Genomic DNA, 57671 nt, shown 5'->3' with positions numbered 1-57671 from the left:
GGTTGAAAACAGGATCCAGACCAGCCAGAACAGGCCAAATGCCATCGTGGACATGGATAAGAACAGCGCAATACGGTTTTTCTGGCGACGCCAGGCCTGCATTTTACGCCGCGAGCGTGCCAGTGCGGCTTCTTGCTCTATGCCTAATGTAGCCATTAGCGCGCCCCCTCATTTTTTGCCAGACGCATAACCATCAGCTTTGAACATGCCAGAACAATAAAGGTAATCACAAACAGAATCAGCCCCAGCTCCATCAGTGCCGCCGTGTGCAGACCGGATTCCGCTTCGGCGAATTCGTTCGCCAGCGCAGAGGTAATACTATTGCCAGGCATATACAGCGACGCGCTGTCGAGCTGGTAGGTGTTACCGATGATAAAGGTCACCGCCATGGTTTCCCCCAGCGCGCGTCCCAGTCCCAACATCACCCCGCCGATCACACCGTTTTTGGTGTAAGGCAGCACAATGCGCCAGATGACTTCCCACGTCGTACAGCCAATGCCGTAAGCGGACTCTTTCATCATCACCGGCGTTTGCTCAAACACGTCACGCATCACCGCCGCAATGTACGGGATAATCATGATGGCCAGAATGACGCCGGCCGCCAGAATACCGATCCCGAATGCCGGGCCGGAGAACAGCGAGCCAACAATAGGAATACCAGACAGGACATTGCCTACCGGCTGTTGGAAGTATTTGGCAAACAGCGGAGCGAAAATGAACAGCCCCCACATGCCGTAAACAATACTCGGTATGGCCGCCAGCAATTCAATCGCCACGCCAAGCGGACGTTTCAACCAGGCTGGTGCCAGTTCTGTCAGAAATAGCGCAATACCGAAGCTAATCGGAATCGCAATAATCAGTGCAATCAGTGAGGTAACGATAGTGCCGTAAATCGGAACCAGTGCACCAAACTGCTCTGCGGGCGCATCCCACTCTTTCGTCCACAAGAAGGCAAAACCGAACTTCTCGATGCTAGGCCAGGACGCCACAATCAGGGAAACAATGATGCCACCCAATAGCAGTAGCGTAACCAGCGCCGCCAGTTTTACCAGCGTGCTGAAGAGGATATCGCCATACTTTCCCGGGGCTTTGATAGTTGGCTTGTACTCCGCCATACGTCTCTCTTCTCGTTTTAACTACATTTGATAAGCTATTGAAGGCAGAGAGGTTACTATCACCTCTCCGCCCCGATACGACTTGTTATTCCACTACGTATTTCCCAGAACCTGACAGCCTCATCAGGCTCCGGTTATCAACACGATGTGTCGATACAATAATTAATACAGTGCTTTACCGCTGCTGTCTTTTACCTGAGTTTTCCAGGCAGCACGGATTTGCTCAACCACTTCTTTTGGCAGTGTGGCGTAATCCAGCGCTTCAGCTTGCTCACCGCCTTTCTTGAACGCCCAGTCGAAGAATTTCAACACTTCAGCGCCCTGCTCAGGTTTTTCCTGTTTGGTGTGAACCAGGATGAACGTAGTTGAGGTGATCGGCCACGCATCAGCGCCTTTTTGGTTAGTCAGATCCTGAGCGAAAGACTTGCTCCAGTCGATCTCTTTAGCCGCGTTGCTGAAGCTTGCGCCAGTCGGGCTAACCGCTTTGCCATCGGCAGAAATCAGTTTGGTGTAAGCCAGGTTGTTTTGCTTGGCATACGCGTATTCTACGTAACCGATAGAACCAGGCAGACGCTGTACGAACGCCGCGATACCATCGTTACCTTTACCGCCCAGACCGGTTGGCCAGTTCACGGTAGAACCTGCGCCAATCTTCTCTTTCCACTCTGGGTTCACTTTTGCCAGGTAGCTGGTGAACACGAAAGACGTACCCGAACCGTCAGCACGACGAACCACAGCGATGTCCTGATCCGGCAGTTTGGCATTCGGGTTCAGTTTGGTGATTGCCGGGTCATTCCATTTTTTGATGTTGCCCAGGTAGATATCACCCAGCGTTTTACCATCCAGCGTCAATTCGCCAGATTTGATGCCAGGAACGTTCACTGCCAGCACCACGCCACCGATAACGGTTGGGAACTGGAATAAACCATCCTGTGCTAATTTGTCGTCAGCCAGAGGGGCGTCAGAAGCACCGAAATCAACTGTTTTCGCGATAATCTGTTTTACACCACCAGAAGAACCGATGCCTTGATAGTTAACTTTATTACCGGTTTCTTTTTGATAGGAGTCAGCCCATTTGGCATAAACAGGCGCAGGGAATGTCGCACCGGCACCGGTGAGGTTAGCAGCAGCTAAAGCAGAAAATGCCGTCAGAGAAAAGGTTGCCGCAACAACACTGGCAAGAGTGGTACGCATCAGTTTCATAATCCCTCCTGTGGGATAATCGACGTGTCGACATGGAGCCGTTATCAATCAGAGTTATCAAATCAGAGTGTAGTTCGCAGGAGGAAAAATAGGACAGTTTGGTGACAGTAAAATGTACGCAATATGACATTTTTATGACAATGGCGCAGGATGCAGGAAAATTCAGGCATCACCAGCCAGAACAGGCGTTCTGACTGGTGCAGGAGATCGGTCAGTGAGTCTGGCTATGGCTAAGTAATTTGTAAATCGTATCAGGCTTATAGCTATCACCCTGATAATAAATCGCCCAGTCGGTTACCCTTGATATATCAACGGAATACACACCACCTTCCTGCATATCCTCAACGTAGAACGGATGATTGATTAATGTTCCCGTCACTACAGTGTCGTCGATTTTTTCGGGTATAAACCACATGTGCTCGCGCTCTTCTCCCTCTTCGCCATGAGGAATGCCAAACTTCACCATAAAGCGCCATTCACTTTCGACAGGTTTAGGTGCTTTTTTTAGTAGCTTAGCTAAAAAACCCGGTTTAGCCGGTTCGTCACTCACGTGGTAGTTTTTAAACATGTTGACGAAATAACGCCAGCGCAGCTGTGCCTTACGTGACATTTCTGCCGTTTCCGCATTCGTGCGCCAGAACATGATGGCATTCTGCTCATCAAATCCTTTGAAGAACGTTTGCAGTACGGGGTTTTCTTCGTTGGTACGAAACAGCATACAGGAAGGCTCCTGATGCACGTCATCCCGATCGGCGCGATCGCCCAGAAACACGCCTTCCGGCGTCCCTTCCAGATCGTAGCGCATGTCTTCCAGAGGCCGCAGTTGATCAATCGGCGTGGATTGATTCACATGCCGCAGCCCTTCTTCAAACGGCAACGCCACCAGATATTCATAGCCGCTGTCCGTTTGCCCGCACAGAATCGGTTCATTAAAGGTAATCTGCTGATTTTGAATTGCATTATTGACAAAACTTCTGAATAAATCCGGGATGCCATAATACGAACTGAGCGTCTCGGGAATAACTAATTCAGCCTCTGTCAGGCCGCATCGCGCCAGACCATGCGAGTGAAACCAGAATGTTGTTGGCGGATCGTTCTCGGTGTCGTACACGGCATGAATGGTATACAGCGATTCAATTTCCGGCAGGACATCATCTTCCAACTGAAAATTCAGCCATTCACGGGTAAACACGTTACCCGCAGCGGAAATATCGATGCCCAGGAGAAAATCCGGTACCACAGCGCTTAATAAACGAAGCTGATGAACGTAGTCTTCCAGCGGATTTGGCCCAAAAATACACTCAACCATCACTTCCTGCGTTGCCGCATTAGCCTGCGCCAGCAGCTCGGGCGAAATCGGGTCGGTTGAATGTATCGGCGTGATGCTATTCTCGGGATCGCGCTCCGATACCTCAAGATAAAAGGTCAGCTCACGATCGTGATGACGACAGGTATAAAAGAATCCGCCCTGTCCCTGCTCGGTATAGCTCACTTCGCCATCGGTGAAAAATGACTGCGCCTCTAGCAGGCTTTCCAGCAGCGGATAGTTCATCTCTCGTGAGGAAAAGGCCACCATCGTTGAAGGTACTTTTTCACCCTTCCCTTCCGCGATATCCAGGTATTGTTGTTTGTTATTCATATTAAGAACAAGTCAGTATTCAATATGGGTAAACCACTATACCCAATAAATTTTTATGAGGAGAGTGCGGAGGACGCAAAAAGAATGGGTATAAAAAACAAGCAGTAGAATGGGAAAAGAAATGAAGGTAAATAACACGATGGCTATTTACCTTCATTTTTAAAAATTACTCTACCGTAACGGATTTCGCCAGGTTACGTGGCTGATCGACATCGGTGCCTTTAATCAGCGCGACGTGATAAGACAGCAGTTGCAACGGCACCGTATAGAAGATTGGCGCAATCACTTCTTCGATATGCGGCAGTGGAATAATCTTCATATTCTCGCTGCTGGTGAAACCGGCATCTTCATCAGCGAAGACATACAGCTCGCCGCCGCGTGCCCGCACTTCTTCGATGTTGGATTTCAATTTTTCCAACAGTTCGTTGTTCGGTGCCACCACAACAACCGGCATATCCGCATCAATCAGCGCCAGCGGGCCATGCTTCAGCTCACCTGCTGCATAGGCTTCAGCGTGGATGTAAGAGATCTCTTTCAGCTTCAGCGCGCCTTCCATCGCGATCGGATACTGATCGCCACGGCCGAGGAACAGCGCATGGTGCTTGTCGGAGAAACCTTCTGCCAGAGATTCGATGAGCTTGTCCTGAGACAGCATCTGCTCAATACGCGCTGGCAGCGCCTGCAAACCATGAACGATGTCATGCTCGATCTGCGCATCCATACCGCGCAGGCGGCCAACACGCGCCACCAGCATCAGCAGAACGGTAAGCTGAGTGGTGAAGGCTTTAGTCGAGGCCACACCAATCTCTACGCCCGCCTTGGTCATCAGCGCCAGATCGGATTCACGCACCAGCGAGGAGCCCGCAACGTTACAGATAGCCAGCGATCCCAGATAGCCCAGTTCTTTGGACAAACGCAGTGCTGCCAGCGTATCCGCTGTTTCACCGGATTGAGATAGGGTAATCATCAGGCTGTTCTTACGCACTGCAGGCTTGCGATAGCGGAATTCGGAAGCAATCTCCACGTCGCACGGAATACCGGCCAGTGATTCAAACCAGTAACGAGAAACCATACCGGAGTTGTAGGATGTACCACAGGCAATGATCTGAACGTGTTCAACCTTCGCCAGCAGCTCATCCGCTTTCGGGCCTAATTCCGACAGATTGATCTCACCGTGGCTGAAACGCCCTTCAAGGGTGTTCTTGATCGCCATCGGCTGTTCGTAGATCTCTTTCTGCATGTAGTGACGATACGCGCCTTTGTCACCAGCATCGTAATTCACTTTTGATTCAATTTCTTCGCGTGCGGCAAGCTGGCCAGATTTATCAAACACGCGCACATCACGACGGGTGATTTCCGCGATGTCGCCTTCTTCCAGGAACATGAAACGGCGAGTCACTGGCAGCAGCGCCAGCTGATCGGAGGCGATGAAGTTTTCACCAACACCACGGCCAATCACCAGCGGACTACCAGAACGTGCGGCAACCAATACACTTGGGTCGCGGTTATCCAACACCACCATGCCATACGCGCCGCGCAGCTGTGGGATCACGCGCTTAACCACGTCAACCAGCGTTCCGCCATTCTGCTGCTGTTCGAAATGAACCAGATGGGCAACCACTTCCGTATCGGTTTCAGAAACAAAGCGATAGCCGCGACCGATCAGCAGTTCACGCAGCGGCTCGTGGTTTTCGATAATGCCGTTATGAACGATAGTGATATGTTCAGAAACATGCGGGTGTGCGTTCTCTTCGGAAGGTTCACCGTGCGTTGCCCAGCGGGTATGGGCGATGCCGGTACCGCCGTGCAGTTCATGTTCTTCGGCTGCCTGAGACAGCACCTGCACTTTCCCCAGACGGCGTAAACGGGCAACATTTCCTTCGCTGTCAACAACCGCCAGGCCCGCAGAGTCATAGCCGCGGTACTCAAGACGGCGTAAACCTTCCAACAAAATTTCAGCAACATCACGTTGCGCAACTGCGCCTACAATTCCACACATCGATGGTATTCCTATAAAAGTGACATATTGTGTCACCAGGGATGTCTTAGACCTGATTGTTCCGGTTTTTCCGGGTTCCCCGAGCCTTGTAGAGAGTTGGGGATTATTATGTTTTGTTCTGTGCTCTGGGAGACTAAAACACAGGACAAAACAACCTCCGCCATAAGCGGAGGTATATTACTCAACGACTATTTCTTTTTCACCGGACGTTGCCAGCCGGAAATATGCCGTTGTTTCACGCGGCCGACCACCAGCTCATTCTCCGCCACATCGTGCGTGACTGTCGTTCCCGCGCCGATAGTCGCACCGCTGGCTACGCTAACGGGCGCCACCAGTTGACTATGCGAGCCGACAAATACATCGTCACCAATAATCGTTTTGTGTTTATTTGCACCGTCATAATTACAGGTGATCGTTCCCGCGCCAATATTAACACCGGAACCGATATCCGCATCACCCAAATAGCTAAGGTGACCCGCTTTTGATCCTTTACCTAAGCGCGCCTTTTTCAATTCGACAAAGTTGCCGACATGCGCGCCCTCAGCCAGTTCCGAGCCTGGACGCAGGCGGGCAAATGGGCCAACGGTACACTCTGCTTCGAGTACGGCATCTTCCAACACGGAATAAGGGCTAATCTCGCAGTCATCGCCAATGATGCAGTTTTTGATCACGCAGCCAGCACCGATTTTCACCCGGTTGCCTAGCTTAACATTGCCTTCCACGACAACATTGACATCAATCACCACATCGCGACCATGAGCCAGCTCGCCACGCAGATCAAATCGTGCCGGATCGAGCAGCATCACACCAGCCAGCAGCAGCTTATCCGCCTGTTCACGCTGATAAACGCGCTCCAGCGCCGACAGTTGCAGACGGTTATTGACGCCTTCAACCTCACTCAGTCGCTCGGGATGGACCGCTTCAACACGCTGACCTTCTTCCGCTGCCATCGCAATAATATCGGTGATGTAAAACTCGCCCTGCGCGTTGTTGTTATTCAACTGGCTTAACCAACGTTTCAGATCTTTGCCGTTCGCAATAAGAATGCCGGTATTGATCTCGCTAATCTGGCGCTGTTCTTCGCTGGCATCTTTGTGCTCGACGATGCCGACTACGGCACCGTTTTCACGCACAATTCGCCCATAGCCCGTCGGATCGTCCAGCTTCACCGTCAACAGGCCGATACCGCCCTGCGGCTTAGCCTCACGTAAACGCCCCAGCGTTTGTGATGAAATCAGCGGCACATCGCCATACAACATCAGGATATCTTCATCATCGGCAAAATGGGGCGCGGCTTGCTGCATCGCATGCCCGGTTCCCAGCTGTTCCGCCTGCAATACCCAGTTCAACGCCGGATCGGCCAATTCACGTTTTAGCAAATCGCCGCCGTGGCCATAGACCAGATGAACGTGCTGTGCGCCTGTCGTCATGGCAGCGTCAATAACGTGCTGAACCATCGGCTTACCCGCCAGTTTATGCAGCACCTTGGGAAGGTCGGAATACATACGGGTTCCTTTACCCGCAGCAAGGATCACCACACTCATTGCACTATTTGACATAAGTATCCTGACAATACAGAGCCACCGCTCCGCAAGAATAAAATGGCCAGCCTGTTACGGCATGAATAACCAGAGTTTACCGAAACTACTGCGTAACGCGGATACTTTTTGGTGAGTTTTTTCTGAAAATCCCGCTAAAAACGACGAATGTTCACGAGAAGAAGATACAAGCACCATACTCTCAACCTAAACAGAAATGACACAGGGTTTCATAAAAAACAGACTTTGTTTTTAAGTATTTCCATTTGTGACACACACAAAAGAAACAGCGTTTCATTTATAGCAATATACGCGGGCGAATAATTCAATAACGAAGGAGATACAATGAAACGTTGTTCTTCACCAAAATGTGATTCATTACGGAAACACCGTTCTTCACGCCTCGCAGCCGTCGCGTTGACGAATGCATTACTCTTTAGCTTTAGTACACACGCCGCGACAGAATCAACCCCTGTCTGGCACGGCATCGCCTTTGGTCAATCAACAGACGTAAACTTCTCATCCAATGTCCTGCCGGAAAAGATTGGTGTTAACGACGTCACCATTAATGGCAAGAAATTAGCACCGGGGGATAACGCTGATTTGTCCGCCCCTATCACGATCGAAAGTCGTGGCGGAAAGATTGCCAACACCCATGACGGGCTGACGTTCTTCTATACGCAGTTGCCTGCGAATGTGAATTTTACGCTTCAGTCTGACATTACCGTGGAACAGTTTGGGCCAGAAAACGGCGCTAAGCCGGCGGCTCAGGAAGGGGCCGGAATTCTGGTGCGCGATATTATCGGCGTGCCGCGTCAGGAACCGCTGAAAGAAGGGTATGAGGAGTTCCCTGCGGCATCCAACATGGTGATGAACGCCATCATGACGCAGGATAAGAAGTCTCATACCGAAATCAAATTGCAGGCTATTTTGCGTAATGGCGTCACACAGCCGTGGGGCAATGCCGGTGCGAAAATTACCAAGACCAGCTACCAGGAAAATGTGAATCTGGAGCAAACGCCGACGTTCCGTCTGAAGCTGGAACGTACCAATGACGGCTTTATTACCTCTTATGCGCCGAAAGGCACGGATAACTGGGTATCAAAAGAAGTCAAAGGCGCGGACGTCGTCACCAAGCTGGATAAAGACCACTACTACGTCGGTTTCTTTGCTTCCCGTAACGCCAAAATCACCGTCAGCAATGCACAGTTGACTACCACGCCGGCGCAGACCAAAGCGTCACCGGAGTTCAAGGCTAAGGCCTATGATCCTTTGCTCCAGGTGATGTCATCGCCTAAAACCACCAGCGAACACTATGTCGTTCAGGCCAGAGCCAACTACGCCGGCACGATCACGGTGTCGCAAAACAGTCAGCCTCTGGGTGAAGCGAAGCAGGTAAAAGCGGGAGAAACCTTATCTCTGCCAGCGAAAATTGCCGGTAATAGCGCTGAGTTCAAGATTGCCTACCAGCCTACGGAAGGCGATGATAAAGCAGTAAAAGAGAGCACGTTCAAGGTTGAAAGAGTGGCCTACGCAGACGCTAAAAATCTGTATGTTTCGCCACAAGGTTCAGCCAGCAATGACGGCAGTAAAAATGCACCTATCGATTTAGCCAGCGCCGTCGCCGCTCTGCCAGCTGGTGGCACAATCTGGCTCAACGATGGTGATTACAGCGCAACTGAAATCCCTGTCAGCGCCAGCGGCCAGCAAAAAACCGTCAAGAACCTGTTTGCTGTCGGCAATAAAGCCGTGATTCATGGCCTACAGCTGAAAGCAAACCATTGGCATGTTAAAGGGATTGAAATCACAGAGAAACCGTTCCGTATCGAGGGGAGTTACAACACCATCGAACGCGTTCTGGCGCACCACGCTGACGATACCGGTATTCAGGTGACTTCGACGGCCGATGTAGGCAGACCGCTGTGGGCTAGCCATAACCTGATTCTGAATTCAGAATCTCACAGTAATCAGGACCCAGGCAAAATTAACGCCGACGGTTTCGCGGTGAAAATGCGTGTGGGTGAAGGCAACGTGATTCGCGGCGCGTTCTCGCACAACAACATCGATGACGGCTTCGACCTGTTTAACAAAATTGAAGACGGCGCAAACGGCGTTGTGGTGATCGAGAATTCAATTGCCATGAACAACACCAGCAACGGTTTCAAAATGGGTGGTGAAGGCCAGCCAGTGGCGCATCAGGTTAAAAACAGCATTGCTGTGGGCAACAAACTTGATGGTTTCACTGACAACTTCAACCCTGGTGCCTTGATCGTTGAAGACAACATCGCGTTAGATAACGAACGCTTTAACTTCATTTTCCGCCCAAGCCCTTACTCTGGTCCGGAAAAACAAGGCGTCTTCAAGAACAACGTTTCGCTGAAAACCAAAGCGGGTAAATATGATGATGCGGTTGTCGGCAATATCGATAACACCAACTACTTCATCAAAGGCGACCGTTCGGTTAACGCGCAAGGTAAGGAAATCACCGTAAATAATTTCGTATCGGTAGCCATCCCTGAGACGTTTACGCGTGATGCCAAAGGCAATCTGGTACTTGGCGACTTCCTGAAGAAAAAATAAGGGCTTCAAGTATCCCAATTAAGGTGGTGGGAAACCTATTTACCGAACGGAAACGGTAGTAACGGAATAGAAGAGTAAAGCGTTTGCGCCATGGACAAAAGCGTCAGGAACGCTTTTGAACGTCGCTTGCGACGGCCCTGCAAGGGTGAATCTCAGGGATGAGATTCATATTGCGCAAGCCGAGCGTACATGGACGTATTCACAGCGTCTTTACGATCTATCCGTTACTATCGCTCGACGCACTTTGTCATACCAAAAATGCCTGCTCTCGCAGGCATTTTTATATGTAACATAGACTTAAATGCAAAAAGGCCAGTCAGTGTGAACTGACTGGCCTTCAATTATTGCAAGCTTATCTGTTACATCGCTTTTCTGGTCAGCTCGATAACACGCAGCTTCGCAATCGCTTTAGTCAGCTCTGCGGAAGCCTGAGCATAATCCACATCGCCATGCGAATTGCGGATATGATCTTCAGCTTTGCGTTTCGCTTCCAGCGCACGTGCTTCATCCAGATCCTGCCCACGGATAGCGGTATCAGACAGTACGGTGACAATATTCGGCTGCACCTCAAGGACGCCGCCAGAAAGATAGATATACTCTTCCTCACCGTGCTGCTTAACGATACGAATCATACCCGGCTTAATGGCAGTGAGCAGAGGGGCATGTCCCGGATAAATACCCAGTTCGCCTTCGCTCCCCGTTACCTGGATCTTCTGCACCAGACCGGAGAACATTTGCTGCTCTGCACTCACGACATCCAGATGGTAAGTCATAGCCATGTCACCCTCCTACAAGGCGTTACAGTTTCTTGGCTTTTTCCACGACTTCGTCAATGGAACCAACCATGTAGAACGCCTGCTCTGGCAGGTGGTCGTATTCGCCTTCCATAATCCCTTTAAAGCCACGGATGGTGTCTTTCAGGGCAACGTATTTGCCCGGAGAACCGGTAAATACTTCCGCTACGAAGAACGGCTGAGACAGGAAGCGCTGAATCTTACGCGCACGGGATACCACCAGCTTGTCTTCTTCAGACAGCTCGTCCATACCCAGAATCGCGATGATGTCTTTCAGTTCCTGGTAACGTTGCAGAATAGACTGCACGCCACGAGCAACATCATAGTGTTCCTGACCAACAACCAGCGGATCCAGCTGACGGCTAGTAGAATCCAGCGGGTCAACGGCCGGGTAGATACCCAGAGAAGCGATCTGACGGCTCAGTACCACGGTTGCATCCAAGTGAGCAAAGGTGGTGGCTGGTGACGGGTCCGTCAAGTCATCCGCAGGAACGTAAACGGCCTGAACGGAGGTGATAGAACCGGTTTTGGTTGAGGTGATACGTTCTTGCAGAACGCCCATCTCTTCCGCTAGCGTCGGCTGATAACCTACCGCAGAAGGCATACGACCCAGCAGTGCAGATACTTCCGTACCAGCCAGGGTATAACGGTAGATGTTATCGACGAACAGCAGTACGTCACGGCCTTCATCACGGAATTTTTCCGCCATGGTCAGACCGGTCAATGCTACGCGCAGACGGTTACCCGGCGGCTCGTTCATCTGGCCATACACCAGTGATACTTTATCGATTACGTTGGAGTCGGTCATTTCGTGGTAGAAGTCGTTACCTTCACGGGTACGCTCACCTACGCCTGCAAACACGGAGTAACCGGAGTGCTCGATCGCGATGTTACGGATCAGCTCCATCATGTTTACGGTTTTACCTACGCCCGCACCACCGAACAGACCCACTTTACCGCCCTTGGCAAACGGACACATCAGGTCGATAACCTTGATGCCGGTTTCCAGAAGTTCCTGTGAGTTTGACAGCTCTTCATAGCTCGGAGCTGAACGGTGGATAGCCCAACGCTCTTCTTCGCCGATGTCGCCTTTCATGTCGATTGGGTCACCCAATACGTTCATGATACGACCCAGCGTTGCTTTACCTACCGGTACTTCGATCGGGTGGTCCAGGTTATTCACGTTCAACCCGCGACGCAGGCCGTCAGAAGAACCCATTGCGATACAACGAACAATGCCGCCGCCCAACTGCTGCTGCACTTCCAGCACCAGTTTTTCAGCGCCGTTCTCTACCTCAAGCGCATCGTACACCTTCGGTACGGCATCTTGCGGGAACTCGACGTCCACCACGGCGCCGATTACCTGGATAATCTTTCCAGTAGCCATCTTGAATCCTCTACGTAATTCGACAATACGTAATTCGTAAACCTGCTTTAAACCGCGGAGGCTCCCCCGACGATTTCGGTGAGTTCCTGGGTGATGCTGGCCTGACGAGCTTTGTTGTATACCAACTGCAGCTCTTTGATCAGGCTACCGCCGTTATCGGTCGCGGCTTTCATCGCAACCATTCGCGCGGCCTGCTCACTAGCCAGATTTTCTACGACGCCCTGATAAACCTGAGATTCTACATAACGGCGCAGCAGGGTATCCAGCAGCGACTTAGGATCGGGTTCATACAGGTAATCCCAGGCTTTCTTCTTCAACTCACCGTCATCCGAAGGCGGTAACGGTAACACTTGAACAACAAGCGGTTCCTGAGACATGGTATTAATAAACTTGTTGCTTACGATATACAGCTTGTCCAGACGACCTTCGTCATAGGCTTGCAGCATAACTTTAACCGGGCCGATCAATTCTGATACGGAAGGGTTATCCCCCATACCGGTAACCTGAGCAACAATGTTTCCGCCTACCGAACCGAAGAAAGAGACCGCTTTGGAACCAATCAGCGCTAAATCAGTTTCAACGCCTTTGTCGCTCCAGGATTTCATATCAGCCAGCAGTTTCTTGAACAGGTTAATGTTCAAACCACCACACAGGCCACGGTCAGTAGACACCACCAGATACCCAACGCGCTTAACGTCGCGTTCTTCCAGGTACGGGTGTTTATATTCCAGATTTCCTAACGCAAGGTGACCAATCACATTGCGTATGGTTTCCGCATAAGGACGGCTGGCCGCCATACGATCCTGCGATTTACGCATTTTGGAAGCGGCGACCATTTCCATTGCTTTGGTGATCTTCTGCGTATTTTGGACGCTTGCGATCTTACTACGTATCTCTTTTGCGCCGGCCATCTTTGCTTCTCCTCAAAGCCTTGCGGCCTGCTTTACAGCAGGCCACCGGGCGTTACCAGGACTGGGTTGCCTTAAAAGTATCGAGGATGCCTTTAAACTTGCCCTCGATCTCATCGTTATAAGCGCCAGTCTGGTCGATTTGTTGCAGAAGTTCGCCATGCTCACGGTCAGCATAAGCCAACAGTGCCGCTTCAAAGCTACCGACTTTCGACAGCTCAACATCTTCCAGATAACCACGTTCCGCCGCAAACAGAACCAGAGACTGCTGTGCGACAGACATCGGCGCATACTGTTTCTGCTTCAACAGCTCGGTCACTTTCTGACCGTGGCTCAACTGCTTACGGGTTGCATCATCAAGATCGGAAGCGAACTGAGAGAATGCTGCCAGCTCACGGTACTGTGCCAGAGCGGTACGAATACCACCGGACAGTTTCTTCATGATCTTGGTCTGTGCTGCACCACCCACACGGGATACGGAGATCCCTGGGTTAACCGCAGGACGAATACCGGCGTTAAACAGGTTGGATTCCAGGAAGATCTGACCATCGGTAATAGAAATTACGTTGGTTGGAACGAACGCAGAAACGTCACCCGCTTGCGTTTCGATGATCGGCAGAGCGGTCAACGAACCGGTTTTCCCTTTCACTTCACCTTTGGTGAATGCTTCAACGTAATCGGCGTTAACGCGCGATGCACGCTCCAGCAAACGGGAGTGGAGATAGAAAACGTCACCAGGATAAGCTTCACGACCTGGCGGACGACGGAGCAGCAGAGAAATCTGACGATAAGCAACGGCCTGTTTAGACAGGTCATCATAAATAATCAGCGCATCTTCACCGCGGTCACGGAAGTACTCGCCCATCGCACAGCCGGCATACGGTGCCAGATATTGCAGAGCAGCAGACTCAGACGCGGTAGCAACAACAACAATGGTGTTTTCCAGTGCGCCGTGCTCTTCCAGTTTACGTACCACGTTAGAAATCGTGGACGCTTTCTGGCCGATAGCGACGTACACACATTTGATGCCGGAATCACGCTGGTTGATGATGGCGTCGATGGCCAGTGCGGTTTTACCCGTCTGACGGTCACCGATAATCAGCTCACGCTGACCACGACCGATTGGAATCATGGCGTCAACGGACTTGTAGCCCGTTTGTACCGGCTCATCAACGGACTGACGTTCGATAACGCCAGGCGCAATCGCTTCAACTGCAGAGAAACCGTCGTGATCCAGTGCGCCTTTACCGTCAATCGGTGCGCCCAGCGTGTTGACCACACGACCCAGCAGGCCGCGACCAACTGGAACTTCAAGAATACGGCCGGTGCATTTTACTTTCATGCCTTCAGCCAGATCCGCATACGGCCCCATGACTACCGCACCAACGGAGTCGCGCTCCAGGTTCAGTGCGATCGCATAACGGTTACCCGGCAGAGAGATCATCTCTCCCTGCATCACGTCTGCCAGACCGTGGACGCGGATGATTCCGTCACTGACGGAAACAATAGTACCTTCATTGTGAGCTTCGCTCACCACATTGAACTGAGCAATGCGCTGCTTGATCAGTTCGCTGATTTCGGTGGAATTCAGTTGCATGCTCCAGTCCCCTTAAGACTGCAAGACGTCTGCCAGACGTTCCAGACGACCGCGAATGCTGCCATCTATCACCATATCGCCCGCGCGGATAACCACGCCGGCCATGACAGACTTATCAATTTTGCAATTCAGCTTCACTTTGCGTGACAGACGTTTTTCCATAGCGGCAGCGATCTTCGACAGCTGCTGCTCACTCAACGTGTTGGCAGAAATCACATCGACGTCAACCGTCGATTCCAGTGCTGCCCGCAGTTGAATAAATTGTTCCAGTACTTCAGGAAGCACTGGTAAACGTCCGTTCTCGGCCATCACCTTAATCAGGTTCTGACCGGCTTCATCAAGTTGATCACCACAAACGGCAATAAACGTTTTCGCCAGCTCAATCGGTGCGACTGCACCAGAAAGCAATTCGGCAATTTGTTCATTGCGCGCTACTTCGGCCGAAAACGCCAGCATGTTCTGCCAGCGATCCAAGGCCTGATTCTCAACCGCAAAGTCAAAAGCTGCTTTGGCGTAGGGGCGAGCTACCGTGACAAATTCAGACATCAGCCCCTCCCTCCTTACAGTTCAGCGACCAGTTTATCAACGATGTCGCTGTTAGCAGCTTCATCCACGGAACGTTCAATAATTTTCTCGGCACCGGCAATCGCCAATACGGCAACTTGCTTACGCAGCTCTTCACGAGCGCGTTTACGTTCGGCTTCGATTTCAGCCTGCGCCTGCGCCACAATCTTGTTACGTTCAGCTTCCGCTTCAGCTTTCGCCTCATCCAGGATCTGAGCACGGCGTTTGTTCGCCTGCTCGATGATAACCTGAGCATCCGCTTTGGCTTTCTTCAGTTGATCTGTCGCATTGGCCTGAGCCAAGTTCAAATCTTTTTTGGCACGTTCAGCAGAAGCCAGACCGTCAGCAATTTCTTTCTGACGTTTCTCGATGGCTGCCATCATCGGCGGCCATACATACTTCATGCAGAACCAGACAAACAGGACGAACGCAATGGCCTGGCCGAGGATTGTTGCATTAATATTCACAGCACAATGCCTCTTTCAAAGTTAAATAAGTTGATGTTTTAACCTCAGCAGAAAACATTCTGCTTAGGCCACCGCAAACATCACATACAGCCCCAGACCAACAGCGATCATCGGGATGGCGTCAACCAGACCCATGACGATAAAGAACTGTGTACGCAGTAAAGGAATCAGGTCAGGCTGACGAGCAGCACCTTCCAAGAATTTACCACCCAGAATGCCGATACCGATCGCAGCACCGATTGCCGCCAAACCCATCATTAACGCGGCAGCCATGTACAGCAGATCCACACTCAGGTTTTCCATGACAGTCTCCAGTTTGTTTCAGTTAAAAACGTTATTTGTTGAAAGAAAATCAATGCTCTTCAGATGCCATCGAGAGATAAACAACCGTCAGAACCATGAAAATAAAAGCCTGAAGCGTAATAATCAAAATGTGGAAAATAGCCCAAGGCACATTTAACAGCCATTGTGACCACCACGGCAACAGACCGGCAATCAGGATGAAGATCAACTCACCCGCATACATATTGCCAAACAGTCGCAAGCCTAAGGAAATAGGTTTGGACAGCAGGCTGACACCTTCAAGAATCAGGTTGATAGGAATAAATACTGGATGGTTGAACGGCTGCATGGTCAGTTCTTTAACAAAACCACCGAGACCCTTCATTTTGATGCTGTAGAACAGAACCAGAATAAACACCCCAAGCGCCATCGACAGCGTGATGTTCACGTCGGCCGTCGGCACAGCACGCAGATAAGCATGCGCCGGATCGTATCCCAGCAAGCTATAAATGCCCGCCCAGGCTTGCGGCAACAGATCGATAGGCAGCAAGTCCATCAGGTTCATCAGGAAAACCCAGACGAAAATGGTCAGCGCCAGAGGAGCAATCAGTTTGCTTTTGCCATGGAACATATCGCGTACGGTGCCATCAACGAAACCGATAATCAGTTCGACAGCCGTTTGCAGCTTACCTGGCACACCGCTGGTCGCACGTTTCGCTACGCGGTGAAAGATAACCAGAAAGAGGACCCCAAGAGCGATGGAGAAAAACATCGAATCGACGTTGATCGCCCAAAAACCCGTCCCGACCTGCAAATGCTGCAAGTGGTGACCGATATACTCTTGCGGAGTAGAGATTTCTCCAGCAGCCATGATGTCTCTTACCCTTTTGTTGTTAATTACGGCAACGATTAATTACGGCCGGTGCCACGATCTGCATAACCAGCACCGATAAATAAGTCAGGCCAAGCGGAAAGAATGCCGCTTTAAACACGCCTAACGCCACCACTAACAGTGCAATGGTGATAAATACCTTAAGCGCCTCGCCAATCGCGAATGACCAGGCCACACGCCCATCAGCAGGCTTGTGTGACTGATGACGCAAGGCAAACAGCACAAACAACACATTCGGTAACCAGGCTGCCAATCCTCCGCCTAATGCAGAAGCAGCAGCGTTGACGCTATTGAGGCTGAAAACAGCACTCAACAAAGCAAAAGTCACTAACTGTAACAACAGCAGCCTTAAGGCTACTTTTCCGCTGTAAAGGGATACAGGCATGACGTTTGCTCTCTCCGTACCTTTTCAGAGGTATACCGAATGACGTATAAAACTGCCTTTACACCACTGAGTCAAGCAGCAAAAAACGAGCAAATTATACGGGTCATACCTGCGAATTCAATCGATAAGTAGCGAAAAGGTGAACAATTATTTAAATTTCTTTCTGAAGCCCCGTTTTTACTAACAATCCTCGCGACTCATGTCTGGTGTCATTAATTTCTAAAGGCCTCCAATCTGTGATATGACTCACATAAAATGGCTTACGAATATTTACAACAGGATGTATCTTTTTTTGTCCTTAGCAATAAAACGTATTTATTTTATTTAATTTCAATAAGTTAATAAAAACACTATCCAAAAATCGCAATAAACAACGTTTCAACCACCTATTGACATTATTGATATCGTTTTTTTACTCAATTAACACAAAAATAACTAAATTTTGATGCCTATGATTTATTTTCGCTCGTTATTATTCAGTGCGAAAGCAAAAGGACAACGCTGAAAAAACGAAGATGTAAAATTTCAGTGATCGCGATACGTTCCAGAACAATGCCACCGATAGACGAGGTGGCATCCTGACATGCAATATTTAGTTATAATTTTTTTGATAAAAAACAAAATTAGTTTGGTTTAAGCACGACCAAATGGCGCTCACCTTCCAGACTGGGAACGGATAAGCGAACAACCTGATCTAATAGGACATCTTGTGGCAAGGATGACAATTCATCCTCTGGAAGTACGCCTTTTAGAGCATAAAACCGCCCTGTCGGTCTGGCCGGAAGATGGCTGCACCAGCTAATCATGTCCTGCAAAGAGGCAAATGCCCGACTGATCACCCCATCAAAAGGGGGTTCTGCTGGAAACGCCTCAACGCGACTCTGCACTGGCGTGATGTTTTCAAGCTGTAGTTCATGCTGAACCTGACGCAGGAAGCGCACACGCTTACCCAGGCTATCCAGCAAAGTGAAATGCGAATCAGGACGAACAATTGCCAATGGAATTCCCGGCAACCCAGGTCCGGTACCCACATCGATAAAACGCTGTCCGTGTAAATGTGGCTCAACCACGATACTGTCCATGATGTGGCGGACAAGCATTTGCTGCGGATCGCGTACCGACGTCAGGTTATAAGCTTTGTTCCACTTATTCAGCATATCAACATACTGTATCAGAAGATTTTTTTGCTTATCTGAAATCACAATGCCAGCCGCGTTTAGCAGATTATCGAGTGTGTTGCGCACAATAAGATCCCGATGAAAAATATGAGGTTAATAATAAAAATAGCCGGAGAACCGGCTATTTAGGGGATAAGTTTACCTTAAATCAGGCGCTACGGCGCAGCAGACCCTGTTTTTTAAGCCAGATCAGCAGAATGGAGATCGCCGCAGGCGTAATGCCAGAAATCCGTGAAGCCTGACCGATCGACGAAGGTTTATGATCGTTCAGCTTGGCAATCACCTCATTGGACAATCCACTCACCTGTTTGTAATCCAGATCGGCAGGCAGCAGTGCATTTTCATTACGCTGCTGTTTCTCGATTTCATCCTGCTGGCGAGCAATATACCCTTCGTATTTGACCTGAATTTCAACCTGCTCTGCGGCCTGTTCGTCGGTTAATCCTGGGGCAAACAGCGGTAGCGCAGTAAGCTGAACGTAATCCACTTCCGGGCGACGCAGCAGTTCTTCACCGTTCGCTTCACGGGACAACGGCGTTTTCAGCAGTGAGTTGACCTGATCTAGCTGCTCAGATTGTGGGTGAACGTGAATATCGCGCAGACGCTGACGCTCTTTCTCAATATTCTCGAGCTTCTCGTTGAAACGTGCCCAGCGATGATCGTCGACCATCCCCAGCTCGCGACCCATTTCAGTCAAACGCAGATCGGCGTTATCTTCGCGCAGCATCAGACGATATTCAGCGCGCGAGGTAAACATACGATAGGGTTCTTTCGTCCCCAGTGTGCAGAGATCGTCAACCAGTACGCCGAGATAAGCTTGATCGCGTCGTGGAGACCAGCCTTCCTTATCGACAGCCAATCGAGCTGCATTCAGCCCAGCCAGCATGCCCTGTGCGGCCGCTTCTTCATAACCTGTTGTTCCGTTGATCTGTCCAGCGAAGAACAGGCCATGAACAAATTTGTTTTCCAGCGTAGGTTTCAGATCGCGAGGATCGAAGAAATCGTACTCAATCGCATAGCCAGGACGAACAATGCGCGCATTCTCCATCCCTGCCATTGAACGAACAATCTGCCACTGGACGTCAAACGGCAAACTGGTAGAGATCCCGTTAGGATAAATTTCGTTGCTGGTCAGGCCTTCAGGTTCAAGAAAGATCTGATGCGTATTTCGATCGGCAAAGCGCATGACTTTGTCTTCGATCGACGGGCAATAGCGTGGGCCGATCCCTTCGATGATCCCGGCATACATCGGGCTACGATCCAGATTATTACGGATCACATCGTGGGTCTTCTCATTGGTATGCGTGATGTAGCACGGCATTTGCGCCGGATGCTGGCTCGCATTACCCAGGAACGAGAAAACCGGCATCGGGTTGTCACCGTGCTGTTGAGCCAGCACGCTAAAATCGATAGTTCTGGCGTCAATACGTGGCGGCGTACCGGTTTTCAGGCGGTTGACGCGCAAAGGCAGTTCACGCAGACGACGTGCTAATGGAATAGAAGGCGGATCGCCTGCACGGCCACCGCTGTAGTTATCCAGCCCGATATGAATTTTGCCATCAAGGAAAGTGCCTACCGTCAACACCACGGCTTTTGCACGGAATTTTAGTCCCATCTGGGTAACAGCACCGACGACGCGATCGTTTTCCACAATCAGATCGTCAACCGCTTGTTGGAAGATCGTCAGGTTTGGCTGATTCTCCAGTGCGGTGCGAACCGCCTGACGATAGAGCACGCGATCCGCCTGTGCGCGCGTTGCTCTGACTGCCGGGCCTTTACTGCTGTTTAGTATCCTAAACTGTATACCAGCCTGATCGACGGCACGCGCCATCAAGCCTCCCATGGCATCGATCTCTTTAACCAGATGACCTTTTCCAATACCGCCAATCGCCGGGTTACAAGACATTTGTCCCAGCGTATCAATATTGTGTGTGAGCAAAAGCGTCTGTTGGCCCATTCGGGCAGAAGCCATGGCTGCTTCTGTTCCGGCATGACCGCCACCGATCACGATGACGTCAAATGGATCTGGATAAAACATGGTACTGCTCCTCGCATTATCGCGAATGATGAGTGGCGAACGATCGTTATTTGCCCTGGGATGGGGATTCTACTCAACTTTGAGCCAACGACCAAGTCCGTTGGATCCTCGTTAATTAAAGAAAGATCTTTTTATTTAAAGATCTCTTTATTAGATCTCTTATTAGGATCGTCATGTTGTGTGGATAAGTGATTATTCATATTAAAGATCAAGAGAATGGCGTTGATCCTTACCTGTGAATGATCGGTGATCCTGGACAGTATAAGCTGGGATCTTAATGCGGGTTTATGCACAGGTCAAAAAACATACTTGGGTTGTTATTGGGATAACTACGGCTTTTACACCTGAATTAAGCATAGTTATCCACATTCAACTGCCGAATATTTCATCTTATTTGAGTAAATTAACCCACGATCCTAGCCATTCTTCTGCTGGATCTTCTGGAATTTGATGCTGGGTGATGTCGATCTCGAGGATTTCACCGATCCGTTTGGCACCTAATTGAGCCAATACACGATCCGCTGTTTGGATCGCGCCACAGAACGTATCGTACTCTTTACTACCGATCCCCACCGCACCGAAACTCACCTGAGAAAGATCGGGCTTTTGCTGTTCCAGCTGTTCAAACAGTGCTTTCAGGTTGTCAGGGAATTCTCCCGCACCATGTGTAGACGTCACCACTAGCCATATACCGCTTTCAGGTAGTGCATCAAGCGTAGGGCCATGCAGAATTTCAGTGGAAAAATCATCCTTCTCCAGCAGTTCAGCCAAATGCTCTGCAACATATTCGGCACTGCCAAGGGTACTGCCACTGATTAAGGTAATGTCTGCCATAGCGATCCCATCCGATAAAAGACGGGACATTGTACGCTGTGATCTGGCTGGGATCTACCTGTGGATAATATGGGTATAGGAAAAAAGCATTACGGCGCGATCGTCCGCATGATGGGGTTTTGCAGGGAGATTAGCGTTTCAGTGGACTGAATTTCATCAATTGTTTGGATCTTGTTGATAAGCACATGTTGCAGCGCCTCGATCGAGCGGCACATGACCTTAATAAAGATGCTGTAATGCCCGGTGGTGTAGTAGGCCTCGACCACTTCTTCCAGATTGTTCAACTTCTCCAGCGCAGAGGGATAATCTTTGGCGCTTTTCAGAATGATGCCGATAAAACAGCATACGTCATAGCCCAGCTGCTTTGGGTTCACGTCCAGACGTGTACCGACAATGATGCCCGCCTGTTTCATTTTCTCCACTCGAACGTGGATCGTCCCCGGACTAACGGAAAACTGTTTTGCCAGTTCGGCATAAGGCGTGCGCGCATTTTCCATTAAGGCGGAAAGAATGCCGCGATCGAGATTATCGATCTGATAAATTTCTGCCACTTTGAGCCTCCTATTTTAGCGAATAATGATTTTATACCGCTCTAAAATGACGGATTAAAAGCACAAGTGCAATTTATCCATAAGATTATTGAATGACTGGCAGTTTTTATTGCTTAATGAATAACTAAATACGATGAATAAGAGACGCGGCAATGAAAAAGCAGTACATCGAAAAACAGCAGCAAATCAGCTTCGTTAAATCTTTCTTCTCCAGCCAGCTGGAGCAGCTTTTGGGATTGATTGAAGTCCAGGCACCGATTCTCAGCCGTATCGGCGACGGCACGCAGGATAACTTGTCCGGTACGGAAAAAGCGGTGCAGGTTAAGGTTAAAGCCCTGCCAGATGCCACATTTGAAGTGGTTCACTCACTGGCGAAATGGAAACGTAAAACGCTGGGTGCGTACGATTTTAGCTTCGGCGAAGGCATCTATACCCACATGAAGGCACTGCGCCCGGACGAAGATCGTTTAAGCCCAATCCATTCGGTCTATGTCGATCAGTGGGACTGGGAGCGCGTGATGGGAGATGGCGAGCGTAATGCGGAGTATCTGAAATCGACGGTGACGCGTATTTATCAAGGCATTAAAGCAACGGAAGCTGCGGTACATCAGGCGTTTGGCATTCAGCCTTTCCTGCCAGAGCAGATTCATTTTGTGCATACCGAAACGTTGCTGCAGCGCTACCCCGATTTGGATGCCAAAGGGCGTGAACGCGCTATCGCTAAAGAACTGGGTGCGGTCTTCCTGATTGGGATTGGCGGTAAGCTGTCCAGCGGGCACTCTCACGATGTGCGTGCACCGGATTATGATGACTGGACGACACCAGGCGAGCAGGAACTGGCGGGACTGAACGGCGATATCGTCGTGTGGAACCCGGTTCTGAACGATGCATTTGAGATTTCATCAATGGGCATCCGTGTCGATGCGGAAGCGTTAACACGCCAGCTGGCGCTGACGCAGGATGAAGAACGTCTGAAGCTGGAATGGCATCAGGCGCTGCTGCGCGGCGAAATGCCGCAAACGATCGGCGGTGGAATCGGTCAGTCTCGTCTGGTCATGCTGCTGCTGCAATTGTCGCACATTGGTCAGGTTCAGTGCGGCGTATGGCCACAGCCGCTGCGTGAGTCAGTTTCCGGCCTGCTTTAATAAGCCTTGCCGTGCTGCCAACGGCGCATTAAGCGGCTTTTTAACCCGGTATCAAAGCGCCAGATATGGTCAAAGATGTGCATGATGCCGGGTTTGCCATGATCGGACATCGCTACAGCATGGAAACGATGTTGTAGCTGCTTCTGCCGGCTTTTCACCTTATTTACCACCTCATCCGGCAACCGCTGGGCGATAAAATCCGAAATCACCACCGCATCGGCATCATGCCAGAGTGCGTCGTCCATCTTATCTAACAATGCTGACAGACAGGCGCTCATATCTGTGCCGCCGCGGAAAGACTGGCTGAGAAAACGTATCGCCTGCTCTAAGCCGTCCGCAGATGTGAGTTCATATTTCACCACGCCAGTAGAAAACAGCATGATGTAGCAACGGCGGTTGTCGGCGAGCGCGATGCGCATCAATGCCAGACAGAAGGCTTTGGCACAGCGTTCATTAAAGCCGCCCATCGAGCCTGACGTATCGACGCAGACGATAAAGGGGCCACGTGGCTGCTGTTCGTTTTGCTGATGTACCACGGGACGCTCGGTGATTTTCTCGCGCCAGCTTTCCCCCTGTAAGCGATAGGTCAGCAGCCGATGTTCCAGCAGGCGACGATAGAATTCATATTCCAGTTCGCTAATGCCCAGCGTGACCAGCTCCGTCGGCATCAAACGCAAAATGTCATCGCTCTGATGCACGCCGCTCACCTGCTCAGGCACGGTGGCGGGTTCCCGTACTCTGACCCGGAAGGCTTCTTTCGGTGCTTCCTGCGTGAGGATGGATTTGGTTTCGCGACTGCGCCCTAAGCGTTCCGCCAGTTTTTGTAATGCAGGCTGGCGTTGCAGGAAAGCGCCGAAATCCAGTAACGGACGGGGATCGGTGTGAATACGCTGTGCCGCGCTGAGATCCCAGAGCCGCCCGGCCGCATTTTCGTTTTCGGCCAGAATAGGTTCGAGTTTGCCGCTGAGGGTCAGGCGTTGTTGCAGTTCATCCAGCAGGATTTCCCGCTCCTGATCCATCAATTGCTGATGCAGTGAAACAGTTTGTAGAGTGAGGCTTAGCCGCCAGCGCTGAAGAAAGAGTGCGTGAAGCCCGCTCGTGACCTTCTGTCCTAAGGTTCGCTCTGGAGAGGCCATGAGCTGTGAGGCCTGTGTCAGAAAGGGGGATTCTACGTTGTTCAGCGTATCCATAATCGCAGGCAGGCGTACCTGAAAAGTCTGATTGTCGATCGATTGTGAACGCTGGTAGCAGCTAAATTCTTTTTCCAGCTCCGGCGGTACCTGTGTGGCACGCAGGCGCTGTTTTAAGGTTTCTTTCCAGTGAGGCAGGTCGTTGAGTAACGCGGACTTCAGGCTGGGATACTTTTCAAAGAAGAAAGCGAGCTGAGGCGTCGCCAGCAGTGTGACGATAAGATCGTCTAACAGCTCGTTTTCATCGATAGACAGCAGCATTTCCAGTGATTCCAGCGTGATCATCGGGCGTTAGTCCTGTTGCTCTGATTGCTGGATCTGCTCAGCGACCTGTTGCAGGCTGGCTTCTATTTTGGCCAACCACTCACTGGGGACAAACAGGCAAGGCTGATGCTGGCTGAATAAGCGGCGCTGTTCGCGCAACTGCATGTTCAGCTTTTCATACTCATCGATAATGTCGGCAGGAAGCGCAATGTCGCGCTTTTCCGGCAGAGAAAGAATAGAGGATTGCAGGCTGATATCACGAACCGTCAGATGTTGGCGATCGTCCACCAGCAGATCGAGACGTTGAGTAAAGCCGATACCGTTGAGCTTGCCCCGGATTTCTCCCCCTTTTTGCAGCCAGCCTTGCAGAGCATTCTTCTCAATGATCAGATGGTTGACTTCAATATCGTGCAGGATCAGCGGGCGTTGCAGCACCAGATCCAGCGTTTCAGCGGCGATCGTTTCAGGCAAGGTGTAATGGAATTTGCGGCCTAGGAAGTGCCCCTGTTTCTCCACCGAAAAGGCCTGTAATTCGCTTTGTTCACGCTGGTATTGCTGACGTCTGCTGTTCACCTGCTGCAAGCGGAACAGCAGGCTTTTCTGCTGGTAGGCGTGTTCGGTAATCAGTAATTCAAGCTGATGCTCGATGAGCGTTAACGTGCTTTGGTCATGCCAGAGACAGTCTTTCAACAGAATGATATCAACCGGCGTAATGGCATCCCGTCCGCAGAAAAACGCGCTGGCCTGAAGCAGGCGCAGGGCTTTTTTCCAGCGCCGATCGGAAATGTAAGGAGCCTGTTCCAGCGCATCAAGCTGCTGACGCAGCGTGTAAATCAGCTCAAAGCCGAATTCTGGCAACGCGACGTGCTCAATATCCTTCTGCCACTGTTGGTACTCTTCATCGCTGACGCTAAGAGCGGGCGGAACAGGGTTATCGCGTTCGCTGCTGTTATTCACGAGCAGCGCACGGAAATTCTGTTTTTCCTGCACGCGATCGAGCCACAGCCGGATGAGCATGCGGTCGTAGAGCGCTTCCAGACCGCCATCCGCTTCCGGCAATTCATTCGACGCGGCGACCAGCAGGCGCATCGGGATCGTGTCTTCGCTGTTGCCATTACGGAAACGCCGCTCGTTAATGGCCGTCAGCAGGGTATTCAAAATGGCGGGGCCCGCTTTCCAGATCTCATCCAGAAACACGATTTCAGCTTCTGGCAGATAGCCAGCGGTCAGACGCTGATAGCGCCCTTCGTCTTTTAACGCCTGAATGGAAAGGGGACCGAATACCTCTTCCGGGGTGGAAAAGCGTGTCATCAGGTACTCGAACGCGTTCGCATGACGAAAAGCGAATTTAAGACGCCGAGCGATCATACTTTTGGCGATACCTGGCGGTCCCAGCAGGAAAACACTTTCCCCGCTTAGCGCGGCCAACAGACAGAGACGAATGGTGTGCTGTCTTTCGTAGAGTCCGTGTTCTAGCGCATGACTGAGACGAGAAATTCTTTCAGCCAATGCTGCAGTTTGACGCATAATTAATCCGTTAGTCCCATGATGTGATGCACCGAAATCGTTTATTTCTGAACCCTATTGATCCCGCTGAAAGCGGACGCTCAGAAAATCCCTACTTTCAGAAAGGTAATGGTAATAATAAACGGCAGATCACAGTTTTTTATTAGAATACTTTTACGGATTATTCACCCTAACGGGGTAAGTAAGCAATAAACCACCTTTTACAGGATGTTTCTTATACAGGTGACCGCATAATAAAAATGGGTTTTTACCCTGATTTGTGCATACTGTGCGCTCTTGGACGAGTTGCTGTGAATGACGCGCTTCGCGGACTGATTAACAACAGAAGATAGATATGAGCTCAGAACATAAACGTTCGCTTCCGGCTGTCACGCTGGCGGCCATCGGGGTGGTTTATGGAGATATAGGAACCAGCCCTCTTTATACGTTAAGGGAATGTTTATCAGGGCAGTTTGGTTTTGGGGTCGAGCCTGACTCGGTCTTTGGCTTTCTTTCACTGATCTTTTGGCTGTTGGTCCTCGTTGTTTCGCTGAAATATCTGACCTATGTGATGCGTGCTGATAACGCAGGCGAAGGTGGGATTCTCACCCTCATGTCGTTAGCCGGGCGCAATACCTCCGATCGCATGACGTCCGTGCTGGTCATCATGGGGTTGATTGGCGGCAGCTTCTTCTATGGGGAAGTGGTCATCACACCCGCTATCTCGGTGATGTCGGCGATGGAAGGGTTGGAAATCGCCGCGCCTTCAATGGACAGCTATATCGTTCCACTCTCGATTGTCGTTCTGACATTACTGTTTATCATTCAAAAACACGGTACGGGTAGCGTCGGCAAGCTGTTTGCACCCGTGATGCTGATCTGGTTTTTGACGCTTGGCGTACTGGGCGCGCGCAGCATTATTGCTAACCCCGAAGTCTTGCAGGCGTTGAACCCGATGTACGCCGTGCGCTTCTTTATTGAATATAAAGCGGTGTCGTTCTTCGCGCTGGGGGCGGTGGTGCTGGCGATTACTGGGGTCGAGGCGCTGTATGCCGATATGGGCCACTTCGGTAAATTCCCTATTCGTCTGGCTTGGTTTACTGTAGTGCTGCCATCGCTGGTGTTAAATTACTTCGGGCAGGGTGCGCTGCTGTTAAAAGACCCGGAAGCCATCAAGAACCCCTTTTTCCTGCTGGCGCCAGACTGGGCGCTGATTCCACTGATGATATTGGCTACGCTGGCGACAATCATTGCCTCGCAGGCCGTCATTTCCGGTGTTTTCTCCCTGACCCGTCAGGCGGTGCGACTGGGCTACTTGCCGCCGATGCGTATCGTACACACGTCAGATATGGAATCTGGTCAGATCTATATCCCCGCCATTAACTGGATGCTCTATATCGCCGTTGTCATCGTGATTGTCAGCTTTGAGCATTCGAGCAATCTGGCGGCGGCTTACGGGATTGCGGTAACGGGTACGATGGTGATTACCAGCATTCTGTTCTGTACGGTAGCGGTGAAGAATTGGCTCTGGAATCGCTATCTGGCGTGGGTATTGCTGGCGGGCTTGCTGATTATCGACGTGCCGATGTTTTTGGCAAACGTGGTCAAGATCCTGTCCGGCGGCTGGCTGCCGCTGGCGCTGGGTATGGTGATGTTTATCATCATGACGACGTGGAAAAGCGAGCGTTTCAGGCTTCTGCGCCGGTTGCATGAGCATGGTAACTCGCTGGATGCCATGATTGCCTCGTTGGAGAAAACGCCGCCGACGCGTGTGCCGGGGACCGCCGTGTATTTCTCGCGTGCGACTCGGGTGATTCCGTTCGCGCTACTGCATAACCTTAAGCACAATAAGATCCTGCACGAGCGCGTGGTGCTGTTGACCATGCGGACGGAGGATGCGCCCTATGTGCTTAACGCTCGCCGCGTGACGGTCGAACAGCTTTCGCCGACGTTCTGGCGCGTGATTGCCAACTATGGCTGGCGTGAGACACCGGATGTGGAAGAGGTCTTTCAGCGCTGCTGGCAGGACGGGTTAACCTGTCAAATGATGGAAACGTCTTTCTTTATGTCCAATGAATCGCTGATTATCGGTGAGCGCCCGTGGTATCTGCGCTTGCGCGGTAAGCTATTCATGATGCTCAGCCGCAATGCGCTGCGAGCTGCGGATCAGTTTGAAATACCGCCGAACAGGCTGATCGAACTGGGGATACAGGTCGAGATTTAAGTGAACCCTCTATACTCGCTATCGTTAACACATAGGCAGCGACTCGCTGTTTGTTATTAGGGAAACACGGGGATGAGGTTCCCGCAGGGACACCTCGCCTCGTGGTAGACCGTGTATCTCGATCTTACCCCAACGCAACGTCCTATAGCTTTTGCCAGTTAACCGACACAATCAGCCCGCCTTCGGGCTGATTGGTGAACGTGACCCGCATGTGGTGCAGTTTTGCGATATTGTTGACGATGGAAATCCCAAGACCGCTACCGGATTTCTCCTGCCCCGGCGGGCGATAAAAGCGTTCGCCAATTCTTGCCAGTGCCTCTTCACTAATGCCCGGTCCGTTATCGGCAACCTGAAAGTCGCGCTCTGTCAGCGTCAGACTTACCGTTCCTCCTTCATGGCTGTAGCGAATAGCATTATCCAGCAGATTGCGCACCAGCAGAGTCAGCAGCAGCGGGTGGCCCTGCCTAATAACCGGGGTGTCCGGTAAATCCAGCGTCAGCTCGATACCCGCGGTTTGCGCTGTGTGGTAATGCGCGATCACCGCCTGTTGCAGGAGTTCATTGAACTGGACGGGCTGCATCCCTTCGGGAGACGATTCGGCATCCAGCCGCGACAGCGTCAGGAGCTGATCCACCAGTCGTGTGGCCCGATCGATGCCTTTATCCAGGTTGACCAGCGCATGGTGCCGCATGGCTTCATCATCATGCGCCAGCTGTGCGACTTCGGTTTGGACTTTCAACGCTGCCAGCGGGCTACGCAATTCGTGAGCCGCATCGGAGGTAAAACGGCGTTCACGAACCAGCATGTCGCTGATGCGGGAAAACAGGTGGTTTAATGCGTTGACTAACGGGCGAACTTCTTGCGGTATGTGCTGCGTCGCCAGCGGCGTACTTTCGTCAGGTAAACGCTGTTGAAGCTCGGCGGTAATGCGTTTTAGCGGTGAGAGCTCACGCGTGACCAGCCAGAACAGCAGCACCAGCATGATCGGCAGGGCGAACAACCAGGGCATTAGGTTGGTTTTTACAATATCCAGCGTCATGTCCTGACGATATTCCCACTCCTGCCCGACAGCAATCACGTAGCGATTATCCGCAGTCGTCAGCCAGACGATGCGCCAGGCATCATTGTCATCGCGTAATCTGCCGTCGGTGAAGCCGTTGCGCGTATAGTTAAAAATGAAATCCTTGCCGTTATCACCATCGTTCAGCACCATTTTCCCATCGCGGGTAAAAATGGCGAAGGCCAGCGCATCATCTTCCTGCTTTCCCTGATTCTCATGTACCAGACTTTTGGTTTTGGGCAGAGAAATTGACTGGATTCGCAATTCATCAGGATTCATGGTGGCCAGGTGTTTGGCAAACAGCATTTGCTGGGTATCAAATAGCTCATTGATATTATGGCGTGTTTGATACCACGAAAGCAGACTAGCTACGCCCCAGCAAATCAATGTCAGCAGCGTAAAACCTGCAATCAGGCGTAAACGCAGGCTGAGTCGGTTCATGGCGCATCCCCCAGAATATAGCCAACGCCATGCACGGTACGGATAAACCCGCTGCCCAGCTTTTTACGCAGATGATGGATATGCACTTCTACCGCATTACTGGAGACATCATCGTCCCACCCATAGAGCTTTTCTTCCAACTGTGCGCGCGTGAGTATGCGGTTCGGATTGAGCAAAAACAGTTCCAGTAACGCCAGTTCGCGAGATTTTAGTATTAGCGGTTCGTTGTTAAGCGTGACGCTCCGCGATCCCTGCTCAAGGGAAACTGCACCGTGCGTTAATGCCGGTTGAAGCTGACCGTGACGGCGGCGAATCAGTGCCTGCAGGCGAGCGGCCACTTCTGTCAGCGCAAAGGGCTTACATAAATAATCATCGGCACCTCGTTGTAGCCCTTCCACTCGTTGTTCCAGCGCATCGCGGGCGGTCAAAATCAGTACCGGTTCGTCATGGCCCGCCTGACGCCACTGGCGCAGAATATCCATCCCGTCCATACCCGGCAGGCTGAGATCGAGCACCACCGCATCATAGGGGGCCGCCTTCAATGCCGCTGCACCTGCTTTACCTTCCATAAACCAGTCGATATTAAAGCCCAGTTTGTTCAGCCCCGCTTTCAGGCCGTCGCCAATCAAGCGATCGTCTTCGATTAACAATATTCTCATGGCTGCCTCGCAGAGAATGCGCTGCTGTTGCGCTTATGCCTTTTCCGGTTTTATACGAAATAGAGAGCCGGTGTGTACAGGTCAAATCGCTGAAACTGGGCAATATCCGGCAATATAAAAAAACAACAATGCGAAAGTTGCTTCCTTAAGATTCTGTTAAGAACGGTTTGTTTTAATCCTTATCGAAGACCGATTACTCCCGCAGGTTGACTGCGAAACGACAGGCAAATAAGGAAGGTAAATATGAAAAAAGCAGCTGCGTTACTCGCCATTACCGCTCTGGTTTCTGCACCAGCATTTGCTGCACAAAGTGGCGGTGGTTTTGTCAATCCGGAAACACCAACCGTTGGTACACATCAAGGGGGATTCACCGATTCGCAGAGTTCCCTCACCACGGTAGATAAAGCTAAAGATTTGCGTGATGACACTTGGGTGACGCTGAGAGGGAATATTGAAAAACGGCTCGGCGATGAAAACTACCTGTTCCGCGATTCAACGGGCACGATGGAAGTCGAGATCGATCACAAACGCTGGAATGGCCAGATGGTTTCACCTACCGATAAAGTGGAAATTTCAGGCGAGTTGGATAAAGAATTCAACGCTGTCGGGGTAGATGTGAAGCAGATTCGTAAACTCTAACGTATTATCCTCTGTTCCCTATTGGCGGGCTGTTGCCCGCCATTTCTCTATTTATCAATCTCCTATAACGACCTCTCGTTACCTTTCTTTTTTTGTTAGCGAAACGTTTCGATGGTGATCACATTTTTTTTATCTCTTCATTGCCTTTCTTGCTTCTTTTTCTAGAATGTTATTAGCGAAACGTTTCGCTGGTGGGGTGATAAGATGAAAAAAGCAGCATTATTGAATTCAGATATTTCTTCCGTGATTTCTCGACTGGGGCATACCGATAGCCTGGTGATTGGCGATGCCGGTTTACCAATTCCTGAAACGACGACCCGTATCGATCTGGCGTTGACGCATAACGTGCCGACGTTTTTGCAGGTGGTTAGCGTTGTCACCAGCGAAATGCAGGTCGAGGCCGCTATTCTGGCGGAAGAAATAATTGAAAAGAACCCCGCAGTCCATGACGCATTACTCGATCAATTGAAGCAACTTGAACAACACCAGGGAAACTCAATTGCATTGCACTATGTTAGCCATGAAGAATTTAAAACCCAAAGCGGCAAAAGCCGGGCCATCATTCGCAGCGGAGAGTGCTCTCCGTATGCCAATGTCATCCTTTGTGCTGGCGTAACGTTCTGAGGCATCAATGCAACCTTTACTGCAACTGCAAGGCATCACGAAATCTTTTCCCGGCGTTAAAGCGCTTTCCGGTGCGGCACTCAACGTCTATCCGGGAAAAGTGATGGCGCTGGTGGGCGAGAACGGTGCGGGCAAGTCCACCATGATGAAAGTTCTGACCGGGATCTATCGTAAAGATGCTGGCAGCATTCATTTTCTGGGGAAAGAGGTCGATTTCAGCGGGCCGAAAGCGTCCCAGGAAGCAGGTATCGGTATTATCCATCAGGAACTTAACCTGATTCCCCAACTCACGATTGCCGAGAATATCTTCCTTGGTCGTGAATTTACCAACCGCTTCGGTCGTATCGACTGGAACAAGATGTATGCGGAAGCCGATAAGCTGCTGAAACGCCTTAATCTGCGCTATGACAGCCGTCGTATGGTCGGGGATTTATCGATTGGCGATCAGCAAATGGTAGAAATTGCCAAGGTGCTGAGCTTTGAATCGAAAGTCATCATCATGGATGAACCGACCGATGCCCTGACAGATACTGAAACCGCTTCGTTATTCAGCGTGATCAAAGAGCTGCAATCTCAGGGATGCGGCATTGTCTATATTTCCCACCGTCTGAAAGAAATCTTTGAAATCTGCGATGACATTACCGTGTTCCGCGATGGTCAGTTTATCGGCGAGCGTCCGGTCAGTGATTTAGAGGAAGATACGCTGATTGAAATGATGGTCGGTCGTAAGCTGGAAGATCAGTACCCACGTTCGAATAAAGTGCCGGGAGAGGTTCGCCTTAAGGTACAGAATCTCTCTGGGCCGGGCGTCGACAGTGTCAGCTTTACGGTGCGGAAAGGCGAAATTCTGGGCGTCGCAGGGCTGATGGGCGCGGGCCGTACCGAACTGATGAAGATTCTCTACGGTGCACTACCGCGAACTGGCGGTAATGTGATGCTGGATGGCCGCGACGTTGTGACCCGTAAACCGCAGGATGGCCTGGCGAACGGCATCGTTTACATATCAGAAGATCGCAAGCGCGATGGTCTGGTGCTGGGCATGTCAGTAAAAGAAAACATGTCCTTAACCGCACTGCGCTATTTCAGCCATGCGGGCGGTCGTTTGAAACATGCCGAAGAGCAACTGACCGTTGCCGACTTTATTCGCCTGTTCAACGTGAAAACGCCTTCAATGGAGCAGCCTATCGGCCTGCTTTCCGGCGGTAATCAGCAGAAAGTGGCGATTGCCCGTGGCCTGATGACGCGCCCAAATGTCCTGATCCTCGATGAACCGACGCGTGGCGTCGATGTCGGGGCGAAGAAAGAGATTTATCAGTTAATCAATCAATTCAAAGAAGAAGGGCTGAGCATCATATTGGTGTCATCCGAAATGCCCGAAGTCTTGGGAATGAGCGATCGCATCATTGTGATGCATGAAGGGCGCTTGAGCGGTGATTTCCCTATTGAGCAAGCAACCCAGGAAGCACTGATGGCCGCGGCCGTTGGTAAGCAATACGGCGCAAAGCAGGAGTAAGTCAGACATGAGTTCTCAATCTATCGCGGCAAAACGCTGGTTCAGCAAAGAGTGGTTACTGGAGCAGAAATCGCTGATCGCGCTCCTGATCCTGATTGCGGTTGTTTCCGCCATGAGCCCTAACTTTTTTACCCTGAACAACCTGTTCAATATTCTCCAGCAGACGTCGGTGAACGCCATCATGGCCGTCGGGATGACGCTGGTGATTCTGACCTCGGGCATCGATTTGTCAGTGGGTTCCCTACTGGCATTGACCGGTGCCGTAGCGGCTTCTATTGTCGGGCTTGAAGTCAATGCGCTGGTGGCGGTGTTTGGCGCGCTGGCGCTGGGGGCGCTGATTGGTGCGGGTACGGGGGTTATTGTATCTAAAGGCAAAGTGCAGGCGTTTATCGCCACGTTGGTCATGATGCTGTTACTTCGCGGTGTGACGATGGTTTATACCAACGGCAGCCCGGTTAATACCGGTTTTTCCGACGTAGCAGATGCGTTTGGCTGGTTTGGTATCGGTCGTCCGCTGGGGATTCCGACGCCAATCTGGATCATGGCTATCGTGTTCGCGGCAGCCTGGTACATGTTGCACCATACGCGTCTGGGGCGCTATATCTATGCGCTGGGCGGCAACGAGTCTGCCACCCGTTTGTCCGGCATCAGCGTTGATAAAGTCAAAATTATTGTCTATTCCCTGTGTGGGCTGTTGTCTGCCCTGGCGGGAATTATCGAAGTCGCACGTTTGTCCTCTGCACAGCCGACGGCGGGTACAGGGTATGAGCTGGATGCTATCGCGGCTGTAGTATTGGGCGGCACCAGTCTGGCTGGAGGAAAAGGGCGTATCGTTGGTACGTTGATCGGCGCACTTATCCTTGGTTTCCTCAACAACGGACTGAATTTATTAGGTGTTTCTTCTTACTACCAAATGATCGTTAAAGCAGTCGTCATCTTGCTGGCGGTTCTGGTAGATAACAAAAGCAGTAAATAACCTTCATTCACACAGGAATTGAGTTATGAATATGAAAAAGCTGGCTACTCTGGTTTCCGCTGTTGCGCTGAGCGCGACTGTCAGTGCTAATGCCTTGGCCAAAGATACGGTTGCTCTGGTGGTTTCTACGCTGAATAACCCGTTCTTTGTTTCAATGAAAGAGGGTGCACAGAAAGAAGCTGACAAACTGGGTTACGAGCTGATTGTGCTGGATTCCCAGAATAACCCAGCAAAAGAACTGGCTAACGTTCAGGATTTGACGGTACGTGGAACCAAAGTTCTGCTGATCAACCCGACCGATTCTGATGCAGTAGGTAATGCGATTAAAATGGCTAACCAGGCCAAGATCCCTGTTATTACGCTGGACCGCGTTGCGAGCAGTGGTGAAGTTGTGAGCCACGTGGCTTCTGATAACGCCTTCGGCGGTAAAGTTGCCGGTGACTTCATTGCCAAGAAATTGGGTGAAGGCGCTAAAGTGATTCAGTTGGAAGGCATCGCCGGAACGTCTGCCGCGCGCGAGCGTGGGGCAGGTTTCATGAAATCTGCTGAGAAAAATAAATTCGCTATGCTGGCCAGCCAACCCGCTGACTTCGACCGTACTAAAGGGCTGAACGTGATGCAGAACCTGCTGACCGCGCACCCTGACGTTCAGGCTGTATTTGCTCAGAACGATGAAATGGCGTTGGGTGCACTGCGTGCACTGCAAACCGCAGGTAAAACAGATGTGCTGGTTGTCGGCTTTGACGGCACTCAGGATGGTGTGAAGGCCGTTGAGTCAGGCAAGCTGGCTGCGACTGTTGCTCAGCGTCCTGATCAGATTGGTGTGATTGGTATTGAAACGGCGGCGAAAGTGCTGAAAGGCGAAAAAACGCAAGCCATCATTCCGGTTGATCTGAAGCTGGTCGCAAAATAATTAAAGAATAAAGCAGGGCTCGCGCCACCCGTTTGTGGTGGCGCATTATTAACGTAGCGGGATTCGACACAATGAAAACGGGTAAGCTGGTGGTGCTGGGCAGTATTAATGCTGACCATATTCTCAATCTTGAGCAATTTCCCCGTCCAGGCGAAACGGTGATCGGTGAGCAATATAGCGTAGCTTTCGGTGGGAAAGGTGCCAATCAGGCCGTTGCCGCTGGTCGAAGCGGTGCAGACATCGCCTTTATTGCCTGCGTTGGAGAAGATGATATCGGCACCCGTATTTGCCAGCAGCTATCCAAGGACAATATCGATGTTTCCGCCGTTGAGGCTATCTCCGGGGAAACAACCGGCGTTGCACTGATTTTTGTTAACGCCGACGCTGAGAACATGATCGCGATTAATGCCGGCGCAAATGCTGCTGTGACGCCTGATTATCTTCATCGTCATCAGCAACACATTATTGATGCTTCAGCATTGCTTATGCAGCTTGAGTCGCCGTTGGAAACGGTCATTGCGGCCGCTAAACTGGCGCATGAACACCAAACGAAAGTGATTCTTAACCCCGCCCCTGCCCGTGAACTGCCCGATGAACTGCTATCGCTGGTCAATATGATCACGCCGAATGAAACCGAAGCGCAGTTCCTGACGGGAATTACCGTTGAGACGGAAGACGATGCGGCTCGCGCAGCACAGGTTCTGCACGATAAAGGCATTGAAACGGTTCTCATCACATTGGGTAGCCGTGGCGTATGGTTAAGTGAAAACGGTCAGGGGCAGCGAATTCCGGGATATCGCGTAAAAGCCGTGGATACTATCGCCGCCGGAGACACGTTTAATGGCGCGTTAGTGACAGCATTGCTGGAAAATAAGCCCATGTCCTCCGCAGTAAAATTTGCCCATGCGGCAGCGGCGATAGCCGTTACTCGGCGAGGCGCTCAGCCCTCTGTCCCATGGCGTGAAGAGATCGACGCATTTTTGCAAACCCAGGGGTGATCTTTGGCCACCATGAAAGATGTCGCCCGTCTTGCGGGCGTTTCTACTTCTACCGTATCTCACGTCATTAATAACAATCGCTTTGTCAGCGACACCATTCGCGAAAAAGTGATGAAGGCCGTTGAGGATCTCAACTATGCGCCCTCTGCGCTGGCCAGAAGTCTGAAAATAAACCAGACCCGCACCATCGGTATGTTGCTCACTGCCAGTAATAACCCGTTTTATGCCGAAGTGGTTCGTGGCGTAGAACGCTGCTGTTATGAGCGAGGCTATAGCCTGATTCTGTGCAATACCGAAGGCGATCGCGACAGAATGAGCCATAGTCTCGAAACGCTGCTGCAAAAGCGGGTCGACGGCGTACTGTTGATGTGCACCGAAAGCCATCGCCCTTTGCCTGAAATGATGAGCCGTTATCCTTCTATACCTATGGTCATGATGGATTGGGCCCCCTTTGAAGGCGTCATGGACGTCATTAAAGATAACTCTCTGCTCGGTGGGGAGATCGCGACCAATTACCTTATTTCTCGTGGCTATAAAAAGATAGCCTGCATTGCGGGTCCAAAAGATAAGACTACCGCCTATAACCGATTAGAAGGTTATCGACAGGCGATGCAGCTCGCTGGGCTATTCATTCCCGCTGACTATGAAATTTTCGGCGATTTTGAGTTTGAAGCGGGCTACCGCGCTATGCAGCAGTTGTTAGCGCTGGAAGATAAACCTGAAGCGGTGTTCACCAGTAACGATGCGATGGCCGTTGGCGTGTACCATGCGCTTTATCAGGCTGGACTTTCTATTCCGCAAGACATGGCGGTTATTGGTTACGATGACATTGAACTGGCCCGCTATATGTCACCACCTCTAACTACCGTTCACCAGCCTAAAGATGAACTCGGCGAATTGGCTGTGGATACACTTTTGTATCGTCTGGAACATCCCAATACTGAACCTAATGCGCTGGTGTTGACGCCGGAATTGATGGTACGCCAGTCTGTCCGATGAGGATTTCGCTCAATTAGCGGCGAAAAATCCGGCATAACGGCGTCTTTTAATTCGCTTTGCTGAAAAAATCCCCACTCGGTAATTTTTTTGCATTTAGCGCTTGTCAGCCGCCGAGAAGTCCCTATAATGCGCCTCCACTGACACGGCAACAGCGACACGCGGTTGTAGTGACAGGAAAAAAGATTCAACGAAGGCGGTCAGTAATGACTTGACTTCACAGCGGAAAAGCATAGTATATGCAGCCCGCGCCACCGATGAAGTGGCACTGCTCTTTAACAATATAATCAGACAATCTGTGTGGGCACTCACAAGACCGTATCTTAACGATATAAAAAGTCTTGAAGAGTGAACAACAGTAAATTCATTACGAATAAACAGTTTTAATTCTTTGAGCATCGCTGACGAGTTCAGCAAATCAAACAAATCTTAAATTGAAGAGTTTGATCATGGCTCAGATTGAACGCTGGCGGCAGGCCTAACACATGCAAGTCGAGCGGTAGCACAGAAGAGCTTGCTCTTTGGGTGACGAGCGGCGGACGGGTGAGTAATGTCTGGGAAACTGCCTGATGGAGGGGGATAACTACTGGAAACGGTAGCTAATACCGCATAACCTCGCAAGAGCAAAGAGGGGGACCTTCGGGCCTCTCGCCATCAGATGTGCCCAGATGGGATTAGCTAGTAGGTGAGGTAATGGCTCACCTAGGCGACGATCCCTAGCTGGTCTGAGAGGATGACCAGCCACACTGGAACTGAGACACGGTCCAGACTCCTACGGGAGGCAGCAGTGGGGAATATTGCACAATGGGCGCAAGCCTGATGCAGCCATGCCGCGTGTGTGAAGAAGGCCTTCGGGTTGTAAAGCACTTTCAGCGGGGAGGAAGGCGGTAAGGTTAATAACCTTATCGATTGACGTTACCCGCAGAAGAAGCACCGGCTAACTCCGTGCCAGCAGCCGCGGTAATACGGAGGGTGCAAGCGTTAATCGGAATGACTGGGCGTAAAGCGCACGCAGGCGGTCTGTTAAGTTGGATGTGAAATCCCCGGGCTTAACCTGGGAACTGCATTCAAAACTGACAGGCTAGAGTCTTGTAGAGGGGGGTAGAATTCCAGGTGTAGCGGTGAAATGCGTAGAGATCTGGAGGAATACCGGTGGCGAAGGCGGCCCCCTGGACAAAGACTGACGCTCAGGTGCGAAAGCGTGGGGAGCAAACAGGATTAGATACCCTGGTAGTCCACGCTGTAAACGATGTCGATTTGGAGGTTGTGCCCTTGAGGCGTGGCTTCCGGAGCTAACGCGTTAAATCGACCGCCTGGGGAGTACGGCCGCAAGGTTAAAACTCAAATGAATTGACGGGGGCCCGCACAAGCGGTGGAGCATGTGGTTTAATTCGATGCAACGCGAAGAACCTTACCTACTCTTGACATCCACAGAATTCGGTAGAGATACCTTAGTGCCTTCGGGAACTGTGAGACAGGTGCTGCATGGCTGTCGTCAGCTCGTGTTGTGAAATGTTGGGTTAAGTCCCGCAACGAGCGCAACCCTTATCCTTTGTTGCCAGCGATTCGGTCGGGAACTCAAAGGAGACTGCCGGTGATAAACCGGAGGAAGGTGGGGATGACGTCAAGTCATCATGGCCCTTACGAGTAGGGCTACACACGTGCTACAATGGCGTATACAAAGAGAAGCGACCTCGCGAGAGCAAGCGGACCTCATAAAGTACGTCGTAGTCCGGATTGGAGTCTGCAACTCGACTCCATGAAGTCGGAATCGCTAGTAATCGTAGATCAGAATGCTACGGTGAATACGTTCCCGGGCCTTGTACACACCGCCCGTCACACCATGGGAGTGGGTTGCAAAAGAAGTAGGTAGCTTAACCTTCGGGAGGGCGCTTACCACTTTGTGATTCATGACTGGGGTGAAGTCGTAACAAGGTAACCGTAGGGGAACCTGCGGTTGGATCACCTCCTTACCAAGAAGATGTGTGTTAAGTGAAGTGCTCACACAGATTGTCTGATGAAAATACTGAGCAAGCGCACCTGTTGATGTCATGAGTGTAGACTCATGCTGACGCGAGCGTGCCGGGTTTATGACCTGGTGCGGATTTTTCGTGTCCCCATCGTCTAGAGGCCTAGGACACTGCCCTTTCACGGCTGTAACAGGGGTTCGAATCCCCTTGGGGACGCCAATCCGATAATGAGTGAAAGACATTATCATGAATATCTTAAAGATGATTCTTCGGAGTCATGTTTACGATATTGCTCTTTAACAATCTGGAACAAGCTGAAAATTGAAACATGACAGCTGAACATGCATGACGGCCTTCGGGTGTGTCGTGGTGAATCAGTCTGTCAATGAGTCTCTCAAATAATCGCAGCGCGATGATGAATCAATCGAAACATCTTCGGGTTGTGAGGTTAAGCGACTAAGCGTACACGGTGGATGCCTAGGCAGTCAGAGGCGATGAAGGGCGTGCTAATCTGCGATAAGCGTCGGTAAGCTGATATGAAGCGTTATACCCGACGATACCCGAATGGGGAAACCCAGTGTGTTTCGACACACTATCATGGCATGAATACATAGTGTCATGAGGCGAACCGGGGGAACTGAAACATCTCAGTACCCCGAGGAAAAGAAATCAACCGAGATTCCCCCAGTAGCGGCGAGCGAACGGGGAGGAGCCCAGAACCTGAATCAGTTTGTGTGTTAGTGGAAGCGTCTGGAAAGTCGCACAGTAAAGGGTGATAGTCCCGTACACAAAAATGCACGAATTGTGAGTTCGATGAGTAGGGCGGGACACGTGACATCCTGTCTGAATATGGGGGGACCATCCTCCAAGGCTAAATACTCCTGACTGACCGATAGTGAACCAGTACCGTGAGGGAAAGGCGAAAAGAACCCCGGCGAGGGGAGTGAAATAGAACCTGAAACCGTGTACGTACAAGCAGTGGGAGCCTACTTGTTAGGTGACTGCGTACCTTTTGTATAATGGGTCAGCGACTTATATTCTGTAGCAAGGTTAACCGTATAGGGGAGCCGCAGGGAAACCGAGTCTTAACTGGGCGTTAAGTTGCAGGGTATAGACCCGAAACCCGGTGATCTAGCCATGGGCAGGTTGAAGGTTGGGTAACACTAACTGGAGGACCGAACCGACTAATGTTGAAAAATTAGCGGATGACTTGTGGCTGGGGGTGAAAGGCCAATCAAACCGGGAGATAGCTGGTTCTCCCCGAAAGCTATTTAGGTAGCGCCTCGTGAATTCATCTTCGGGGGTAGAGCACTGTTTCGGCTAGGGGGTCATCCCGACTTACCAACCCGATGCAAACTACGAATACCGAAGAATGTTATCACGGGAGACACACGGCGGGTGCTAACGTTCGTCGTGAAGAGGGAAACAACCCAGACCGCCAGCTAAGGTCCCAAAGTCATGGTTAAGTGGGAAACGATGTGGGAAGGCATAGACAGCCAGGATGTTGGCTTAGAAGCAGCCATCATTTAAAGAAAGCGTAATAGCTCACTGGTCGAGTCGGCCTGCGCGGAAGATGTAACGGGGCTAAACCATGCACCGAAGCTGCGGCAGCGACACTTAGGTGTTGTTGGGTAGGGGAGCGTTCTGTAAGCCTGCGAAGGTGGCCTGTGAGGGCTGCTGGAGGTATCAGAAGTGCGAATGCTGACATAAGTAACGATAATGCGGGTGAAAAACCCGCACGCCGGAAGACCAAGGGTTCCTGTCCAACGTTAATCGGGGCAGGGTGAGTCGACCCCTAAGGCGAGGCTGAAAAGCGTAGTCGATGGGAAACAGGTTAATATTCCTGTACTCGGTGTTACTGCGAAGGGGGGACGGAGAAAGCTAGGTTATCCGGGCGACGGTTGTCCCGGTTTAAGCGTGAAGGTGGATGACTTTGGTAAATCCGGGTCATCGTTAACACTGAGGCGTGATGACGAGTCACTACGGTGATGAAGTAACCGATGCTACGCTTCCAGGAAAAGCCTCTAAGCTCCAGGTAACATCAAATCGTACCCCAAACCGACACAGGTGGTCAGGTAGAGAATACTCAGGCGCTTGAGAGAACTCGGGTGAAGGAACTAGGCAAAATGGTGCCGTAACTTCGGGAGAAGGCACGCTGATGGTAGGTGAAGTGACTTGCTCATGGAGCTGAAATCAGTCGAAGATACCAGCTGGCTGCAACTGTTTAATAAAAACACAGCACTGTGCAAACACGAAAGTGGACGTATACGGTGTGACGCCTGCCCGGTGCCGGAAGGTTAATTGATGGGGTCAGCCGCAAGGCGAAGCTCTTGATCGAAGCCCCGGTAAACGGCGGCCGTAACTATAACGGTCCTAAGGTAGCGAAATTCCTTGTCGGGTAAGTTCCGACCTGCACGAATGGCGTAATGATGGCCAGGCTGTCTCCACCCGAGACTCAGTGAAATTGAACTCGCTGTGAAGATGCAGTGTACCCGCGGCAAGACGGAAAGACCCCGTGAACCTTTACTATAGCTTGACACTGAACCTTGAGCCTTGATGTGTAGGATAGGTGGGAGGCTTTGAAGCGTGGACGCCAGTCTGCGTGGAGCCAACCTTGAAATACCACCCTTTAATGTTTGATGTTCTAACGTGGACCCGTAATCCGGGTTGCGGACAGTGTCTGGTGGGTAGTTTGACTGGGGCGGTCTCCTCCCAAAGCGTAACGGAGGAGCACGAAGGTTAGCTAATCCTGGTCGGACATCAGGAGGTTAGTGCAAAGGCATAAGCTAGCTTGACTGCGAGAGTGACAGCTCGAGCAGGTGCGAAAGCAGGTCTTAGTGATCCGGTGGTTCTGAATGGAAGGGCCATCGCTCAACGGATAAAAGGTACTCCGGGGATAACAGGCTGATACCGCCCAAGAGTTCATATCGACGGCGGTGTTTGGCACCTCGATGTCGGCTCATCACATCCTGGGGCTGAAGTAGGTCCCAAGGGTATGGCTGTTCGCCATTTAAAGTGGTACGCGAGCTGGGTTTAGAACGTCGTGAGACAGTTCGGTCCCTATCTGCCGTGGGCGTTGGAAGATTGAGAGGGGTTGCTCCTAGTACGAGAGGACCGGAGTGAACGCACCACTGGTGTACGGGTTGTGATGCCAATTGCATTGCCCGGTAGCTAAGTGCGGAAGAGATAACCGCTGAAAGCATCTAAGCGGGAAACTTGCCTCGAGATGAGTCTTCCCTGGGCACTAGATGCCCCTGAAGGGCCGTTGAAGACGACGACGTAGATAGGCTGGGTGTGTAAGCGTAGCGATACGTTGAGCTAACCAGTACTAATGACCCGAGAGGCTTAACCTTACAACACCGAAGGTGTTTTGTGGGTGATGAAAGACTCATAGAGAACGATGTTCAGCTTGTTCAGAGATTGGTTCTGGTGGTTGCGTGATGACGAGAAAGATAAAGTCACCATAGTAACGGCTGGAATGAAACAGAATTTGCCTGGCGGCGATAGCGCGGTGGTCCCACCTGACCCCATGCCGAACTCAGAAGTGAAACGCCGTAGCGCCGATGGTAGTGTGGGGCTTCCCCATGTGAGAGTAGGGAACTGCCAGGCATCAAATAAGTGGAAAGCCTCTGTCGAAAGACAGGGGCTTTTTGCTATGGGGAATTTGGGATGTTATCTGCAACGATTTGCTCACCGTTGTGGATCTATTGCGGTGTATCCGACAGATAACCTGACCGCCAAGATATATGGGGGGCGAAAATCGACGTCCTACTAGACATTACCCAATGGTTCAGTGTGAGCGGTAGTCTATTCCGCACTACAGACTGTTATTTTTGAGCCATTGTCGGATAAAAGCAGCAACCTGTTCTGGTTGATTGATATCGAGCACAGGAAGTCGGGTGTCTATCTCTGTATCCGCTGCAATCGCAATGACATATTCATCGATCAAATCACTTAATTCTCTACCCAACGATTGGCGAAACAAGGCTATTTTAGCGATCTTCTCGTGTTTGAACCCCTCAACCAGCACTAGATCGAGAGCTGATGCATCCATTTTCCCTGCTAGATCGTAAATATTGGGTTCTTCCTGATCAGGCGTCTCCGTCATCAGCGCCCACCGTTGGCTGCTGGCGACAATCGTTTGTGCTGCGCCTGCCTTACGGAGCTCATAGCTATCTTTACCTGGTGTATCAATATCCATCTGATGATGTGTATGTTTAATGAGTCCGACTCGAACGCCATGATGCGTCAGCAGCGGGATGACGTGTTTAAGTAATGTCGTTTTACCTGTACCGCTATAAGCAGCAATAGCGAGCAAGGGGACACGATTAGGATTCACGGTGTTGCTTCTCCCAATTGGATAAATCTTCAGGCGAATTCATATTGCGAAAAGCTTCAGGCTGATCGCTAAATGAAACGGCGTTTGCCCCAACCTGTTCCATAAATAGCAGCAGCTTACGGTTTCCGAGATGCATATAGGTCTCTAGTGATTCAATAAGGTTTTTATTGATTAAGAGTAATGTGGGATGTGGCCGTTCTCCATCAGTGGCATAAGCCGCATTGGCTTCCCCACGTGCTTGCCATAAGCGGTTTACCAGATCGCAAGGGAGTGCTGGGACATCGCAAGGAACGAATGCGACCCATTCGGATGGAGAGGCATGTAATCCACTCAGAATACCCGCCAGCGGGCCTGGAAAGCTTGTATCAACGTCACTAATAACGTGGCAGCCGCTTTGTGCATACACAGCCTGATTGCGATTAGCGCTGATCATGACTTCATTAACCTGTGCTTTAAGCCGAGACAGAACATGCAGATATAGCGGCTCACCGTTCAGTGCTATCAGACCTTTATCGTGCCCGCCCATGCGTGTTGCCCGTCCGCCTGCGAGAATAACGCCTGTAATCATTTCACTTTCCAATTATCGATGCCCACTTTCCTCTACCGAAAGTTTGTGGGGCTAAACCATACGCTATTCTCTGAAAACTTTCGCAGAAGACCAAGTTCTTTCCTCATGTGAGCAAGGCTGTTATTTTTATCGCTATATACTCAATAGCGCTCAAGTCGCTTCCTGCATATTGAAATTTATTGAGTACAAATCGTTTTTAAGGAGAAAAAAATGAAATGTCATCGTGTTAATGAGTTGATTGAGCTGTTGCACCCAGCCTGGCAAAAAGAGCCCGATTTAAATCTGGTGCAATTTTTACAAAACCTTGCACAGGAGGCGGGGTTCGAGGGGCAGTTAAATGAACTGACTGATGATATCCTTATTTACCATCTAAAAATGCGTGATGCAGATAAAGAACAAGTCATCCCCGGGTTGAAGAAGGATTACGAAGAAGATTTTAAGACCGCTTTGCTTCGTGCCCGGGGAGTTATTAAAGACTAGTGGAAAGGAATAACACGTTCATGATGCTAACTATTGCACGCATACCTCTTACGTTGCCTCTAACCATTTGTGGCCGTGATGAATAGTTCGATATTTAATTTTCAGACGCTATTCCCAGATCTGATCGTGGATGCCTTGCTGGATGTTGGGCTGCGCGTTGATTCTGGTTTGACGGCATTAAACAGTTATGAGAACCGGGTGTATCAGTTTACGGATGAAGATCGTAAACGATTCGTGGTGAAATTTTATCGCCCGGAACGGTGGAGTGCAGCGCAGATTCAGGAAGAGCATATTTTTGCCCAGCAATTGGCAGAAGATGAAGTCCCTGTTGTCGCGCCCGTCTCGCTTAATGGGCAAACGTTGAACGTTTATGAAGGGTTTCATTTTGCCGTATTCCCCAGCGTGGGTGGGCGGCAGTATGAAATGGATAATGAAGACCAGCTAGAGTGGGTCGGTCGTTTTCTCGGCCGGATTCACCAGACGGGGCAGAAATCGTTATTCACCGAGCGTCCTACGATCGGGGTAAATGAATACCTGCATGAATCTTATCGGTTGTTGGAGACATGTCCGCTAATACCGAAAATACATCGACATGATTTTTTACAAGCGACCCGTCAACTGATTGATACAGTTGAAACTTATTGGCATAACGATTGGCGACCACTGCGTCTGCATGGGGATTGTCATCCAGGCAATATTTTGTGGCGTGATGGCCCGCTATTTGTGGATTTGGATGATGCCCGTAATGGTCCGGCAATACAGGATTTATGGATGCTGTTGCACGGTGACCGTCGTGAACAACGTATTCAACTGGATATCTTGTTAGAAGCCTATAGCGAATTTGCGGAATTTCAGGAGAAAGAGCTCTCGCTGATTGAGCCTCTTCGCGCGATGCGGCAGGTTTATTATTTAGCTTGGGTTGCCCGTCGCTGGGAAGACCCCGCTTTTCCGAAAAATTTCCCCTGGATGACGGATGCTGATTTCTGGTTGAAGCAAACGGCAATATTTATTGGGCAAACTCAGCTGTTGCAGGAACCTCCTCTACAGCTAATGCCAATGTACTGAAATTAAATGGAGAGAGTTAAATTTATGAAAAAGTTATGGCTTGCGCTGATTGGCGTTGTTCTGGCATTTAGTGCTTCTGCTGCAGAGTTTTCTGACGGCAAGCAATATGTAGAATTAGATAAACCTGCAACCCAAGAGCCTCAGGTTCTTGAGTTCTTCTCATTCTATTGCCCGCACTGCTATCAATTTGAACAGGTTTACCACGTTCCAGATGCAGTAAAAAAAGCGTTGCCAGAGGGTACGAAGATGACACGTTATCACGTGGACTTCCTGGGCCCATTGGGTAAAAACCTGACGCAGGCATGGGCTGTTGCTATGGCGCTGGGCGTTGAAGATAAAATTACCCCGCTGATGTTTGATGCGGTTCAGAAAACACAGACTGTACAAAAACCGGAAGATATTCGCGAAGTCTTTGTGAAAGCCGGCGTGAGTGCGGAAGAGTTTGATGGTGCTCTGAATAGCTTTGTTGTGAAATCTCTGGTTGCTCAGCAGGAAAAAGCGGCCGCCGATTTACAATTACGCGGTGTTCCAGCCATGTTCGTTAACGGTAAATATATGATCAAGAATGATGGTCTTGATACCAGTTCAATGGATGGGTATGTAAAACAGTACGCTGACGTGGTGAAGTTCCTCATTACCAAGAAGTAATTATTTAATAAGTCATGCGGATAAAACCGCATGACTTTATACCTTCCCGCGGTTCATCTTCTTATCTTTTATATCTCATCAGTTCGCAATATCTATTTATCTGTTTGTTTATATCCACAAATTGGATGACGGTTTATCACGCCTTAAAAATAAACAGGTTATATTATAACTTCATGAAATTAATGGGTATAAAAAAATAACTTAAGATAATAGGGGAAATTAGCAATTAAGCGGATAAAACTATTCACAAAGTTATCCACAGGAAGATCTTGCGAGGATCCATGCAAAATCAGCCAATATCTCACGTTAAGGATCGTCTCTTTCCCTGACCTATGGCATGCTTAGCGCTATGACAGACCACAACGATCATGGCAGGCTATGGCTCAGATTGCAGAAAATCCTTTAATACTGGTAGACGGTTCATCCTATTTGTATCGTGCTTATCACGCTTTCCCACCGTTAACAAACAGCGCGGGAGAAGCCACCGGTGCAATGTATGGCGTACTGAATATGCTACGCAGTTTGCTGTTGCAATATCAGCCCAGCCACGTCGCCGTTGTTTTTGATGCGAAAGGGAAAACGTTTCGCGACGAACTGTTCGAAAATTATAAGGCCCATCGTCCACCGATGCCGGAGGATCTACGTGAGCAAATAGAACCTCTGCATAAGATGGTGAAAGCGATGGGATTGCCGCTTCTGGCGGTTTCCGGCGTAGAAGCGGACGATGTGATTGGTACGCTCGCCGTTCAGGCGGAAAAAGCGGGTAAGTCGGTGCTGATTAGTACCGGCGATAAAGATATGGCGCAGCTGGTGACGCCGAGCGTGACGCTCATTAATACCATGAATAACTCGATTCTTGGCCCACAGGAAGTGTGTGATAAGTACGGTATTCCTCCTGAGCTGATTATCGATTTCCTTGCGCTGATGGGAGATGCATCAGATAACATTCCCGGTGTACCTGGCGTGGGTGAAAAAACGGCTCAAGCGCTATTGCAAGGGCTCGGCGGGCTGGATTCGCTCTATGCCAATCTTGATAAGATTGCCGGGCTTTCCTTTCGTGGTGCGAAAACCATGGCGCCGAAGCTGGAACAGCACAAAGACGTGGCCTACCTCTCTTATCAGCTAGCTACTATTAAAACGGATGTCGAGCTGGAGCTTAGCTGCGATCAGCTCACCGTTAACGAGCTGGATGTGGATGAACTGCATCGTCTCTTTTCCCGCTATGAATTTAAACGCTGGTTATCAGATGTTGAATCAGGCATCTGGATGCAGGGTAAAAAGAGCAGCCAGCCTGTTCAGGCTGCGAGTAACGCGGTGGTTGAGCAAGTTGCTGAAGAAGATAATGCGCCTACACTTTCTGCCGACGGTTATGTCACGATTCTTGATGAAAAAACGCTTCTCGATTGGGTTGAGCGTTTAAAACAGGCTGAAGTTTTCGCTTTTGATACGGAAACCGACGGGCTGGATACACTCACCGCTAATCTGATTGGGCTGTCATTCGCCATTAAGCCGGGTGAAGCCGCTTATTTGCCGCTGGCGCATGACTATCTGGATGCGCCGGAACAGTTGGATCGCACCAAGGTGTTGGCCTTGTTCAAACCGCTGCTGGAAGATGAGAAGCTGCTTAAGATTGGTCAGAATCTCAAATTTGATAAAGGCGTGATGCAGCGGTATGACATCGATTTACGCGGCATCGCGTTTGATACCATGCTGGAATCTTATGTGCTCGACAGCGTGGCGGGCCGCCACGATATGGATAGCCTGGCCGAACGCTATCTGAGCCACAAAACCATTACCTTTGAAGAGATCGCGGGTAAGGGAAAAAATCAGCTGACGTTTAATCAGATTGCGCTGGAACAGGCTGGTCCTTATGCAGCCGAAGATGCGGACGTTACGTTGCATCTACACCAGAAGCTTTGGGGGAAACTCCAGCCGCATGCCGATCTGTGCCAGGTTTTCCAGACTATTGATATGCCGCTGGTGCCGGTTTTATCCCGCATCGAGCGTACAGGTGTGCTGATCGATCCTGCTATTCTCGCGGAACACTCAAAAGAGCTCACAATCCGTCTGGCAGAGCTGGAAACACAAGCCTATGAGCTGGCGGGCGAAGAGTTCAATCTCTCATCGACCAAGCAGCTACAGGGTATTTTGTATGAAAAGCAAAAGCTGCCGATTCTGAAGAAAACGCCAAAAGGCGCACCGTCAACTAATGAGGAAGTGCTGGCTGAACTGGCTCTGGATTATCCTCTGCCGAAGTTGATCCTGGAATATCGTGGGTTGGCCAAGCTGAAATCTACTTACACCGATAAGCTGCCGCTGATGATCAATCCGGCGACGAAGCGTGTTCATACGTCTTATCATCAGGCTGTTACCGCGACCGGGCGTTTGTCTTCCAGCGATCCGAACCTGCAAAATATCCCGGTGCGTAATGACGAAGGGCGCCGTATTCGTCAGGCATTCATTGCACCGAAGGGCTACAGCATTGTTGCGGCGGACTACTCGCAAATCGAACTGCGTATCATGGCGCACTTATCCGGTGATAAAGGGCTGTTGAACGCGTTTGCTAACGGGTTGGATATCCACCGGGCAACGGCGTCAGAAGTGTTTGGCATCGCCCTAGATAAGGTGACATCGGAACAGCGTCGCAGTGCTAAAGCGATCAACTTCGGTCTGATCTACGGCATGAGCGCGTTTGGCTTGTCGCGTCAGTTGAATATTCCCCGTAGCGAATCGCAGAAATACATGAACCTGTATTTTGAGCGTTACCCGGGTGTGCAGGATTACATGGAGCGGACGCGCCAACAGGCCGCAGAGCATGGCTATGTGTCCACATTGGATGGTCGCCGTCTCTATCTGCCTGATATCCATTCTCGTAATGCGATGGCGCGTAAAGGCGCAGAACGTGCGGCGATTAACGCCCCAATGCAGGGCACCGCTGCTGATATTATTAAGAAAGCAATGATCGCGATTGACGATTGGCTACAGAAAGACACGCCGAAGGTGAAGATGATCATGCAGGTTCACGATGAATTGGTTTTCGAGATTCATGATTCGGTTATTGAAGAATCCATTAGTAAAATCAAAGCATTAATGGAAGGTTGTATGCAATTGAATGTTCCGTTACAGGTAGACATCGGTACGGGCATGAACTGGGATGAAGCACATTAATGGCCGATTCTTGCGCTATTTCTGTAATTAAATAACAGTATTGTGTGACCTGGTTTAACTTTGTGTAATCGATAACCATTTTCTATGAAAGTAAACAACAAAAAAGCCTTTGTTCCCGTGAAAAAATAGGGTAGAGTTAAAGACGTAGGGTACAGAGGTAAGATGTTCTATCTTTCAGACCTTTTACTTCACGTAATCGGATTTGGCTGAATATTAGCCGCCCCGCTCAGTTTTGAGCGGGGCGTTTTTTATGGGCTTTATCCAGAGTTTTTACCCTCAAAACGCCGGTAGCAGTGTAGCAGACAGCAACATGTAAGCACGGTTTCGTGTGTGAAAAGAACGTTTCTGGTGGGCGATCATTGCGGGAAAGTAGGGGGCGTGATGCGAGTGATGATACTCTGCACCACGCGAAAGGATTACTCTGCTTCTTGTTCTTCCTCAGCGTGTTCCAACGTGCTGAACCAGTTATCCAATTTCTGCCGTAGTTTATCGACGCCGAGCTTTTTCAGTGACGAAAATGCTTCGACCTGAATATCACCCATAAATGGCAAGACAGCCTCGCGAACCATGTTCAACTGTGTCTTACGCGCGCCTGAAGCCAGCTTATCGGCTTTGGTCAGCAGCACTAAGACTGGAAGCTGGACATCAACAGCCCACTGAATCATTTGCTGATCGAGATCTTTCAGCGGATGGCGAATATCCATCAGCACAACCAGACCCTTAAGGCTGTTACGCTTTTGCAGGTATTCACCGAGCGCACGTTGCCATTTGATCTTCATTTGCTCCGGCACTTCGGCATAGCCATAGCCGGGAAGGTCAACCAAACGCACGCCGTCTACCACCTGAAACAGGTTAATCAACTGAGTACGGCCCGGCGTTTTACTCGTTCGTGCCAGGTTTTTCTGGTTGGTCAGCGTGTTCAGTGCGCTGGATTTTCCGGCATTAGAGCGCCCAGCAAAGGCCACTTCAATACCGCTATCTGTTGCCAGATGGCGAATATCCGGGGCGCTGATGATAAAACGCGTCATGTGGTAGTTATATTGCTGGGTCACGATGGTTATCTCTATCTGGATCTCTGTCTGGTTGGGGATTATACCTGTAACTGACAATAAAGGCGGCTTTATCTGTCGTGAAATGCAGCAGACTGATGCGAAAAGAAAAGCTCAGCTGTCTGATGTGGACGCTTTTTTATTCGCGGGCTTTCTGCTAGATTCCGCCGCACTTCCCTTATATCTGTGTACCTGAGAACAATATTATGAACCGACCTGTCAAAGGGGCTGCCGATAAGGCAGGGAAACCCAAAGTAAAAAGAAAGACCCGCGAAGAGCTGGAGCGTGAAGCGCGCGAGCGGAAAAAAGATAAAAAGCATCGTGGCAACGCGTCGGGCAGCCGAACTCAGGAAAAAGCGTCCAACGATCAGCGTTCTGGTCAGCGTAAAGCTGTCGATCCGCGTATCGGCAGCAAAAAGCCTGTACAGCTTGGTGTGTTAGACAGCGCTGTGGCTAAGCCGAAGCCTAAATCGAAGCCTTCTGAACCTGTGGAAAAAGTCGTTGCTGCGAAGCCGACAATGTCGCCGGAAGAAGAGCTGGAAATGTTAGAAAACGATGCGCGCCTGGATGCCTTGTTGGATCGTCTGGATAGCGGCGAGACGCTAAGCGCCAAAGATCAGTCATGGGTTGATGAAACGCTGGATCGTATCGACATCCTGATGGAAGAGCTTGGAATTGAGCTGGGTGATGATGACGAAGAAGAGCCGCAGGAAGATATGTTGCAGCTTTTGAAACGTAATAACCCGAAAGACACGTTCTAATCAATGAAATGGCTGTTTCTGTTCCTGATATTGCTGGTTGCGTTTTATCTGCTCTGTCTGTTCAGTAAACTATGGCTATTGTCGAAGCGTAAGCATCGGTTGCACCGCGCCCTGTTTAACGGGCGCATGAATCAGGTGCGACGCCCAAGACAAAAACGCCGGGAGCGTTTTTGAACGTCACAACGTGACGGCCCTTAGGGCGAGTCTCATGGATGAGACGAGTAACAAAACGCCGGGAGCGTTTTTGAACGTCACAACGTGACGGCCCTTAGGGCGAGTCTCAAGGATGAGACGAGTAACAAAACGTAGGAAACGTTTTTGAACGCCATTTTTGGTGATCTGAAGGAGGGGAAGGATAACCCACCGAGTAAAAACTGGAAGGAGTGAGCGAATATGTCGATACCGTCCGTTGACTGGGATCTGGCCCTGATTCAAAAATATAACTATTCTGGGCCGCGTTATACGTCTTATCCCACAGCGTTAGAATTCAGTGAAGCTTACGATGAGCCGGCGTTTCAGCAGGCCATTGCCCGTTATCCGCAGCGACCGCTGTCGCTGTATATCCACATCCCTTTTTGCCATCGGCTGTGCTATTTCTGCGGCTGTAATAAGCTGGTTACGCGTCAGCAGCATAAAGCGGATGAATACCTTGATGTGCTGGAGCTGGAAATCCGCCAGCGTGCGCCGCTATTCGCTGGACGAACGGTGACGCAATTGCATTGGGGTGGCGGTACACCAACCTATCTAAATAAAGTACAAATCAGCCGACTGATGTCGCTGCTGCGCGAGCAGTTCTCTTTTTCCGATCAGGCTGAGCTGTCGCTTGAAGTCGATCCGCGAGAAATTGAGCTGGACGTCCTCGATCATCTGCGTGCCGAAGGGTTTAACCGCCTGAGCATGGGCGTGCAGGATTTTAATAAAGACGTGCAGAAACTGGTCAATCGTGAGCAGGATGAAGACTTTATTTTTGCCCTTATTGAACGGGCAAAAGCGCTGGGCTTCACCTCAACCAATATTGATTTGATTTACGGCCTGCCGAAACAAACGCCGGAAAGCTTCGCCTTTACGCTACAGCGCGTTGCGGAATTAAGCCCGCATCGGCTTAGCGTCTTTAACTATGCGCATTTACCCAGCCTGTTCGCCGCACAGCGCAAGATTAAAGAAGCGGATTTACCGAGCGCCGAGCAAAAGCTGGACATTCTGCAACAGACGATTGGGTCGCTGACGCAATCGGGCTATCAGTTTATCGGTATGGATCACTTTGCTCGCCCAGACGATGAGCTGGCGGTGGCGCAGCGAGAAGGGAAACTGCATCGCAATTTCCAGGGCTATACGACGCAGGGCGACAGCGATCTGCTTGGGATGGGCGTTTCGGCGATTAGTATGATCGGTGATAGCTATGCTCAGAACCAGAAAGAGCTGAAGCAGTATTATGCGCAGGTCAAAAACCAAGGGAATGGCTTATGGCGTGGGTTACAGCTGACGCGTGATGACTGCCTCCGCCGCGATGTGATTAAGACGCTCATTTGTAATTTCCAGCTCAGCTATGCGCCCATTGAGGCGGAATATGCTATCGATTTTAAAACCTACTTTGAGCAGGATTTAGCACTGCTTGCTCCGCTGGTGGCCGATGGGCTGGTCGAGAGTCAGGAGGACGGGCTGGTGGTGACGCCGAAAGGACGGTTGCTGATCCGCAATATCTGTATGTGCTTTGACGTTTATCTACGTAGCAAGCTCAGAACACAGCAATTTTCCCGCGTGATTTAACTGCTCGGATAGGGTGGCTATCCTGGGAGGAAAAAGGCTTTAATGACAAGGAGATCGCATGTTTTCAGATAAAGAGATAGCCAGAGAATATCGGGATAAGGCACTTAACCTCGCGAATCTCATGTACAACGAGGTAAAAACATTACAGGGGAAAGTGCCTGAAGACGAGCACAAGAAATTTCGTGGCGTTGTAGGGAATGGCATTGTGGACGTATTCGATAAGCTGATTAAAGAGATTGAAGCGATGCATCCTGACCTGAAAGTGGCTGACATGCCAGCCTATGCGGACGCTGAAAAACGTAAATAAAAAACAGCCAGTCGATGTTAGTACCGACTGGCTGTTCTTGAACGTTTATAGGATTAACTAAAGAAGTTAATCAGTGCGGCACACAAAACGGCGGCAATAGCAGCCTGCGGCGAATGGCTTGCCGCGGAGCCAATTTCAGCGCCGTGTGTTGCAACGGAAAGCGTTGCCGCAGAAATCAATGAATCCAGCATGGTGTTCCTCCCGAATCAGCGACACGATCATACTGCTGACTCGAGGCAAGTAAAGGACAAATTAATGACAATTTCGTGCGCCAGATTGTATTTTTTATCACCAGTTTGTTTGTTAACAATTGAGCAATAAAAAAGCAATCTTGCTACTCCATTCCCAGCTCTTTTAATTTACGCGTCAGGGTATTTCTGCCCCATCCCAACAATCTTGCCGCTTCCTGTTTATGCCCCTGCGTATGCCGCAGGGCCGTCGTCAGCAACGTCCTTTCCATTTCCGGCTGTGCCTCTGACAACAGGTTTTGATGACCGGAACGCAGCGCGCGATCGGCCCATTGTGCCAACAGCGTGGCCCAACTGTCCGGCAGAATATGCACGGTGGAATCCGGCGCGGTGGTCTCGAACAGTTCAGGCGGCAGATCCTGAATCAGCACTTCCTGACCGGCGGCCATGACCGTCAACCAGCGGCAGGTATTTTCCAATTGGCGCACGTTGCCGGGCCACGGTAAACGGGTTAGCGCTGTTTCAGCTTCTGGGTGCAGATTCTTCGGCTCAACGCCCAGTTCTTTTGCGGTGGCCTGCAAGAAATAACGCGCCAGGCGAGGGATATCTTCCCGACGTTCGCGCAGTGGCGGCAGATGGACGCGGATCACATTCAGGCGGTGGAACAAATCCTCACGGAACTTGCCTTCTTGCACGCGTTGTTCAAGATTTTGGTGCGTTGCCGCGATAATACGAACATCCACTTTTACCGCGGCGTAGCCGCCAACGCGGTAAAACTGCCCGTCTGCCAATACGCGCAACAGACGTGTTTGTACGTCTAGCGGCATATCGCCGATTTCATCCAGAAACAGCGTACCGCCATCGGCTTGCTCAAAGCGGCCCTGACGAATCTGGTTTGCGCCTGTAAACGCGCCTTTTTCATGGCCGAACAGTTCTGATTCGATCAGATCCTTGGGAATGGCCGCCATATTCAGTGCGATAAAAGGGGCTTTGGTACGCGGGCTGTGGCGATGCAGAGCGTGCGCTACCAACTCTTTACCCGTCCCCGATTCGCCGTTAATCAGCACGCTGATCGACGAGCGAGACAGGCGACCGATGATGCGAAAGACATCCTGCATCGCGGGGGCTTCGCCGATAATGTCCGTCGTCGGGCCATTGATTGGCTGGTTACGCACCGGCTGCTGCTGTTCCAGATAATGGCTGATCGCGCGCTCAACCAGCGCAACGGCTTCATCAATATCGAACGGCTTCGGCAAATAGTCGAACGCACCCTGTTGATAAGCGCTGACGGCGGCATCCAGATCGGAATGTGCCGTCATAATGATGACCGGGAGCATTGGGTGGCGCTGTTTGATTTGCTGTAAGAGCGCTAATCCATCCATCCCTGGCATACGGATGTCGGACAGCAGAACGTCGGGCGTTTGTGTCGCCAGCGCATGCAATACCTGATTTCCGTTCTCAAACGTTGCGCAGGTTAAACCCGCACCAGCAAGCGCGCGCTCAAGCACCCAACGGATGGAGCTATCGTCATCGACAATCCAGACTATCCCTCGTTGCATTGTGAACCTCACTGGCGAATGGGCAGGTAAACCGAGAATTCGGTGTGTCCTGGCCAACTGTTAAATTCAATTTTACCGGAGTGTTGGTCGATAAGACTGCGGGCGATGGAAAGCCCCAAACCTGTGCCCCCTTCGCGTCCGCTCACCATCGGGTAAAACAGTGTGTCCTGTAGTTGAGCAGGTACGCCGGGGCCGTCATCTTCCACGTCAATACGCGCGGCGAGCCGATAGCGCACACCGTGTAACGTAAGCTGAAAAGCCGTGCGAGTACGTATCGTAATTGTTCCGCCTTCCTCGCCCAGCGCCTGTAGCGCGTTGCGGGTAATATTCAGCAGTACCTGTTCAATTTGATCGGGATCGTGCGTCAGCTCTGGCAGGCTAGGGTCATAGTCTTTCACCAGCGTCACGTTATCTGGCTTTTCCAGAGAGACGAGCTGACAAACGCGTTCAGCGACCTGATGGATGCTTTGGGTGACGTGCAGCCCGGGCTGCTGTGGCCCCAGCAGACGATCAACCAGATTGCGCAGGCGATCCGCCTGTTCAATGATGACCTTGGTATATTCCGTCAATGCCGGGTCGGGTAGTGCTTTAGCAAGCAACTGCGCGGCACCACGCAATCCGCCAAGCGGATTTTTTATCTCATGCGCCAGACCCCGGACCAAATCACGGGCGGCCTGCTGTTGTGCATGTTGAAGCTGTTCCTGACTGAGACGGCGCTGGTTATCCATCGGTGCCATTTCCAGTAGGATAAAATCGTTTTGTACCCGCTGAGCGGTGAGCGACATGATGTGCGCTTTGCCATCTACGACGATGGTGACTTCGTTATCCGTAAAACCTTGTCCTGAATCCAGACTTTCACGCAGTAAATCGATATTCAGAGAAAAGTATCCCAGCAAATCGGGCAGCGGCGTGCCGGATAATTTACGCGAACTTTGTGCCAGTAATTGCTGTGCTGCCGGGTTGGAATAGTGAATCGCCAGATCGTTATCTAGCAATAAGATGCTGTTTATCAGGGAATTTAGGATCTGCCCAGCATCGGGCAGCGTGCCTGTTGCCATAACGCAGACTCCCGCACCGTCGTGGTGCATTGTAGTGTGAATGATGGATGTTACGTCGCAACGGCCAATGCCGGTGGTGAAAAAAGCCCATCCGAAGATGGGCTGAAGCGTTTCCACGGCAACAAGAACAAACTTCTTAGTATTCTGTTGTTTATCGGTCATGGTTGGGTATCAGCACACCCAACCACGCCGAGGTAGAGATTAGACGCTGTAGTTACTAGACGCTTAGTTATTAAACGCTGTAGTACAGTTCGAACTCAACTGGGTGCGGCGTCATACGAACGCGGTCAATCTCAGATTTACGCAGTTCGATATATGCTTCGATAGCGTCGTCGGTGAACACGCCACCACGGGTCAGGAACTCGCGGTCTTCGTTCAGTGCAGCCAGGGCCTCGTCCAGAGAACCTGCAACTTTTGGAATCTCTGCTTCTTCTTCCGGCGGCAGGTCGTACAGGTTTTTGTCCATTGCATCGCCAGGGTGGATTTTGTTGATGATGCCGTCGAGGCCAGCCATCAGCAGTGCAGCGAAGCACAGGTACGGGTTAGCTGCTGGATCTGGGAAGCGCGCTTCGATACGACGTGCTTTCGGGCTCGCAACCACTGGGATACGGATTGAAGCAGAACGGTTACGGGCAGAGTAAGCCAGCATAACTGGGGCTTCGTAGCCTGGGACCAGACGCTTGTAGGAGTTGGTGGTCGGGTTCGCCAGGGCGTTGATAGCTTTAGCGTGTTTGATAACACCGCCGATGTAGAACAGCGCCATTTCAGACAGGCCGCCGTATTTGTCGCCAGCGAACAGGTTAGTACCGTCTTTAGACAGAGACATATGGCAGTGCATACCAGAACCGTTATCACCGAACATTGGTTTTGGCATGAAGGTCGCGGTTTTACCGTAGGCGTGAGCCACGTTGTGCACGACATATTTGTAGATCTGAATTTCGTCAGCTTTTTTGGTCATGGTGTTGAAGCGGGTAGCCACTTCGTTCTGACCAGCGGTAGCCACTTCGTGGTGGTGGGCTTCAACAACCAGACCCATTTGCTCCATGGTCAGACACATAGCAGAACGGATGTCCTGTGATGAATCGACTGGTGGAACTGGGAAGTAGCCGCCTTTCAGACCTGGACGGTGACCTTTGTTACCGCCTTCGTAGGCTTTACCGGAGTTCCAGTAAGCTTCGACATCGTCGATAGCAACGTGGGAACCGGAAGTGCTGCTGCCGAAACGGATGTCATCGAACAGGAAGAATTCTGGCTCAGGCCCGAACAGGACGGTATCGGCAATGCCGGAAGAACGCAGGAAATCTTCCGCACGTTTCGCGATAGAACGCGGGTCGCGGTCATAACCTTGCATCGTGCCTGGTTCGAGGATGTCACAACGAATGATCAGTGTAGAATCTTCGAAGAACGGGTCGATCATTGCGGTGCTGGCATCGGGCATCAGAACCATGTCTGACTCGTTAATACCTTTCCAGCCGCCAATCGAGGAACCATCAAACATTTTACCTTCTTCGAAGAAGTCGGCATTGACTTGATGAGCCGGAATGGTGACGTGCTGCTCTTTACCTTTAGTATCAGTGAAGCGTAAATCAACAAACTTCACTTCGTGCTCATTCAGCATCGTCAAAACATGTTCTGCGGACATACT

At 50.7% G+C, this 57671-nt stretch carries 49 protein-coding genes, 1 tRNA gene and 3 rRNA genes (1 of these 53 only partly in view); 23 read left to right on the top strand and 30 right to left on the bottom strand.

Features of this window, described 5'->3' with window-relative positions; all coding sequences use genetic code 11:
* From pstA to glmU, 6 genes are all read right to left on the bottom strand, one after another.
* On the bottom strand, window positions 1-156 hold the start of the coding sequence (gene pstA, locus MYB54_RS21805) for a phosphate ABC transporter permease PstA (RefSeq protein WP_010681438.1). It extends 732 nt beyond the left edge of the window; the window shows 156 of its 888 coding nt (coding positions 1-156); its start codon is at window positions 154-156; its stop codon lies off the left edge, out of view.
* The gene (gene pstC, locus MYB54_RS21800) at window positions 156-1115 is read right to left on the bottom strand and encodes a phosphate ABC transporter permease PstC (protein WP_010300064.1); all 960 of its coding nucleotides are present in this window, start codon (window positions 1113-1115) and stop codon (window positions 156-158) included. Before pstC ends, pstA begins: the two co-directional genes overlap by 1 nt.
* A gap of 162 nt (window positions 1116-1277) precedes the next feature.
* Window positions 1278-2318, bottom strand: coding sequence for a phosphate ABC transporter substrate-binding protein PstS (pstS, locus tag MYB54_RS21795; protein ID WP_039281335.1), 1041 nt, complete (start codon window positions 2316-2318; stop codon window positions 1278-1280).
* 211 nt (window positions 2319-2529) lie between these two features.
* Window positions 2530-3957 carry a DUF4026 domain-containing protein gene (locus MYB54_RS21790; RefSeq protein WP_039320213.1) on the bottom strand — a complete coding sequence of 476 codons (1428 nt, stop codon included), beginning with the start codon at window positions 3955-3957 and terminating at the stop codon, window positions 2530-2532.
* A gap of 166 nt (window positions 3958-4123) precedes the next feature.
* A complete protein-coding gene (gene glmS / locus MYB54_RS21785; RefSeq protein WP_014917149.1) occupies window positions 4124-5956 on the bottom strand; it encodes a glutamine--fructose-6-phosphate transaminase (isomerizing) in 1833 nt (610 codons plus the stop codon).
* A 188-nt stretch (window positions 5957-6144) separates the two neighbouring features.
* The gene (gene glmU / locus MYB54_RS21780) at window positions 6145-7515 is read right to left on the bottom strand and encodes a bifunctional UDP-N-acetylglucosamine diphosphorylase/glucosamine-1-phosphate N-acetyltransferase GlmU (protein WP_203449746.1); all 1371 of its coding nucleotides are present in this window, start codon (window positions 7513-7515) and stop codon (window positions 6145-6147) included.
* A 324-nt stretch (window positions 7516-7839) separates the two neighbouring features.
* Between glmU and pelX the strand changes: the two genes are divergently transcribed.
* Window positions 7840-10074 carry a pectate disaccharide-lyase PelX gene (gene pelX / locus MYB54_RS21775; protein WP_248721349.1) on the top strand — a complete coding sequence of 745 codons (2235 nt, stop codon included), beginning with the start codon at window positions 7840-7842 and terminating at the stop codon, window positions 10072-10074.
* Between the two features lie 359 nt (window positions 10075-10433).
* On the opposite strand, the gene MYB54_RS21770 is transcribed toward pelX, so the two are convergent.
* The 13 genes from MYB54_RS21770 to asnC form a co-directional block, all read right to left on the bottom strand.
* On the bottom strand, window positions 10434-10853 hold the full coding sequence (locus MYB54_RS21770; RefSeq protein WP_010300077.1) for a F0F1 ATP synthase subunit epsilon: 420 nt from the start codon (window positions 10851-10853) through the stop codon (window positions 10434-10436).
* A gap of 19 nt (window positions 10854-10872) precedes the next feature.
* Complete coding sequence (gene atpD / locus MYB54_RS21765) at window positions 10873-12255, bottom strand: F0F1 ATP synthase subunit beta (RefSeq protein ID WP_014917152.1); 1383 nt, start codon at window positions 12253-12255, stop codon at window positions 10873-10875.
* 47 nt (window positions 12256-12302) lie between these two features.
* Window positions 12303-13166 carry a F0F1 ATP synthase subunit gamma gene (gene atpG / locus MYB54_RS21760; RefSeq protein ID WP_005976554.1) on the bottom strand — a complete coding sequence of 288 codons (864 nt, stop codon included), beginning with the start codon at window positions 13164-13166 and terminating at the stop codon, window positions 12303-12305.
* Window positions 13167-13218: 52 nt separating this feature from the next.
* Window positions 13219-14760, bottom strand: a complete 1542-nt coding sequence (gene atpA, locus MYB54_RS21755) for a F0F1 ATP synthase subunit alpha (protein ID WP_005976551.1) — start codon at window positions 14758-14760, stop codon at window positions 13219-13221.
* Window positions 14761-14772: 12 nt separating this feature from the next.
* Window positions 14773-15306 (bottom strand): F0F1 ATP synthase subunit delta, encoded by a 534-nt coding sequence (atpH, locus tag MYB54_RS21750; RefSeq protein ID WP_014917153.1) that lies wholly within the window; start codon window positions 15304-15306, stop codon window positions 14773-14775.
* Window positions 15307-15320: 14 nt separating this feature from the next.
* Window positions 15321-15791 carry a F0F1 ATP synthase subunit B gene (gene atpF, locus MYB54_RS21745; RefSeq protein WP_010681466.1) on the bottom strand — a complete coding sequence of 157 codons (471 nt, stop codon included), beginning with the start codon at window positions 15789-15791 and terminating at the stop codon, window positions 15321-15323.
* A gap of 63 nt (window positions 15792-15854) precedes the next feature.
* Entirely contained in the window at window positions 15855-16094 is a 240-nt protein-coding gene (gene atpE / locus MYB54_RS21740) for a F0F1 ATP synthase subunit C (RefSeq protein ID WP_005976545.1), read from the bottom strand.
* Between the two features lie 49 nt (window positions 16095-16143).
* Window positions 16144-16944, bottom strand: a complete 801-nt coding sequence (atpB, locus tag MYB54_RS21735; RefSeq protein WP_010681467.1) for a F0F1 ATP synthase subunit A — start codon at window positions 16942-16944, stop codon at window positions 16144-16146.
* 22 nt (window positions 16945-16966) lie between these two features.
* The gene (gene atpI / locus MYB54_RS21730; RefSeq protein WP_014917154.1) at window positions 16967-17350 is read right to left on the bottom strand and encodes a F0F1 ATP synthase subunit I; all 384 of its coding nucleotides are present in this window, start codon (window positions 17348-17350) and stop codon (window positions 16967-16969) included.
* 623 nt (window positions 17351-17973) lie between these two features.
* Window positions 17974-18594 carry a 16S rRNA (guanine(527)-N(7))-methyltransferase RsmG gene (gene rsmG / locus MYB54_RS21725; RefSeq protein WP_014917155.1) on the bottom strand — a complete coding sequence of 207 codons (621 nt, stop codon included), beginning with the start codon at window positions 18592-18594 and terminating at the stop codon, window positions 17974-17976.
* Between the two features lie 82 nt (window positions 18595-18676).
* The gene (mnmG, locus tag MYB54_RS21720) at window positions 18677-20566 is read right to left on the bottom strand and encodes a tRNA uridine-5-carboxymethylaminomethyl(34) synthesis enzyme MnmG (RefSeq protein ID WP_205605636.1); all 1890 of its coding nucleotides are present in this window, start codon (window positions 20564-20566) and stop codon (window positions 18677-18679) included.
* A gap of 390 nt (window positions 20567-20956) precedes the next feature.
* A complete protein-coding gene (gene mioC, locus MYB54_RS21715; protein WP_010300101.1) occupies window positions 20957-21400 on the bottom strand; it encodes an FMN-binding protein MioC in 444 nt (147 codons plus the stop codon).
* A gap of 89 nt (window positions 21401-21489) precedes the next feature.
* Complete coding sequence (gene asnC / locus MYB54_RS21710; RefSeq protein ID WP_226373290.1) at window positions 21490-21897, bottom strand: transcriptional regulator AsnC; 408 nt, start codon at window positions 21895-21897, stop codon at window positions 21490-21492.
* A gap of 206 nt (window positions 21898-22103) precedes the next feature.
* On the opposite strand from asnC, the gene asnA reads away from it, so the two are divergent.
* On the top strand, window positions 22104-23096 hold the full coding sequence (gene asnA / locus MYB54_RS21705; RefSeq protein WP_039281256.1) for an aspartate--ammonia ligase: 993 nt from the start codon (window positions 22104-22106) through the stop codon (window positions 23094-23096).
* On the opposite strand, the gene viaA is transcribed toward asnA, so the two are convergent.
* Together viaA and ravA are read right to left on the bottom strand one after the other, a co-directional pair.
* A complete protein-coding gene (viaA, locus tag MYB54_RS21700; protein ID WP_248721348.1) occupies window positions 23093-24571 on the bottom strand; it encodes an ATPase RavA stimulator ViaA in 1479 nt (492 codons plus the stop codon). The genes asnA and viaA overlap by 4 nt on opposite strands.
* Before the next feature lie 6 nt (window positions 24572-24577).
* Window positions 24578-26077: an ATPase RavA gene (gene ravA / locus MYB54_RS21695; protein WP_100017867.1), complete on the bottom strand. Its 1500-nt coding sequence runs from the start codon at window positions 26075-26077 to the stop codon at window positions 24578-24580.
* 334 nt (window positions 26078-26411) lie between these two features.
* Between ravA and kup the strand changes: the two genes are divergently transcribed.
* The gene (kup, locus tag MYB54_RS21690; RefSeq protein ID WP_039487773.1) at window positions 26412-28280 is read left to right on the top strand and encodes a low affinity potassium transporter Kup; all 1869 of its coding nucleotides are present in this window, start codon (window positions 26412-26414) and stop codon (window positions 28278-28280) included.
* Between the two features lie 142 nt (window positions 28281-28422).
* Here the strand turns inward: kup and qseC are convergent, their stop codons facing one another.
* On the bottom strand, window positions 28423-29781 hold the full coding sequence (gene qseC / locus MYB54_RS21685) for a quorum sensing histidine kinase QseC (protein ID WP_248721347.1): 1359 nt from the start codon (window positions 29779-29781) through the stop codon (window positions 28423-28425).
* Window positions 29778-30440: a quorum sensing response regulator transcription factor QseB gene (gene qseB / locus MYB54_RS21680; RefSeq protein WP_039465702.1), complete on the bottom strand. Its 663-nt coding sequence runs from the start codon at window positions 30438-30440 to the stop codon at window positions 29778-29780. The genes qseC and qseB overlap by 4 nt, the downstream gene beginning before the upstream one ends.
* Before the next feature lie 243 nt (window positions 30441-30683).
* Here qseB and MYB54_RS21675 point away from each other — a divergent pair, with 243 nt between their 5' ends.
* The 11 genes from MYB54_RS21675 (at window position 30684) to rrf (ending at window position 42678) form a co-directional block, all read left to right on the top strand.
* Entirely contained in the window at window positions 30684-31079 is a 396-nt protein-coding gene (locus MYB54_RS21675) for a YgiW/YdeI family stress tolerance OB fold protein (RefSeq protein WP_248721346.1), read from the top strand.
* Window positions 31080-31283: 204 nt separating this feature from the next.
* Window positions 31284-31703 carry a D-ribose pyranase gene (gene rbsD, locus MYB54_RS21670; RefSeq protein WP_010300118.1) on the top strand — a complete coding sequence of 140 codons (420 nt, stop codon included), beginning with the start codon at window positions 31284-31286 and terminating at the stop codon, window positions 31701-31703.
* A gap of 7 nt (window positions 31704-31710) precedes the next feature.
* Window positions 31711-33216 (top strand): ribose ABC transporter ATP-binding protein RbsA, encoded by a 1506-nt coding sequence (gene rbsA / locus MYB54_RS21665; protein ID WP_248721345.1) that lies wholly within the window; start codon window positions 31711-31713, stop codon window positions 33214-33216.
* 7 nt (window positions 33217-33223) lie between these two features.
* On the top strand, window positions 33224-34192 hold the full coding sequence (gene rbsC / locus MYB54_RS21660; protein WP_014917165.1) for a ribose ABC transporter permease: 969 nt from the start codon (window positions 33224-33226) through the stop codon (window positions 34190-34192).
* 25 nt (window positions 34193-34217) lie between these two features.
* Complete coding sequence (gene rbsB, locus MYB54_RS21655) at window positions 34218-35105, top strand: ribose ABC transporter substrate-binding protein RbsB (protein ID WP_005976509.1); 888 nt, start codon at window positions 34218-34220, stop codon at window positions 35103-35105.
* Between the two features lie 71 nt (window positions 35106-35176).
* A complete protein-coding gene (gene rbsK, locus MYB54_RS21650) occupies window positions 35177-36103 on the top strand; it encodes a ribokinase (protein WP_039317415.1) in 927 nt (308 codons plus the stop codon).
* 3 nt (window positions 36104-36106) lie between these two features.
* Entirely contained in the window at window positions 36107-37102 is a 996-nt protein-coding gene (gene rbsR / locus MYB54_RS21645) for a ribose operon transcriptional repressor RbsR (RefSeq protein WP_039281232.1), read from the top strand.
* A 428-nt stretch (window positions 37103-37530) separates the two neighbouring features.
* Window positions 37531-39072: ribosomal RNA gene (locus tag MYB54_RS21640) — 16S ribosomal RNA — on the top strand.
* Window positions 39073-39212: 140 nt separating this feature from the next.
* Window positions 39213-39288, top strand: a tRNA-Glu gene (locus MYB54_RS21635).
* 227 nt (window positions 39289-39515) lie between these two features.
* Window positions 39516-42422: ribosomal RNA gene (locus tag MYB54_RS21630) — 23S ribosomal RNA — on the top strand.
* 140 nt (window positions 42423-42562) lie between these two features.
* Window positions 42563-42678 (top strand): 5S ribosomal RNA (gene rrf / locus MYB54_RS21625).
* The 16S, 23S and 5S rRNA genes sit together here with 1 tRNA gene alongside, the layout of an rRNA operon.
* A 208-nt stretch (window positions 42679-42886) precedes the next feature.
* Here rrf and mobB read toward each other — a convergent pair.
* Entirely contained in the window at window positions 42887-43408 is a 522-nt protein-coding gene (gene mobB, locus MYB54_RS21620; protein WP_039516145.1) for a molybdopterin-guanine dinucleotide biosynthesis protein MobB, read from the bottom strand.
* Window positions 43398-43976 (bottom strand): molybdenum cofactor guanylyltransferase MobA, encoded by a 579-nt coding sequence (gene mobA / locus MYB54_RS21615; RefSeq protein WP_039516146.1) that lies wholly within the window; start codon window positions 43974-43976, stop codon window positions 43398-43400. Before mobA ends, mobB begins: the two co-directional genes overlap by 11 nt.
* A gap of 210 nt (window positions 43977-44186) precedes the next feature.
* Here mobA and MYB54_RS21610 point away from each other — a divergent pair, with 210 nt between their 5' ends.
* From MYB54_RS21610 to spfP, 5 genes are all read left to right on the top strand, one after another.
* Window positions 44187-44456, top strand: a complete 270-nt coding sequence (locus MYB54_RS21610) for a YihD family protein (protein WP_005968263.1) — start codon at window positions 44187-44189, stop codon at window positions 44454-44456.
* Between the two features lie 78 nt (window positions 44457-44534).
* Complete coding sequence (locus MYB54_RS21605) at window positions 44535-45521, top strand: serine/threonine protein kinase (RefSeq protein ID WP_205605556.1); 987 nt, start codon at window positions 44535-44537, stop codon at window positions 45519-45521.
* A 24-nt stretch (window positions 45522-45545) separates the two neighbouring features.
* On the top strand, window positions 45546-46169 hold the full coding sequence (gene dsbA / locus MYB54_RS21600; protein WP_010281626.1) for a thiol:disulfide interchange protein DsbA: 624 nt from the start codon (window positions 45546-45548) through the stop codon (window positions 46167-46169).
* 378 nt (window positions 46170-46547) lie between these two features.
* Entirely contained in the window at window positions 46548-49337 is a 2790-nt protein-coding gene (gene polA, locus MYB54_RS21595) for a DNA polymerase I (RefSeq protein ID WP_039463582.1), read from the top strand.
* Between the two features lie 162 nt (window positions 49338-49499).
* Entirely contained in the window at window positions 49500-49547 is a 48-nt protein-coding gene (spfP, locus tag MYB54_RS22160) for a small protein SpfP (protein WP_071892919.1), read from the top strand.
* Window positions 49548-49753: 206 nt separating this feature from the next.
* On the opposite strand, the gene yihA is transcribed toward spfP, so the two are convergent.
* A complete protein-coding gene (gene yihA / locus MYB54_RS21590; RefSeq protein ID WP_029367904.1) occupies window positions 49754-50389 on the bottom strand; it encodes a ribosome biogenesis GTP-binding protein YihA/YsxC in 636 nt (211 codons plus the stop codon).
* 203 nt (window positions 50390-50592) lie between these two features.
* Between yihA and yihI the strand changes: the two genes are divergently transcribed.
* The 4 genes from yihI to MYB54_RS21570 all read left to right on the top strand — a co-directional run bounded on the left by yihI (window position 50593) and on the right by MYB54_RS21570 (window position 53221).
* The gene (yihI, locus tag MYB54_RS21585) at window positions 50593-51147 is read left to right on the top strand and encodes a Der GTPase-activating protein YihI (protein WP_014913633.1); all 555 of its coding nucleotides are present in this window, start codon (window positions 50593-50595) and stop codon (window positions 51145-51147) included.
* Window positions 51148-51150: 3 nt separating this feature from the next.
* A complete protein-coding gene (locus MYB54_RS21580; RefSeq protein ID WP_010298124.1) occupies window positions 51151-51321 on the top strand; it encodes a hypothetical protein in 171 nt (56 codons plus the stop codon).
* A gap of 219 nt (window positions 51322-51540) precedes the next feature.
* Entirely contained in the window at window positions 51541-52914 is a 1374-nt protein-coding gene (hemN, locus tag MYB54_RS21575; RefSeq protein ID WP_075278526.1) for an oxygen-independent coproporphyrinogen III oxidase, read from the top strand.
* A gap of 58 nt (window positions 52915-52972) precedes the next feature.
* Window positions 52973-53221, top strand: a complete 249-nt coding sequence (locus tag MYB54_RS21570) for a hypothetical protein (RefSeq protein WP_014913636.1) — start codon at window positions 52973-52975, stop codon at window positions 53219-53221.
* Window positions 53222-53274: 53 nt separating this feature from the next.
* On the opposite strand, the gene MYB54_RS21565 is transcribed toward MYB54_RS21570, so the two are convergent.
* The 4 genes from MYB54_RS21565 to glnA form a co-directional block, all read right to left on the bottom strand.
* Window positions 53275-53412, bottom strand: coding sequence for a YshB family small membrane protein (locus MYB54_RS21565; protein ID WP_010281646.1), 138 nt, complete (start codon window positions 53410-53412; stop codon window positions 53275-53277).
* A 143-nt stretch (window positions 53413-53555) separates the two neighbouring features.
* Window positions 53556-54968 (bottom strand): nitrogen regulation protein NR(I), encoded by a 1413-nt coding sequence (glnG, locus tag MYB54_RS21560; protein ID WP_014913637.1) that lies wholly within the window; start codon window positions 54966-54968, stop codon window positions 53556-53558.
* Between the two features lie 8 nt (window positions 54969-54976).
* Entirely contained in the window at window positions 54977-56026 is a 1050-nt protein-coding gene (gene glnL / locus MYB54_RS21555; RefSeq protein ID WP_010298136.1) for a nitrogen regulation protein NR(II), read from the bottom strand.
* A gap of 232 nt (window positions 56027-56258) precedes the next feature.
* Window positions 56259-57668, bottom strand: a complete 1410-nt coding sequence (gene glnA, locus MYB54_RS21550) for a glutamate--ammonia ligase (protein ID WP_014913638.1) — start codon at window positions 57666-57668, stop codon at window positions 56259-56261.
* Between the last annotated feature and the right edge of the window lie 3 nt (window positions 57669-57671).

Source organism: Pectobacterium nicotianae, from assembly GCF_023272715.1.
GTDB classification, from domain to species: Bacteria; Pseudomonadota; Gammaproteobacteria; order Enterobacterales; family Enterobacteriaceae; genus Pectobacterium; species Pectobacterium brasiliense.
This window is presented reverse-complemented; position numbering and strand designations above follow the sequence as displayed.

Coding starts and splice junctions, on each gene's coding strand:
- rbsD (WP_010300118.1), top strand. CDS start 31,284: ATGAAAAAAGCAGCATTATTGAATTCAGATATTTCTTCCGTGATTTCT.
- atpE (WP_005976545.1), bottom strand. CDS start 16,094: ATGGAAAACCTGAGTGTGGATCTGCTGTACATGGCTGCCGCGTTAATG.
- dsbA (WP_010281626.1), top strand. CDS start 45,546: ATGAAAAAGTTATGGCTTGCGCTGATTGGCGTTGTTCTGGCATTTAGT.
- viaA (WP_248721348.1), bottom strand. CDS start 24,571: ATGATCACGCTGGAATCACTGGAAATGCTGCTGTCTATCGATGAAAAC.
- atpI (WP_014917154.1), bottom strand. CDS start 17,350: ATGCCTGTATCCCTTTACAGCGGAAAAGTAGCCTTAAGGCTGCTGTTG.
- qseC (WP_248721347.1), bottom strand. CDS start 29,781: ATGAACCGACTCAGCCTGCGTTTACGCCTGATTGCAGGTTTTACGCTG.
- rbsB (WP_005976509.1), top strand. CDS start 34,218: ATGAATATGAAAAAGCTGGCTACTCTGGTTTCCGCTGTTGCGCTGAGC.
- atpH (WP_014917153.1), bottom strand. CDS start 15,306: ATGTCTGAATTTGTCACGGTAGCTCGCCCCTACGCCAAAGCAGCTTTT.
- pstC (WP_010300064.1), bottom strand. CDS start 1,115: ATGGCGGAGTACAAGCCAACTATCAAAGCCCCGGGAAAGTATGGCGAT.
- qseB (WP_039465702.1), bottom strand. CDS start 30,440: ATGAGAATATTGTTAATCGAAGACGATCGCTTGATTGGCGACGGCCTG.
- atpD (WP_014917152.1), bottom strand. CDS start 12,255: ATGGCTACTGGAAAGATTATCCAGGTAATCGGCGCCGTGGTGGACGTC.
- MYB54_RS21565 (WP_010281646.1), bottom strand. CDS start 53,412: ATGCTGGATTCATTGATTTCTGCGGCAACGCTTTCCGTTGCAACACAC.
- ravA (WP_100017867.1), bottom strand. CDS start 26,077: ATGCGTCAAACTGCAGCATTGGCTGAAAGAATTTCTCGTCTCAGTCAT.
- mnmG (WP_205605636.1), bottom strand. CDS start 20,566: ATGTTTTATCCAGATCCATTTGACGTCATCGTGATCGGTGGCGGTCAT.
- atpG (WP_005976554.1), bottom strand. CDS start 13,166: ATGGCCGGCGCAAAAGAGATACGTAGTAAGATCGCAAGCGTCCAAAAT.
- asnC (WP_226373290.1), bottom strand. CDS start 21,897: ATGGAAAATGCGCGCACGCCTTATGCCGAACTGGCAAAACAGTTTTCC.
- polA (WP_039463582.1), top strand. CDS start 46,548: ATGGCTCAGATTGCAGAAAATCCTTTAATACTGGTAGACGGTTCATCC.
- glnG (WP_014913637.1), bottom strand. CDS start 54,968: ATGCAACGAGGGATAGTCTGGATTGTCGATGACGATAGCTCCATCCGT.
- mobA (WP_039516146.1), bottom strand. CDS start 43,976: ATGATTACAGGCGTTATTCTCGCAGGCGGACGGGCAACACGCATGGGC.
- asnA (WP_039281256.1), top strand. CDS start 22,104: ATGAAAAAGCAGTACATCGAAAAACAGCAGCAAATCAGCTTCGTTAAA.
- rbsC (WP_014917165.1), top strand. CDS start 33,224: ATGAGTTCTCAATCTATCGCGGCAAAACGCTGGTTCAGCAAAGAGTGG.
- rbsA (WP_248721345.1), top strand. CDS start 31,711: ATGCAACCTTTACTGCAACTGCAAGGCATCACGAAATCTTTTCCCGGC.
- rbsK (WP_039317415.1), top strand. CDS start 35,177: ATGAAAACGGGTAAGCTGGTGGTGCTGGGCAGTATTAATGCTGACCAT.
- MYB54_RS21770 (WP_010300077.1), bottom strand. CDS start 10,853: ATGGCTATGACTTACCATCTGGATGTCGTGAGTGCAGAGCAGCAAATG.
- mioC (WP_010300101.1), bottom strand. CDS start 21,400: ATGGCAGACATTACCTTAATCAGTGGCAGTACCCTTGGCAGTGCCGAA.
- MYB54_RS21605 (WP_205605556.1), top strand. CDS start 44,535: ATGAATAGTTCGATATTTAATTTTCAGACGCTATTCCCAGATCTGATC.
- MYB54_RS21580 (WP_010298124.1), top strand. CDS start 51,151: ATGAAATGGCTGTTTCTGTTCCTGATATTGCTGGTTGCGTTTTATCTG.
- hemN (WP_075278526.1), top strand. CDS start 51,541: ATGTCGATACCGTCCGTTGACTGGGATCTGGCCCTGATTCAAAAATAT.
- MYB54_RS21790 (WP_039320213.1), bottom strand. CDS start 3,957: ATGAATAACAAACAACAATACCTGGATATCGCGGAAGGGAAGGGTGAA.
- glmU (WP_203449746.1), bottom strand. CDS start 7,515: ATGTCAAATAGTGCAATGAGTGTGGTGATCCTTGCTGCGGGTAAAGGA.
- atpB (WP_010681467.1), bottom strand. CDS start 16,944: ATGGCTGCTGGAGAAATCTCTACTCCGCAAGAGTATATCGGTCACCAC.
- atpA (WP_005976551.1), bottom strand. CDS start 14,760: ATGCAACTGAATTCCACCGAAATCAGCGAACTGATCAAGCAGCGCATT.
- MYB54_RS21610 (WP_005968263.1), top strand. CDS start 44,187: ATGAAATGTCATCGTGTTAATGAGTTGATTGAGCTGTTGCACCCAGCC.
- glmS (WP_014917149.1), bottom strand. CDS start 5,956: ATGTGTGGAATTGTAGGCGCAGTTGCGCAACGTGATGTTGCTGAAATT.
- glnL (WP_010298136.1), bottom strand. CDS start 56,026: ATGGCAACAGGCACGCTGCCCGATGCTGGGCAGATCCTAAATTCCCTG.
- kup (WP_039487773.1), top strand. CDS start 26,412: ATGAGCTCAGAACATAAACGTTCGCTTCCGGCTGTCACGCTGGCGGCC.
- yihI (WP_014913633.1), top strand. CDS start 50,593: ATGAACCGACCTGTCAAAGGGGCTGCCGATAAGGCAGGGAAACCCAAA.
- glnA (WP_014913638.1), bottom strand. CDS start 57,668: ATGTCCGCAGAACATGTTTTGACGATGCTGAATGAGCACGAAGTGAAG.
- pstS (WP_039281335.1), bottom strand. CDS start 2,318: ATGAAACTGATGCGTACCACTCTTGCCAGTGTTGTTGCGGCAACCTTT.
- MYB54_RS21570 (WP_014913636.1), top strand. CDS start 52,973: ATGTTTTCAGATAAAGAGATAGCCAGAGAATATCGGGATAAGGCACTT.
- MYB54_RS21675 (WP_248721346.1), top strand. CDS start 30,684: ATGAAAAAAGCAGCTGCGTTACTCGCCATTACCGCTCTGGTTTCTGCA.
- pelX (WP_248721349.1), top strand. CDS start 7,840: ATGAAACGTTGTTCTTCACCAAAATGTGATTCATTACGGAAACACCGT.